The organism is Winogradskyella aquimaris (assembly GCF_042676105.1).
In the GTDB taxonomy this organism is placed as follows: Bacteria; Bacteroidota; Bacteroidia; order Flavobacteriales; family Flavobacteriaceae; genus Winogradskyella; species Winogradskyella aquimaris.
The window spans coordinates 57672-115342 of the sequence record NZ_JBHTJQ010000009.1; the positions used below are offsets into that span (position 1 = coordinate 57672).

Here is a 57671-nt window from a genome sequence, read left to right on the forward strand (position 1 = left end):
GCTCAACTCATTATGCGTTGCTACTACTCGACCTAAACTTACCAACCTTCGCTCTTTCATACCACTTGCACCAACACCCAAAAAAGGCTCATCTATAAAACCATTAAGTTCTCCCACAAATAAATCTACTCTACCAGCACTGAAATCCGCCTTCTCTCTCCCTATTTTATCTTGATTGGTATATCGCTTTTCTATTAAACCATCGGTTTGATTTGAACTTACAAACCAAATCAATGAAGAAATCAACAAAAATGATGCAAAAGACGTAAGAATAATATTTTTTTGTCTTCTATTGGATTTGGAATATACAATGGCCAAAAACGCAAAAATCATTAAAATAGCCGTTAAAACGCCACCTCTACTAAAAGTTATTATTGCTCTGAATGACACCAATGCAAATAATACAATATTAACAGCTCTTAATAACTTGGTTTTAGAGTTTAAAAAATAATTGACACAAAACACAAACATGCCCAAACCTAAAACCGTTGAAACCTGATTGGGACCAAAACCACCCGAAGCAGCAAAATTAGAGTCTGTACCAGTTACTATCCCTTTTATTGTTGGTGTATATAAAAATAAATAGGTGGTTAATGTCACAATTGGTAAAGACAAGTAATGCAGTATACCTAGTATCTGTCTCATATTTATTTTTTTATCATAACAATAGAGTGCCGATATACCCAAACACACAGGTCCACTTAATACGAATGCCACATTTTTTCTTAAGTCACCATCGATGCCTATAGTTGTTGATGCTACAATTACAGATGGTACAAGACATATTAGAAATATGAAATATGGGTAGCCTTTATTTGAAACACCTGTATAGAACATACCAAAAATGATATAGAAAATAATGAAGTATTTAGAAGACTCATAAAACAATCCACCACCTGTCATCCTAAAAATAACTTCCGCACCTGTTAGATAGGCACAACCAAGTAAAACTGAAGTAGTTTTTTCCTTGGGATGGGAAACAATGATTTTAAACAAAAAATAACCTATTACTCCAAAAAAGAAAAGCTTCGGGAAAAAACCTATATAATACAATAAAGCACCAAAGATTGCATGAAGCAATATCTTAAAAATGTAATTAGTTTCCACCCTTTATAAATTATTTTATACTACTATAAGCTGCTACAACATCTTTTAAAATGGTATGTTTTGAATATTCCTTAGACACTTTTTTACTAAATTTTTTAGCACTTTCTAATCTGTAGCTTTCATCCTCAACTAGGCGAATGATAGCTTCAGCCACGTCATAACTTTTGCCGTTATTCAATAAAATACCATAAGATTTATCAGAAATCAATTCCTTGCAATTACCAACATTTGTACAGATAACAGGCAATTCAGCAAACCCATACTCCAGTAGGGCAAGCGGCAATCCTTCTGATTTTGATACTAATATACCAATTGTAGATTGTTTTAATATATTAAGAATATCTGACTTTGTATCATAAAAAAACACCTTTCTTCCAAGATTCAATTCCTCAATCTTCTTGAAAAACAAGGTAGAATATTGGTCTTTAAAATCTTTTCCTACACAATGCAGTGTCCAATTTGGATAATCTTTAATTACAACCTTGAAAGCTTCTAGAAGTTGTATGTGATTTTTTTGTTCTCTTAAATTGGCTAAACACAAGATTCTTTTTCCACTTTCCCCTTTTAGAGTTGTTAAATCATGTTCTGATTTATTTAAGACTGGAAAGTTTTTAACATAGCTAACATTTTTACACCATAAATTCTTTTTCGCCCAATGTTCTAAAATACTATTGACGCTAAAAATTTGTGAAAAAAATAATGAGCAAAACTTAAGTATTAGAACTCGTCGCTTATCCAAAAACTCACTGTTTCCATAATGATCGTGCCACACTATTTTTAAACTTGGAGTTACTATTTTTAAGATTGTTGCAATAAAAAAGGAAGTTGCATGGGCATGTATAATATCAATTTCATTTTTTAATACATAAGTTCTAAGTTTCAAAACCGCACCAATATCTAAAGTTGATTTTCTATTTAAAAAAATATATCCCACCTCATTATCTAACGAGCTTAGTAATGGCCCTTCTAATCGTGTTGCACACAAGCTAGACACCACATTATGATTCCTTAATTCATTGGCATAGTTTACGGCTAAACGTTCTGCTCCACCAGCTTGTAATGTATCTATGATTTGAAGTACTCTAATCACCAATAACTACTTTTTTAATTTCCTGTTCTAACCTATCTAAAGTATACTGCTGCGCCCAATCTTGGGCTTTTTTAGACATAGTATTAAGATAGTCATTGCCCTTTCTAAGCTCATTTAATATAACACTAAAAGCCTCATTTAAATCTTCGTCGATCAAAATACCTCTCTTGCCATAATCTAAAATCCATGGCAAGCAGGATATTTTGGTTGAAATTGGTATGGCACCAAAAAACATACCTTCAGCTATAGCTTTTGGCCAACCTTCACTTTTTGAGGGTAGAATACTAAAATGGGCATCTAACAAACATTGTTTTATTTCACTTTTATCTCTATTGCCATAAATGTGTATTCTATCTTGAAGATTATAATGCTTAACCAGCTCCCTGATCTCTTCGATTAAATCGCCATCTCCAAACATGTGCAGTTCTGCATCTATCCCATTATCCAAAAGTTTTTGAACAATTTGCACGGTAAGTTTTGGGCGTTTTCCTACAACCATTGCACCAATAAAAACAAATTTTAGCCTTCCGTTAAAATCGCGGTGTTTAAATGGTTGTTTTTCACTTTCTCTGTAAGTAGCCGACATAAAAGGAACAACATTACTAGTCTCGTTAGGCCATTCACCATACACTAATACATTAATATTTTTTGATAAAATTGTATTTCTAAATATAGCCTTTTGAACTCTATAACTTAACGGTTGTTTGCTATTGGGATCCCAATTACCAGCATACTTAACTGATTTTTTCTTAAATGGAAAGAAAATTTGAACAACTGCACCTATCAAAGTAATGTTTCCTGGACTTCTAAAATGAATATGATTTGCCCAAAACATAGCTCTAAATATCTGAAAAATAACAAATGGCAAAAGCACTATACCTTTGATTATTCTACTAAAAGAATTAAAGGCAATGAAAGGAATTCGATAACCTTTAATATTTTTAGATTGAAAAGGTTTTGACAAAAAATCTGTAGGATATGAGTCTGGCGAAAGAATTCTATACTCATCAGCAAAAGAGAACCACATATCCATCTCATCAACATAAGGGGAGTATGAATAGTATTCTCCTTCTTTTTTTATTAAAGGCGTATATGTAACAACCAAAAACTTTGTTCTCTTGTTTTTCATATCAAATGTATCCTGACGAGGTACGATTACTTATTTTTTTTGCCGGAACTCCTAAATAAGTATTATTTGCTTCTAAATCCTCAACTACGAGTGAGTTTGCTCCTATAACCACATTATCACCAATAGTTACTTTCCCTACTATAACAGCATTGGCTCCAATATAAACATTGTTACCTATAGTCGGAACCCCTCTGCGTTCCCCTTTCCCACTAACACCAATCGTAACTCCCTGAGAAATATTACAATTATCACCGATTATTGCTTTAGAATTGATAATGATATTTCCAAAATGGCCAATATAAAAACTATGACCAATAGTAACTGAATACGGGATTGATATCCCTGTAATGATTTCTATCCATTTTTGCCAAAAAACCGCTAAAACCAGTAAGGGTTTCTTTATTACTGGAAAAATTTTTGATTTAAAAATTTTGTTTGAAAATCTATAAACAAAAAGTGCCCACAACCCTTGTGTCGTTAACATTAAAACTATTGAAGGCTTATTATCACTGTAACGTTTGTATTTTATTAAGTCTGATTTAAATGAAGCCATGCTAATAATCCTTAATCTTATAATAAAAATCAATATTCCTATTAACCACTGAATCTTTATTTAAAATATTTAGGGCGTGCACCCTTCCTCTTTCTGCAATATCTTGGCTTAGTTCTTTATTTCCTAATGCCCAAATAATTTTATTTGCAATATCATCCACATCATAAGGGTTGCAGAGAAGGCCTGTCTTTTTATCTTCAATAATTTCTGGTCCAGGTCCACACTCCGTAAAAATCACCAATTTACCCATAGCCATTGCCTCTGGGGCAACTAGCCCTTGAGTTTCCATAAGCGATGGGAAAACACATACGTCGGCAGAGGCATAGTATTCAGCCAAACTGTTCATATCTACCGTACCCCTAAATTGGATGCTATCTTCTTTTAAATTCAACTTTGAAATGTAATCTTTTAAAAACGAAATATAGGATTTACCGTCCTTAAAAAACCAATCCCTACCATAAATATGCAACTCTACATCTGGATGATGGTTTATTACTTTAGGCATGGCCTTAACTAACTGATAGATGCCTTTTTTTTCACAAACTGTACCTGCAAACAAGAGTCTGTTAAGCTTCACCTCAATATCTAGTCTGGGTTTGAAAATTTCCAAATTTACTGGTGACATCAAAACCGCTATTGGCTTGTTATGATAACTTAAATATTTGGCCGTATGCTCCATGACATACTTTGAAACTGCAATAAACCCATCTGCTCTACTAAAAGAGCGCTTCTCTTGAAAACCTTTCCACCTTGATACTTTCCTTTGCTCTGCCTCAGCAAAAAAATGATGACCACCATGCAATCTAATAACATATTTGACCGAAGGTATTTTTTTTATAAATGCTAGCCCTAACTCTGCTGATTCTACAATGTCTAAAGGGTTGGACTCGTGTATTTGTTTCAGTTCCTTATTTATGGACTTATTATTAAAAACCCATGTTAAACCTTTCACTTTTTTGGGTTTCAGTCTAATTACATTAACATGTTCATCCTTAAACCTCTCATCTTCATTAGCATAAGTGTTTATACCCAACACTGTAACTTTATGGTTTTTTAAAGCTAATAGATGGCTTATAGTTTTTACAAAAGAACCAATACCTCCATGCGAAAAACCTTCTTTTGGATATTCAGATGTAATGAAGCAAATATGCATTATAAAATAGCTTTTGCGATTTTTTCCGAATTTTTATTTAGAGGATGCAATACCAATTTTTCTTTCCAAAGTTGAATATCTGGCGCAATATCTTGTGGCGAACCAAACACCCTCATAACTTGCCTTAAAATCGAATCTTTTTCATTAATCCAACCAACAGGTCTTAGACCTTGCATACTCCTAAAATGCTGAAAATTATAAATTTTTTCCGTACTCCAAGAACTATCAATAGAAGGGTTATAATTAAGATATAAACAAGGTTTATTAAATGTTGCAAAATCCAAAGCCATAGTAGAACCCAAATTAACAACTGCTTCGCAGTGGTAAGCCAAGTTGATTTGCATGTCAATGTCCTGATATTTTGGAAAATAACCTGTCCAGCCTGTTTCGGTTTCAATATTCCAAAGAGGATCTATAGACACTATAAAATTGCTATACTTATCTAAAACCTCATCATATCTTTTTGAAAAGTCAACAGGACATCTTCTGAATATAATTTGAACTTGTTCCTTCTCTGAATACAAAGACTCTGCTACGTCATTTAGAAAATCCTGATCGTAAGGAGAAGTTATTAAATCATCTCCACTAAAGCAAATCCATTTTTTTCTTACATCTAAACCATACTTTTCAGCAAACTCGGTACGAGACAATATTCTACTACTGTCTAAATAAAATTCAAATTGAGGAGTTCCCAAAAGGAGTATGTTTTCTTGTGGAATTTCTGGGTAATAATCCTTCATTTCATCTTTCATCCATTGAGACCAAACGATGTAATAATCTGTTTTTACTGCCAGTCTTGCTTTGGGCAGGTTATCCCATGAAAAAATTGCCGTTATTGTTTTAATACCCATACTTTTTGCGGCCAAACAAATAGGCATAATTCCGGGTACACGTTGATGTGTTACAAAAACAGAAGTTGGACTTAGATCCTCTAAGTTCCTTTTATACAAAGAAATTATTTTTGAAGAAATATGGCGTCTAGACTTCGCTTCCAATTTTAAAATCCTAGAGTAATTATTAGTAATGAAATTACCTAAAATTTCAGCAAACTCATATAATACTTTAACTTTAAGATTGTAGTTTGGCTTTCTCCAATTCATTAAAATGGTTGGATTACCCTTTAGTTTAGTGTTATGCTTTAGTCTAGCATAAGTTGAAGCTTCTCTGTAGAGCCTGGTTAAAACACCTTCTGGCTGAAGTTTAATCTGCTTGTAGCCAAACTCTATTTGGTGTAATGTTTTAACATCCTCAAAAGCTTCAATAGGTAGCGGAGACCAAATTGTTATTTTGGCTTTATTCTTAATGTGCTTTATAATTTCTGAATAGAGGTAGTTTTTAATGCCAACTCCATCGGGAACCAAGAATAAAATATGTTTATCCTTAGGCATCTTTAAATTGCTTTTGGTGGTTTATACTCCAAACTTCGTTAGATTCTAAACTTTTTAAAAACAAGGTAGCACTATTACCTTTTCCAAATATTTCAGTTAGGACTTCATGACCATTTGGTAATTCGTTTATTGCACTAAGTATATCATTCTTTTGGTGCGATACATTTACAATCTTTGATGATGATGCTCTGTTTAATTGCCTGTTTCCTATATTAATAGTCGGTATACCATAGTAGGGTGCTTCTCTTACACCTGCACTACTATTGCCAATGATAAAATCGGATTCCTTTAAAAGGGTTAAAAAATATTCGAAACGAATAGATGGAAAAATTTTAAATCGTTGATTGGCATTGAGCCTTTGATAGGTTTTTAATATCAACTTACTGCCCAAATCGTTATTCGGGTATATAACTACGTAGTTCTTACCACTTTCAATTAGTGCATCAACAAAATGATTGGCTTCCTCTTCTGTATTTTCAACCTCTGTCGTTACAGGATGATACATGGCTATTGCGTAGGACTCAAAATTAATTTCATAGTACCGTTTTACTTCGTCTATACTTGGCAAATCATCTGAAAACATAATATCCACATCTGGAGATCCAATGGTAAAAATAGACTCTTCGAGCTCACCCATTTGTAAAAGGCGTTGTTTTGCTTCTTCATTAGATGTATAATGAATATGGCTTAACTTAGATACTGAATGTCTTATGAGCTCATCTATAGTACCTGATAGCTCTCCACCTTCTATATGAGCAACTAAAATATTATTAAGACTACCTACTATGGCTCCTGCCAATGCTTCCACTCTATCGCCATGCACCACTATTAAGTCTGGATGAACATCTTTGATATAAGCCGAAAAGCCGTTAATGGTTTTGGCCAGAGTTAAATCCATTGTAGCCTCGTCGGTATGGTTATGAAATGTAGCTATATTTTTAAACCCACTGCGTTCAACCTCAATCAACGTATAACCATATTCCCTAAGTAAATGCATCCCTGTAACAAATATAAAGGGCTCAAATTCAGGATGATCTTCCACACTCTGAACCAATGATTTTATTTTACCAAAATCTGCTCTTGTACCTGTAAGAAATACTATTTTTCGCATTAAAAGCCTAGATTTAAGTTACTCAAAATCAATATAATCTAAATGCTCTCCATCATTTATATCTCTTGTCGCTATTTTCCCTAGAATATCATTATAGTTTTCAGCCAAAATCTTACCTGTACCTGGTCGTTTTACCCAGATATTTTCCTCAGATAATCTTTCACCCTTTCTTATATTCTTTATACTGCACACTGTTGCAAATGCGAAATCTATAGTTACTTTTTCTTCCTTGGCTGGTACTTTGGTACCACCTCGCATAGACCATATTTCCTTACTTCCTGTTATAAGATTTGCACATTCTTTTTCATCCATACTACAAATTATATCCGGACCTGTTCTTTGCATATGATCTGTGAAATGTCGTTCTAAAATAGACGCGCCTAGTGCTACAGCACCTAGACAAGCATTATTATTTAAGGTATGATCACTAAGACCAAATACATAATCTGGAAAAGCATTATGCAACTCCATCATAGCACCATAACGTACTAGGTGCGTTGGAGTTGGATATAAATTAGTGGTATGCAAAATCGCTAGAGGCGTATTGTTCTTTTTAAATACTTCAATTGCCTTTGAGACGCTTTCTAAAGTGTTCATCCCTGTACTCATAATAACTGGTTTGCCAAATTTAGCAATGTGTTCTAGCAATGGATAGTTGTTACATTCCCCAGATCCAATCTTATAGGCAGAAACATCAAACTTTTTTAAACGCTCTGCTGCTGCTCTTGAGAATGGCGTAGAGATAAAAATCATGCCTTTGCTTTCTACATAGTTTTTAAGCTCTAACTCATCGTTTTCGTCTAAGGCGCATCGCTCCATAATTTCGTAAATTGAAACATCTGCATTACCCGGAATTACAGATTTTGCCGCTTTACTCATTTCATCTTCTACTATATGCGTTTGGTGTTTTACAACTTCTGCACCTGCTCTATGAGCCGCATCTACCATTTCTTTGGCAACTGTTAGCGACCCTTCGTGGTTAATACCTATTTCGGCTATGACCAATGGAGGGTAATCTCTTCCGATTTTACGTCCTTGTATTTCTATAAAAGGGTTTGACATATTATATATAATGTAGTGATTTAAGACTTTTATGCATAATCGTCTCTAAATTTGACTTCAAGGGTTCCTCTATTTTCTCTATTTTGAAATTAGTGCTTTTTACTTGGCTGAAATCAAAGTTACAGTTACTTTTTACATTAGAGAATTTTAGTAGTTTATTAATTTCCTCCTCTGGGTTCTTGGCTAACTTTTCATAACTAATTTCAAATTTTTGATCTTCGGTTAAATCCTTAAAAAAATCATTGATTACCAAAATTGAGGCGTTATAATACTTAGCACATTCTATAATGAACTCATCTTCGGTGAAATTATCTTGGTACTCTTGTACTCGGAAATACTCTTTTTTAAACCATGATCTGGCTACTGCAAAACCATTTCTATATAAGTGAATATATTTTGCCCTGGGGTAAAGTTTTTCAATTTCTGGAAGCATAAATGTTATTGCAGGACTCTTAAAAAAAAATCGCCTATTTGTCTTGTTCATTTTGGCATCCATCATGATTCTTAACTTAGACTTGTAAAAAGGTGTCCACTTTTCTAAGCTCTTTTTTACTGTAATTTCAAAATTTACAATATCTGAATAGATAGGGTTGTGCTTTTTTCCTTTATCATTTGCCTCTGGCAAAAACCAATCGTATTGCTCGTTTTGGTCTATTTGTATATCTGGATTGGTCATTAAGATGTCTACAAGCAAGGTACTTCCACAACGGCCAGTGCCAACAATAAAAATAGGATCTTGTCGCTTACCTATTATTCTGTTATAAAAACTTTTGAAAATATGTTTTAGCTTTTCTGCAACTGTCATCTGCCGATTTCTTTAGAAATTAAATATTCTGCATAGTCTAAGTCTTCTAACGTATCAATATCTACTTTAGCAAATGGATGATTTACCACATAAGGAAAAGATTCTTCGTTGAATATAATGTTATCCATTATTAATTGAGCATTGGTAATGTACAATAAACCATTCTCATAATACAATTGCTCTAAATCTTGACTACGTTGCCCAATTTTATAGTTAAATGGCAAAAATCTATTGTCTTTAATTTTACCATATTTTTTATGGTCTCTACTTACGGTAAACAAACTGTCACAATTATTAATTTTAAATGCGTTATACGCATCTTTAAGTAGAGATTTTGGTCTCAGTGGGTTGGTTGCTTGCAGTAGTATAACACACTCTACATCGCTACCAAGTAATTGAAGCGCATGTTTCAATACAGCTACTGTGGTTGCATTATCATCACTTATTTCTGAAGGCCTATCTAATACTTTTGCGCCGTGCGCTATTGCCACGCTCTTTATTTTCTTGTCATCGGTGGATACATAAATATCATCTATAATATCCATATTATCTTTGGCATAATTGATAGAATGTACCAAAAGTGGTAATCCATTGAAATCTATGATATTCTTGTTTGGCAATCTTTTTGACCCACCTCTAGCAGGTATTATGGCTATGGTTTTTCCCAATTTTTTCTATTTATAAATAATATTAAATAGTCTATTTGAAACCCTTTTTCTTAAATTATATAAAGTTCTATTAGGTGTTTTAGGCTTAAAGCTTGGTAAGTCAATTTTTTTACTACCCTCTTTAACTTGTTCTCCTTTTGAGATATTGTCCTTTTGTATTTGTAGCATCCAATCTTCTACTGTATTTCCCATGTGGTAGGCCATATTATTATATGTGGCCAATCGCATACCGCCTGAGTAATTGATTGGATCGTCACAATAATTATACTCCGATCTATTACCCACCAAAACAAGCGAAGGTTCTATTGGCACGGTTGTAAAGAAAAGTTCGCGCCTCATACTTAAAATTTGATGCCCACTACCTATAATTGCTTTATGACCGTTAGAAGTAATCACAGGCCATTTTAAATTCTTATCAGATTCTTCTTGATTGTGAGTGCTCAATAGGTATTTATTGTAATCATCATGATTTTGTGGTATGGACTCGTAAGAGAATTTTACTTTCCCCAATAAAACCTTCTCAAAAGTTGAATAGGTCTCATAATTTTTGAACATTCTAGCAGGTATTGGCGATACGGACGCTGTGTTTTTAAAATTTTCGTAAACAGTTTCAACACTTCGCTGCCAACCATTTTTAAATAATATATCTACATCAGAAATGGTAATAATTGGCTCTCTACTAGCTCTTGCCGCACCTATTAAAGCATCTATTTTACCAATGTTTTTTTTGTGATGAATGACCGTATCTATATCATTTTCATCTAGTTTTTTCTTTAAGTATGTATTAACTTCCTGGCAAGATGCATTATTAACAACTGTAATAGCGCAATTAGAATTTGTGGTAACTATTGCAGACTCCAAACAGAGCTTAAAAACTTCTAAGACATCTTTATAGTAACCTTCTAAGGAAGGAATAAAAACTATAATAATAAGTCTGTGTTGGCAATCTAACTTTATCTTTTTAGATTGCTTCTGAGGATTCATTCCTACACGCATGATATTAAACGGTTGGTTTTGCTTTTAATAGGTTAAAAATACTCTTTTTGTAAAGATTCTCTAGTGTATTTTTTCTGTAATTTAATAAATAAACTTCCCTATTCTTCTCTGCTATTTTCCTAATTTCTTCTTCTGTTAAGCCTTTCATTTTAATAAAAACGTCCTCTAAACTTTTAGGATCATTTATATCTAACCAAAATTGATTAATTGTATTGCTTAACCTATGTGACATCGCCCCAACTTTAGTAGAAATAATTAATCTTGCAGAAGCCATTGCTTCCAATCCTACCAAGGGACCCGATTCTTTAAAAGATGAGATGATTATAGTATCATTTTTTTTAAAGTGCGTAATAATATCTTCCTGGCTTTTATAACCCAATAAGTTAATATTATCTACGGACTGAGTTAATGTTGCTATTTTGTTATACAAAGGCCCATCACCAATTAAATTTAAGCATAGTCCTTTACCGTAAACCTTAAAATAGTTTACCAACTCAACGACACCCTTTTCTGGGGATAATCTTCCGATAAATAGTATATTTTTGAAACTGCTAGGACATTCTATTTCTAACATTTCTTCTTCTTTGAAAGTACACTGATCTATGATTTTGTAATCGTGGTTGTTAAGAAATGATAGTCTTTTAGCGTTGGATTCGGAATGGTGAAAGAATAGTGTTACTTTTTCTAGCCAGTCTTTGTGCTTTATGTCATTTTCTGATATTTTGCTGGAGGTTCTAATAATTAAAGGTATTTGCTTATCAAATGCAAATTCTACAATTTCCTTAACATAAGCACTACTAATCTGGGCACATATAATGACCAAATCTGCTTTTTCAACAATATGATTTAAGACTTTTATGGCAGAACTCTTATATCCAAGTTTTTTTGAAAACTTGTTAGACGAATAAAAATTCAAGGGATTTTTCCGATGTGACCTTAAGTACGCTAATTTAGCTATAAACCTGAATAATAGATTTCTTTTTATTACCAATTCATCCAAAATCTGGAGCTGTTCAGACTTAATGAACTCAAATATTTGCGATTTTGAAGTACATCTAGCTGTACTTACAACACTAACCTCACAACTGTCTTCTGACAAGGTCTTTGCAATAAAGCCAGTTTCTAGTTCTCGCCCTCCAAAATCGCCAATAGGCCCAATTATGGCTACTTTTTGTATCATTTTGAAAATCTAAATAGCTTTATTATTGAAACAAAAAATGATAGTACTAGCGTAGTAACCTTTCTAAAAAAAGGATATTCCTCAATTATTTTTAAGTATCTAAACCGCTTGTGATTACTTATGAATTTATTGAAAATATACGTATCATCTTCATTATTGAATATGGTTGGAAAGTACCGTTTCAAAACTTGTGTTCTTTCCTTATTAACTAGGTTTATATTTTCTTCTGAAGACGAAATGCCTGTGGCATCAAAAACTGTAATTGTTTCCGGTAACCGTATGTAAGTCTCATCATTGAGACCTAACACTTTTAAAAAGAAAGCCCAATCAGAAACTATCTTTAAATTTTCATCATACTTGCCATAAGTTTCAAATAAATCTTGTTTTATGAAGGTTGAAGGGTGAGAAATAGCATTGCCTATCAAATACGAAAAGCTCATCTTTTCTGGATGTTGTCTTAATCTTTGGCTGTTTTCTTTTTTAAAGATTATATCACCTGATATTATAGATTTTTCTAGAGTTAAAAAATTCAACACCGTACTAAGAACGTTTTTGTGTTCTAAAAAATCACCGCTATTCAAAAATAAAAGGTATTTTCCATGAGCTCTGTCTATCCCTTTATTCATTGCATTATAGATACCAGTATCTGGTTCACTAATCCAATTTAAATTCTTGTAAGTGTAAGATTTTATGATTTCTAAACTTTTGTCTGTAGAGTTCCCATCAATTACTATGTGCTCAAATTCTTGCCAGGACTGATCTCTAACGCTATCCATAGTCTTTTTTAGACCATCGGCATTGTTATAATTAATTGTTATTATGGAAAGTAATTTAGTCAATTAAATTATTTAATGGGATTCTTTTTTTAACCATAGATTGCCGCCTGTATTTTTGTATGCTAATGGCATATCCTTATATACGTCTTTATGATGCAAATGTAAGTAGTGAGCAAAAACTTGTATACTGTGGGCGTTATTATTCATAAGAAAAGCTCTTAGTAGATAGTTTTCATTCCAATTATACCCTTTAAAAACCCACTCTTTTGGATATTCAAAAGGATAAAAAATATCATGAAAGTGAATATAAACTCCTTTATTTAATATAGGAAGTACCTCAAAAAGCAAGTAATTTAAGTCGCTTCCACATTTTGACACGTGGGTGCTATCAATAAATAAAATATCATTCTCCTTTAAAGATTTAAAATATTCTATATCAACATCTTGCACACGGCATTTTAATATTGATATTTTATCCTTATCTCCTTTACTGATGAGTTTTTCGAGTCGCTCTGTATGCGGTTCTATAAAACCAAACTTTATTTTACTATCAAAAAAGATATCGTTAACATCTAACATTAATGCAGATGAAAAGCCAGAGCCAACCTCTATGACTTGCTTGGGTTTTAGGTGCCTTAACATCCCGTATAATATTATACCATCTGTATATAAATAGTATGGATTATTAAAATAATATCTTAAATCTTCATTATACTCATCCTCAAAAGGCATATCAGAATAGTAGGCACTTATGTCATTGAGAACTTTCTTTTGAGTATCTATATTGAGGTTGATTGAATCAATACCATCATATTGAATACCCTTCCAAATTCTATCTTCATCTTTTTTAACCTCTTCTAAGTTTGGGATCGCAGAATAAAAATGACCAGGTAAAAAATGGGCATTATCTCTATAAAGTTTATCTCTCTTGTAGAGGCCTTTTATATAGGGTAGTTTATTTAATATTTGCTTTATAAAATTCAAACTTAATTATTGGAGTAGTTTTTTTATTTTTCTTTTGACTTTAATTAGAAAGTTCTTTTTTTCTTCTTTAGGCGCTACTGGTCTTAATTTGTAAGCGATTTCTATTGTTTTGAACTTATCGTAATTATTATTAGCAACAAGCAGTTTATAATTTTCATAAAGTAGGCTCAAACTCTCTAGATCGCTCAATTTATAACGGTTATAAACTTTGGACACCTTATTTTCATCTTCAGACAGTTTACTAAAATGATAAAAAACAAGATCATCCGCTGCATTTACTATCATCTTATCTTTAACATCAGTTACCGTTCTTTCGTGTAAATTCCATGGAGCCATGTTGTAGCCATAATTCTTTATAATAGCAATATCTTCAAATAAAATCGGTGCCAAATTCATCCATAATTGATCTACAAAATAACCTCTACACAAATCTATTTGCCCATGATGTAAAGTTCTCTCCTCCCACCAATCCAATAGTCTTAACGCATTAATATTATTTGGGTCTATACCTATAAAACCTAAATTGTAAATGCCAAAATTTAAAAACGTATTTTCATCAGGAAAGAATCCATCTCTGGTTATTGGGTCTAATATATGAGGTGTTAAGACTGCTGATTTACCAGATGATAAGAGGTTATCAGCAAGTGACAAAGAACTGTAAAAGTATAGGTCTGGATCTAAGTAATAAATCGCTTTAATACTCTTATATTGAGAAATAAAATACTTAAATAGGCTTGGCTTAATCGATGTATTTAATTCAATAATATTATACTTATTGAGTAAATCCTCAAAATCATAAACCGAAATTTCTGATGCTAAAATTAACTTTGCAGGTTCAAATAAACCATAATCTACCTCAGAACTCTTTTCATCTACCAGTATAATCCAAAATTCAAAATCTTGATTATGTTTTAAAAAAGAGGTCTTGAGCGTATTAGCCTGGGCTAAATAATTATTAGAACAAATTGTAAAAGCGATTTTAATGTCCATCCAGTTATAATAAAGATTTTAATTTATACAATCCTGTTCTTTTATCCTCAAAATCATAACCAAATAATTCAATGTCTTTTCTATATTTTTCTAGGACAAGATCTCTGTTTGAATTAGAATAAAATCTTGAGTAATGATTAAATTTTCTTTTAGATTTATTGAGGTTCCTATTGAATTGCCTATTAATACCAACTGTCTTTAAAACAGTTTGAATATCATTTGAAAAATTTTCAAATCGTCCTAAAAAGTCAACTTCTAAAGGACCTTTTAGATCAAAAAACTTGTGCTGTCCCAAGATATGGTCTCCTAAGAATGTATCTTTAGTATTGTCATTTAAAATAGTAGTAAAATCACCTGCTTGCCTCATGTAATTTTTAAATGAGTCTTTTATATTGGCAAACTGTTTCATCCATAGATAATCTGAATAAGATCTATCCCATGGATTTCTTACAAATGTAAATTTATAGTACGTATTCCATATTTCTTCAGAAATGAGTTCTGTCTCTAACAATTGACTTGCTGTAGCGTGTTGCATATGCAGTTTGCGCTTTGGACACCAACCAAACAATCTATCATAGTCTGCATTTTTAAAATGAAATTTGACATCAGGATGAAAAAAAGAATTAATACTACTCCCTGCTGTTTTTGGAATATGAATAAAAATGCATTTATGTGCGTGACTAATCATTTAGTTCTCTAGTATTAGTTCTTTTAGTACTCTCTTCTCAAAAACATCAAAACTAGAGAAATTATCACCATTATAGATTTTTAAACCCTGCTCCTCTGCTTGCAATTTTAATTTCTCATAGCCTTGGTACAACTCATAGCTTCTGTACATCTTTTCTTTAGGCATGGGTTGTTTTAATTGCTCGTTTCTTGTTTTTATACCCTCTCTATGCATATAAAATTCTAACGAAGGTTCAGAACTTTTAAAAAAGTGTTCGTAGGGCTTACATGATTGCCAATCGTGTGTAACCCCTAACAGATATGTCTCTGGTATTTTTAAGTAAATACATAATTGTATGGCTACTTGTGTAACACTCCATGGAGTAACAATTTTTTTTTGAAAGTCTACGGGATATGTACCACCATAACTATACCTTTTTAATTCTCTATTGACAAATGTTTTTTCCGCTATCAATTGGTCCCTGTTTTCTACTAGCACAAGAGTTTCTTTAGGAAGCTTTTCATTGCTCCTACTCCACCAATTTGTTATTACAGAATCTGTAAGAGGCTCGTGAGATGCTGCAAAAATATGAACATGGGGTTTTATCTTTTGTATATCTGGGTGTTCATGAAAATTACCCATAGAAATAATCAATGTGTCAATATCTATGATTTTGAGGTTTAATTTTCCTATAGTAGGTGAACTGCCAAGCACATAGGCCTTTTTGTAAGGACCTAAAATTTTAGAAAGAGATTTATTCTCAGGAAAAATTATATCGCTTTTAAGTGAGCTACCTATTTTAGATTTTATTTTTTTTAAAATATCCATCCAATATCTGTTAGGAATAGTTGAAAATATAAAATGATGTACTTTATGTTACTAATATTTGATTAGCCATAATATAACCCTTACAATGTTTTTTAGACTTAAAGCTGTAATGATCCTCCTTTGGAACATCGTCTCAATCTAATTTTTGAATACCCCATCTATCAAAGCAACATTTGTAGATCTATTTACTTTAGCATTCCAATAATCACCTGGAAATACTTTAAAGTTTAAAACATGATGCAATAAATCTATTTGTTTTACAACTCTTATTGCTGTTTGAACGACTATAACTACATAATAATCACCACCTCTTAACATTAGTTTTGGTAATTCTAAATCGACATATGAATTAATCTTTTTAAACTTAACACCCATTTCATCTGAGTAGAAATCTGCAACTTTATTTTCATTCTTATCATATATAACAAGACCAAAAATTAAATCTTCATGATTGATTTTTGCATTAAAAATCATATGAATTCTAAATTTTGCATATTCCCCTGAGATTATCTCTCTAACAGATTTATTATTTTTATTAAGTAATTCTATTTTTGAAAATCTTATCTCGCCGGATCCTTTCCTATCTGTTCTGTCAAGTAAATTCTCTGTATTTAATGTACTTTGTCTGTTTAAATAGAAATTTACTGCGTCATCTGATGAGCCCTCAAAAACTGACAATCCATTTTCCAAAACCAATCCTTTTGTACAGAGATTTTTTACTGCTGCCATATTATGACTTACAAACAACACGGTTCTGCCGTCACCTTTTGAGATATCCTGCATTTTCCCAATGGCCTTTTTCTGAAACTCAGCATCTCCAACCGCTAAAACCTCATCTACTACCAAAATATCAGGCTCTAAAAATGCGGCTACGGCAAATGCCAAACGCACTCGCATACCAGAACTGTAACGTTTCACTGGTGTATCTATATAACGCTGGCAACCTGAAAACTCAATAATCTCTTGTTCTTTGGCCTTAATCTCAGCTTTGCTCATACCCAATATAGCCCCATTGAGATAAATATTTTCCTTACCGGTTAGCTCTGGGTGAAAACCCGTACCTACTTCCAGCAACGAGGCAATACGTCCTTTGGTTTTTATCTGTCCAGTTGTTGGACTCGTAACACGTGAGAGTATTTTAAGCAAAGTAGATTTACCAGCCCCATTTTTACCAATAATACCAAGAACTTCACCTCGCTTAACTTCAAAACTAATGTCCTTAATCGCCCAAACATAGTCGCTTTCTGAGGCTTTACTTCTGTCATTGGTATCGCCTATCTTTAAAAAGGGATCGTCTTTACCTCGTATTTTATAAAACCATCGTTTGAGATCGTGGCTTAACGTACCTGTACCTACAAGACCTAATCGGTATTGTTTGCTTATATGTTCTACTTTCAAGATAACTTCAGACATCTTCTACACAGTATCAATAAAGGATTTCTCGGTACGGTTAAATATAATTAGGCCCAATAAAAATATAAATAGGCTTATAAACAAGGTATATAAGAATCTGCTAGAATTAAATTCACCTGTATCTAAAAGCATATACCTAAAGCCTTCCATAATTTGTGTTAGTGGGTTATACTCCACAAGCTTTGCAACTAAGGGAGGAAACTTTGCTTTGGCTTCAGACATTGGGTAAGGCACAGCAGACACATACATTAAGAGTTGTACCGCAAAAGTGAGTAAAACACTCAGATCTCTATACTTTGTTGTTAGTGATGAAAAAATCATACCCAGGCCAAGTCCCAGCAATGCCATAATGACCACATAAACTGGAAATAGGAAAATATTAGGATTTATACTTAACTCAAAACCTATTACTGAGTAATACACAAAAAAACCAACAAAAATTAACAACTGAATACCAAATTTTAAAAGGTTTGAAATGGTTATAGACATGGGCAGTATAACTCTTGGAAAATACACCTTCCCAAAGATATTTTGGTTTTTTGTAAAGGTGCTCGACGTATTGTTAAGGCAATCTCTAAAATAGTTCCAGGCAGTAATGCCTGCAAGATTAAATAAAAATGGTGGCACTGTACCTGTTTGAATCTGGCCAAGATTATTAAAAATCAACGTAAATATGACCGATGTAAAAAGAGGTTGTATTAAATACCAAAGCGGTCCTAAAACAGTCTGTTTGTAAAGCGTAACAATATCGCGTTTTACAAAAAGAAGCAATAAGTCTTTGTAACGCCAGATTTCTTTAAAATTAAAGTCGATGAGTTTTCTCTTTGCAGAGATGGTATACAGCCATTCATCTTCCTTAGTATTTGCCAATGCAGCGTGTTTTAGTTAGTCACGCTAATATACTATTTATTCGGAATTTTAGTAAAAAAGGGCAAAAGTATTTCCTCAATTAATTGAAGTAATCCCAGGTAATTTTAAGGCCTTCCCTAACGGTATATTGAGGTTTATAACCCAAAAGTTTCTCCGCTTTAGAAATATCTGCTAAAGAATCTCTTACATCACCTTGTCTTGGCGGTCCATATACTGCTTCTAAGTTAGAATCTGCAGCAACTTTTAGCGAGTCCCAAAGATAATTTACTGTTATACGCTCACCACATGCCACATTGAAAACCTCATTAGCTGCTTCTTTGGGTGCAAAGAAGCCTTTGATATTTGCCTGAACTGCATTATCTACAAAAGTAAAGTCACGGGTTTGCTCTCCATCACCGTTGATTTTTGCAGGTTGATGATCTTTTAAGGCTTGCATAAACAAAGGAATTACAGCAGCATAAGCTCCATTAGGGCTTTGTTTTGGACCAAACACATTAAAATATCTAAGTCCTATGACATCTGTACCATAGGTTTTTCCAAAAACATCGGCATAGAGTTCATTAACATATTTAGTCACCGCGTATGGCGACAACGGTTTACCTATGGAATCTTCAACTTTTGGTAAAGACTTGCTATCACCATAAGTAGAGCTGGAAGCAGCATAAACCATGCGCTTTACAGTAGCACTATCCTTAACTGCAATTAACATGTTTAAGAAACCTGAAATATTAACGTCATTAGAAGTCGCCGGATCATTAATAGAGCGTGGCACAGAGCCTAAAGCCGCCTGATGCGTAACAAAATCAACACCTTCTACAGCCTTCTTACAAGTTTCTAAATCCCTGATGTCTCCTTCTATGAGTTCAAAAGACGGATTGTCCATAAATTCGGTTAAATTCTCCCGATATCCATTAGAAAAATTATCTAAAACTCTAACTGTCTTTGCACCATACTTTAATAAGTACTCTACAATATTAGAGCCTATAAAGCCCGCTCCACCGGTCACTAAAAAACTAAAATTTGATAACTCTTGGTTATGATAGGGTTTTGAATACATGTTTAAGTTGCTTCAGTTTAAGAATTAAAGTCGCGCATCGACAGTGTCTGGTGGCAATAATGATTTAACATCAAATATTACACAATTATCAGATTTTAGATCGTTTATTGAAAACTCTAAAAATTCGTTGTGAGACACTGCTAAAATAATGGCGTCATACGCTGATTTTAAATCGGATGTAGATGATTTTAATTCTAGACCATACTCATGTTTCACCTCTTCTTTGGAAGCCCAAGGATCATATACATCCACATTCACATGGTAGGATTGTAATTCTTCAATAATATCAATAACTCTAGAGTTCCTGATATCTGGGCAATTTTCTTTAAATGTAATACCTAAAACTAAAGCATTGGAGCCTTTTATTGTTGCTCCTTTATTAATCATCATTTTAACTGTTTCAGTCGCTACATAACCGCCCATACTGTCATTCATTTTACGACCTGCTAAAATTATCTCTGGATTATAACCCGATTCAATGGCCTTTTGTGCCAAATAATAAGGATCTACCCCTATACAGTGCCCTCCTACTAGGCCTGGTGAAAATTTGAGAAAATTCCATTTCGTACCAGCTGCTTCTAATACAGCCTTGGTATCTATATTCAATAATCTGAATATTTTAGACAATTCATTAACAAATGCAATATTAATATCGCGCTGTGAATTTTCAATAACTTTAGCTGCTTCAGCAACTTTAATAGAAGGAGCCAAATGCGTACCTGCTGTGATGACTTTTTTATAGAGTTGATCTATTTTTTCAGCAATCTCAGGAGTAGAACCTGAAGTGACTTTTAAAATCTTGGTAACGGTATGCTTTTTGTCACCTGGATTGATTCGCTCTGGCGAATAACCAGCATAAAAATCCCTATTAAATGCAAGACCCGACACGTTCTCTAAAACAGGAATACAAATTTCTTCTGTTGCGCCAGGATATACTGTAGATTCATAAATCACGATATCATTGGTTCCTAAAACTTTTCCAACCGTTTCACTTGCCTTAATGAGTGGTGTAAATACAGGTCGTTTAAGCTCGTCAGTTGGTGTTGGTACAGTAACTATATAAATATTTGCTACGGAAAGGGCATCAATATCATCCGTAATATATAATCCCTTTTGAGCGTTTAAATCTGAAGTTAGAACAGATTTAAGATGATCATTATCGACTTCGAGTGTTTTGTCTACACCAGAATTTAACTCACTGATTCGCTGCTTATTGATATCAAAACCAACTACAAAAAATTGCTTTGCAAATTCGACGGCAAGGGGCAATCCAACATATCCTAATCCAATAATTGCAATTTTGTCTTCAGAGTGTGTCATTTGTTTAAAACAGATTTTAAAATGAGTTTCAAATCTAAATAAAAACTGTAGTTTTGAACATAGTTTTTATTGATTTTCACTTTATCTACCCAAATAATCGTTCTATTGTAATGCTCTGGGTCTTTTTGTCGTTCTAATACACGTTCTTCATCTTTATATTTCAAGGTGGCTTCACCTGTTATACCTGGCTTAACCAATAATATAATTCGATCTTCACCTTTTAATTCATCTGCAAATCCTTGAACGTCTGGTCTAGGTCCTACAAAACTCATATCGCCTTTAAGGACATTAAACAATTGAGGCAGTTCGTCTAATTTAGTCTTCCTTAAAAACTTACCAAATCTTGTGGCACTCTTGTCTAAATGTCCCAGTTGATGCACCTCTTCCTTTAAGGTTCTAATTTTATAAATATGAAATAGGCTACCCTCTTGCCCGACTCTTTTCTGAGTAAAAACCCCATACTTTTTTGTATCTAAAGTAGCAATACCGACTAACATAATAATCGGAACAATTAAAAAAGGGAAAAGCAGCAATACGAGAAGGACATCAAATAATCGCTTTGTTCTAAGTTGCCTTTTTGTAATCAAAATTTGAATTTTAAATTAAGCTATCAAATTCTTAAGAAGTTTCTAATCTTCTTTAACAAAGATTGATTCTCTTTTTCATGGTAGGCATTACCATAAGCACCATAACCATAACCGTAACCATAACCGTAGCCATAACCATAATTGTGGTTGCTCTTGTGTTTGTAGAAATTAAGAACAAAACTTATATTCTTTAACTCACCGGTCCTATATTTGGAGTTTACTAATTGAAGCATACCCTTTTTAGTATAATTTAATCTAACCATAAAAATAGTTGCATCAGCATATTGGGTCAATTCTAGGGCATCTGTTACTAAGCCTAATGGTGGTGTATCTAAAATGATGATGTCATATTGATTTTTTAAATCAGTTATTAATTCCTTTAGCTTTTCTCCCATTAACAACTCAGATGGGTTAGGTGGAATGGGACCTGATGTTATTAGGTCTAGATTATCTATGTGAGTATTAGTAATTATTTCCTCTAGTTTACTATCTTCAATGAGATAATTCACAATTCCTTTCTCGTTAGTGATATTAAAGTCATCAAAGATTTTCGGTTTACGCAAATCTAAACCTAGTAGTATTGTTTTTTTCCCAGAAAGTGCGTACACTGTAGCTATATTAATTGATGTAAAAGTTTTACCCTCACCACTTACGGAAGAGGTAATCATTAAGGTACTTGCCCTCGTTTCTGATGGATTATTCTTAAATATAAATTGTAGACTAGACCGTATCGCCCTGAAAGATTCCGCTACTGCAGATTTTGGTTTTTCGTAAGCCACCAAATTATTTTTATAACGGTATTTGCCAATAAGACCTAAAATCGGCACCTTAGACATCTTCTCAATTTCGTCAGAACCATGTATTGTGCCATCTAAAAGATAAACAACAAAAATCAAGAACACTGGTGTAAAAAAGCCAATCAATAAAGCCAGCATGTAATTGAGGGACTTTTTAGGCCCGATTGGCGCATTTCCAATATCCTTAGCTTCATCTATAACCATAATATCAGAAACATTTGCGGCCTTCACTATGGCAGCCTCACCTCTTTTTTCTTGATAAATATTGTAGGCCTCTCGACTAATATCTAATTTTCTCTGTATTTTCAAAAACTCTTGTTGATCCTTAGGTAGACCTATCAAATCAGACTCTAGATTAGCTATTTTTTTGTTTATGGCATTTAATTGGATACCTATGGTTTGCTTTGTCACATTAATAGCTTCTAATAAGACACTCTTTTCAGTATCTATTCTTCTATCAAGCTCATCAAAAAGTATCGATCCTTCTTTGGTGGAGTACTCCAAATTTTTGCGCTCAACGGATAATGCTATTATTTTACTTACACTAGAAAGTATATTTACTTCCTCAATACCAACAGAAGAGGGCGCAGCAATATTGCTATAGTCATTTTTATTTCTTAAATATTTCTCTAAGTTATTTAAGTAATTAAGCTTGGACTCCTCGACAAGTTTTTCTTTGTCATACCCCTTAAGTTGTTCAGATTTCTGGGTTATTTCCTCTTCTACATTGAAAATCTTATTAGTCTTTCTGAACTCATTCATCTCATTAGTCACAGCTTTCAAGTCATTATTAACCGATTGCAAACTGCTGTCTATAAATTTTATGGTATTTGTGGCATACAGATTTTTTCGTTCCAACTCAGTTCTACTTAAAATTGCAGAAGTAGCATTAAGATAGTCGACAATTTTAGATTTATTCTTGCCTATTAAAGATAGACGTAAAACCGAAGAAGCGTCGTTAGAAAAAGGCTCGATATTTATATCATTTTTATAACGATCGACTACAGTATCGAAATTTAAATATCTAACAAAAAAGATTTTGTTGTTAGGTATGTTTGCAATTGGTCTAAGACTTACTTTACCGTTAAAAAAAGGTAGGTTAACCTCTTCACCAAACTTAATTAACTTTCTAAACTCACCTATGTCAACTTTAATGGAAATCCTATCTTTGCTGCCATAAAACTGCCCTTGAACTTTATCTTTCTCAAATTCACAAAATAATTCAAATGTTTCGTTATTTATAATTTTGATACCGATAGGTATTCCAAGAACTTGAGGTTTGGATTTATCCGTGGTTAGTTCAATAGGTGCATCTTTGTAAATATCAATAAGATTGTATTTTCCTTCTACCAAATATTGTTTGTAATATTGCAATGAATCCACAACCAATTCATTATGGCTCCTCGTTTTTATTTCGGTCAATATACTACCAACTTTTCCTGAAACCCCACCCCAATTAAAAGATATGCTCGTATTTGCGGTAAAAAAAGGATTCTGATCGTTATTGACTGTTATTAAAGAATCTAGTCGATATATATTTTGCTTTCTAACATTAATGAAATAGGCCACAATAAGAGCGGCACCTGTGCATAAAAGTATTAGTTTCCAAAGATTTAATGCTTTAAATAAAAAACCCTTAAAATCAAATGCTACATTTTGGGACTCTTGTACACCAATATCTTCATAATCTTTATAATCCATATTACAATCTTGAAAAAATTAAAATTGAGGATGTTACTAATGAAAATATTGTAGCAATTGTTGTCAAGCTAGATACTGCTGTCTCTCCTGTTCCCAATGATTTTTGCTTTAAGGGTTTTATATAAATCATATCATTGGGCTGAATGTAGTAGTATGGAGATTTCATAACGTTAATATCCGTCAAATCTAAATGATGAATTTTTTGACCTTGAGGATATTGACGAATAATTAAAACATCTTTTTTATTTCCAGTAGTAGGAATCTCACCTGCATTTGCTATAGCTTCAAAAATATTAACCCTCTCCTTATACAAAGTTATAGTTCCAGGGTTTGCAATTTCTCCAGTCGCAGTATAACGCAGACCCGCCAACTTTACAGTTACAAAAATATTTGCGGTTTCTTTAAACTGCTCTTCTAACAACTTATCTTCGATTAGTTTTTCTATTTCAGGCGCTGTATAACCCAAGACATTAAAGCGCCCCAAAGTTGGTATTCTTATATTTCCATGAATATCCACAGTGAATCCATCAAAGTAAGCTCGTTCAGCACTGCTAGCATTAAGATTTCCATCTCCTATTGGGTTAAAAATCTGAACATTATCTTGATCTAAAACCTTAATTCTAATATTTAAGATATCATCAATTTGAATTCGATATGGCTTTTGTACTTCAGATAAATCATAAGGAATGGTATCATTAAGAGCGTCCTCCTTATTTTGTAAATAAACCGTGTCTTTATGCGGAATACATGATGAGGTAAAAATGCAACTCATCGCCATTATCAAAAGCTTAATGCTTCTCATAGATTTTATGGATGTTTATAGACAAATATAATGTATCACCTTCAATAACAAAACTATTAGGTTTCTTTTTGGTTTATTTCGTTCTTTGTAAAAAAATTGGTGTGAATTACCTTAATGTAGAAAATATTTCGAAGTCTTATGGAGAGTTAGTGCTTTTCCAAGATTTATCTTTCAGCATTCATAAAGATCAAAAAATCGCATTTGTTGCAAAAAACGGTTCTGGCAAAACGTCTATCCTTAATATTTTATCTGGAAAGGACACACCAGACCAAGGTCAGGTGGTGGTTAGAAAAGGACTTCGTTTAGCTTTTTTAGACCAGGAATCTGATTTAAATGGTGCGCTTACGGTGGAAGAAACCATCTTTGCATCGGACATACCAATCCTAAAAGTTATTGAAGCTTATGAAAAAGCTTTAAAAAACCCTGAAGATACTGAAGCCTACCAATTGGCTTTTGAAGCAATGGATAGATATAATGCCTGGGAATTTGAAACACAATACCAGCAAATCCTGTCACAATTAAAACTAAACGATTTATCAAAAAAGGTAAGTGCGCTTTCCGGAGGACAGAAAAAACGTTTAGCTCTCGCCCAAGCATTACTGACTAAACCTGACATTCTTATTCTCGATGAACCTACCAACCATCTCGATTTAGAAATGATTGAATGGCTCGAGGATTATTTTGCCAAAACACAGCAAACCCTTTTTATGGTAACGCACGACCGCTATTTTTTAGAGCGGGTTTGTAACGAAATCATTGAATTAGACCAAGGGCAATTATACACCTACAAAGGCAACTATTCTTACTATCTAGAAAAAAAAGAAGTACGATTGGAAAGTGAAGCTACCGAAGTAGGCAAAGCCAAGCAATTGTATAAAAAGGAACTCGATTGGATGCGTCGCCAACCCAAGGCACGTACCACAAAATCCAAGAGCAGGATTGACGACTTTTTTGAAATTAAAAAGAAGGCCCACCAACGAAGAAAAGACCACCAAGTTCAACTCGAAATTAACATGGAACGTCTTGGGAGTAAAATCATTGAGTTTCACAATGTATCGAAAGCTTTTAAGGACAAAAAAATATTGGAAGGTTTTGATTACATCTTTAAAAAAGGAGAGCGCATTGGTATCATTGGCAAAAACGGTACAGGAAAATCCACTTTTCTTAATTTACTTACAGGAAGCGTAAATGCTGATGGTGGTAAAATCGTGATTGGAGAAACTGTAAAAATAGGCTACTACACACAAGGTGGTATCACAGTGAAGCCACAGCAAAAAGTAATTGATGTTATTCGACAATATGGCGATTATATTCCTTTGGCTAAGGGCAGACAAATAAGTGCACAGCAATTGTTAGAACGCTTTTTATTCGATCGTAAGAAACAATATGATTTTGTTGAAAAATTAAGTGGTGGCGAGCAAAAACGCTTGTACTTGTGTACGGTTCTAATTCAGAACCCTAATGTTTTAATTCTCGATGAGCCTACTAACGACCTGGATATCGTAACACTCAACGTGCTCGAAGATTTCCTTATGGACTTTCCGGGTGTACTTTTAGTGGTATCGCACGACCGTTACTTTATGGACAAAATTGTAGATCATCTTTTTGTGTTTAGAGGAAATGGAGTCATAGAGGATTTCCCTGGTAATTATTCGGACTTTAGAGCTTATGATAACAGTCAGCCAAAACAAATAGATGAAATAGAAAAAGCTGATAACACAAAGGCAATCAAACAAAACGAAGCCACAAAGCTTTCGTATAATGAACAGAAAGAATACAAGAATTTAGAGTCTAAAATTCGCTCTTTAGAATTAGACAAAAAAGCAATGGAGGCTAAATTCAATAACCCTGAATTATCACAAGACGAGATCAATAAACTTTCAGAAGAATTACAGATTATAATTGATACTATTGAAGAAAAAGAACTACGTTGGTTTGAATTGGCTGAAAAATTAGAAGGTTAAAAAGTAATCACAATTATATTGGACATTGCATTATCATAAATGTATCAAATACTATCCTACATAAAATTCCTTTTCCAAGCCACTAATCAACATGGAGTACACTCGCCATTTGTATATGATTTCGTAACAAAATGTTTGTATGACAAAGAAAAACATCAAGCCTACATTAACCTTGATAATTACAGAAAAACTCTAAAAAATTCAAAAGTTGAATTAGAAGTTACCGATTGGGGTGAGGGCTCAAAAGTCTTAGACTCAAACAAGCGAAAAGTGAGTCAGATGGTGGCCATTTCAAGCTGTTCTAAAAAAGAAGCAAGACTTTTGCTCCGAATGGCCAAGTATTTCAAAATAAGCTCTGTTTTAGAGTTAGGTACATCACTTGGAATGGGTACCTATGCTTTTGCATTGGCAAATAAGAATATAAAAATTACAACCATCGAAGGCTGCAAAAACACTTCAAATTTCTCAGAATCTCAATTCCAGAAATTGGGCATTAATACTGTCAATTTCAAAATCGGCACATTTTCTTCAGAGATAAAAGAATTAGAAGCCCCATATTTTGACTGTATTTATTTTGATGGTCATCATAACAAAGAAGCAACAATTCAATATTTTGAAGCGCTTTTACCCAAAGCAAAGAATGATTCCATCTTTATTTTTGACGACATCTATTGGTCAAAAGAAATGGCCGAAGCATGGGACTGTATTAAGAACCATAGCGCTGTTACGGTAACCGTTGATTGCTTTCAATTAGGCTTTGTATTTTTCAGAAAAGAGCAAGCGAAAGAACATTTTAAAATAAGATTGTAACAAGCTTACAACTTTAACGTCTTATTGGCAAACTGATTTTTAAATTCTTTATCTTGCGAAGGATTTGAGCAACCAAGAGCATTTTTTTATGAGTGACAACGTCATTGAAATTAGAGACATTATCAGAGATTTCAAATTAGGACAAGAAACTGTTCACGTCCTAAAAGGCATAGATTTAGACATCAAACGTGGCGAATATGTTGCCATCATGGGACCGTCAGGATCGGGCAAGTCTACCTTAATGAATCTTTTAGGTTGTTTAGACACACCAACAGCTGGAAGTTATAAGCTCAATGGCAAAGACGTAAGTCAAATGTCAGATGATGAGTTGGCAGATATCAGAAATACCGAAATTGGATTCGTTTTTCAAACTTTCAACCTTCTGCCAAGAACCACAGCCTTAGACAATGTGGCCTTACCTATGGTATACGCTGGAAAGTCAAAAAAGGAACGCGAGGAAAGAGCTTCTGAAGTCTTAACCAATGTTGGTTTAGCCGATCGTATGGACCATAAACCTAATCAATTATCTGGTGGACAAAGACAACGTGTTGCAGTGGGTAGAGCTTTGGTAAATAAACCATCCATAATTTTGGCCGATGAGCCCACTGGCAACCTAGATTCTAAAACATCCTTAGAAATCATGGAATTATTTGATCAAATACATGCTTCTGGAAACACTGTAATTATGGTAACCCATGAAGAGGATATTGCTGCTCATGCCAAGCGGGTTATTCGTTTACGTGATGGTATGATCGAGAGTGATACTTATAATTAGTCATTTTTTTTGGACAAATAAACTATTCCCAAACAACTTTCTACTTGTAACTTTTAACTCGTAACTTTGTTTTTATGAAAGTATATACAAAAACAGGTGATAAAGGTACTACTGCCCTATTTGGTGGTACACGTGTACCTAAACATCATATTCGCATAGAAAGTTACGGTACTATAGATGAGCTTAACTCACATATTGGTCTTATAAGAGATCAAGACATTGATCAATTGTATAAAAATACCTTAATGCATATTCAAGATCGTTTATTTACGGTTGGTGCTATTTTAGCAACCGACCCTAAAAAAGCAACCCTAAAAAATGGTGAACAACGCTTAAAAATTCCGAAAATATCCAATGAAGACATAGAGCGGTTGGAAAAAGAAATGGATGTTATGGAAGCGAGTTTACCACCCATGACACATTTTGTTTTACCGGGCGGACATCAAACCGTGTCATTCTGTCACATAGCACGTACCGTGTGCCGCAGAGCAGAGCGCATAGCGTCTCATCTTAATGATCTAGAGCCTTTTCAACCAGAAACACTCATGTATATTAACCGTCTTTCTGACTACCTTTTTGTGTTGGCACGGAAGTTGTCACATGACTTGCATGCCGAAGAAATAAAGTGGATTCCTCAAAAAGAATCATAGTCTTTTTTGTTTGGCGGATAAACCTTAATAATGGAGTATTATGGTTTAACGAAATTAAAGACCACACGTTCTTTTTAATAATGAATAATTAATTTACTTTTTTCTTGAATAATTCAGTTAAAAAATTATTTTTGCAAAAAATTAAAAACCACAACGCAAATGTATTGGACATTAGAATTAGCATCGTATTTAAGTGATGCACCTTGGCCAGCAACAAAAGATGAGCTTATTGATTATGCAATCAGAACAGGAGCACCTCTAGAAGTTGTAGAAAATTTACAAGCTATAGAAGATGAAGGTGATTCTTACGATTCTATTGAAGAAATTTGGCCAGACTATCCAACTGATGAAGATTACCTCTGGAACGAGGACGAATATTAACATATAATAATATCACAAAAAAAGTCTCTTGCGTTATCTTAACTGAGAGACTTTTTTTATTTTCGGTTTTCTTAAATGAGAACACCTAAATGGCTATTGAGCCAATAAATTTTACTGAAATTAATACACGGATTGGATACCTTCAATCCGAGACAAAACACATAAAATGGGCATATTAGATAAAGTACTAAAGGTATTTGTAGGAGACAAATCTAAACAAGACGTTAGTGCCATTAAACCAATTGTAGACAAAATAAAAACCTTTGAACAAGCCCTAGAAGGCTTATCGCATGATGAGCTGAGAGCAAAGACCTTAGAATTCAAAGAAAAAATTGCCGAAGCACGCAAACCGCTTATAGAAAGACAAAACGAACTTTTAGCAAAAGCTGAAGAGACGGAAGATATTGACGAGCGCGAGGACATCTACCAAGAGGCCGATAAAATAGAAGACGAAATCTATGAAGTTACGGAAGGGATTCTTAACGATATTTTACCAGAAGCTTTTGCCGTAGTAAAAGAAACAGCAAAACGATTTGTAAACAATACTGAGATTCCAGTAACTGCCAATGCATTTGACAGAGAAGTTTCTGGCGCCAAAGATTATGTCACTTTAGAAGGTGATAAAGCTGTTTGGTCAAACTCGTGGGACGCTGCTGGTAAACCTATCACCTGGGATATGGTACATTATGATGTACAACTTATTGGTGGTGTTGCCATGCACCAAGGAAAAATTGCCGAGATGCAAACCGGTGAAGGTAAAACATTAGTGGCAACACTCCCAGTTTACTTAAATGCTTTAGCTGGTAAAGGTGTGCACTTGGTGACGGTAAACGATTACCTAGCAAAACGTGATAGTGCATGGATGGCACCAATATTTGAATTTCATGGTTTAAGCGTAGATTGTATAGATCACCACACACCAAATTCGGATGCCCGTCGTAAAGCCTATAATGCAGACATCACCTATGGAACAAATAACGAATTTGGTTTCGATTATTTGCGTGATAACATGGCACATTCGCCAGAAGATTTAGTACAACGCCCACACCACTACGCTATTGTAGATGAGGTAGATTCGGTTTTAATAGATGATGCTCGTACTCCACTCATTATTTCCGGACCAATTCCTAAAGGTGACGAACATGAATTTGATGTACTAAAACCAAAAGTGAGTCAAATTGTTGATGTTCAGCGAAAGTATTTAATCGGTGTTTTAGCTGAAGCTAAAAAATTAATTGCTGAAGGTGATACCAAAGAAGGTGGTTTTCAACTACTGAGAGTTTACAGAGGTATTCCTAAAAACAAAGCGTTAATTAAGTTTTTGAGTGAAGAAGGTGTTAAACAACTTCTTCAAAAAACCGAAAACTTCTACATGCAGGATAACAATAGAGAGATGCCAAAAGTCGATGCAGAACTCTATTATGTTATAGATGAAAAGAACAATCAGGTTGAATTGACCGATAAAGGTGTCGAATATCTTTCTGGTAAGGATGATCCTAATTTCTTTGTGATGCCAGAAATGGGAACTGAAATCGCTAAGATTGAAAACAAAGGCTTATCCTCCGAAGAAGAAGCCGTTCTTAAAGAAGAGTTGTTTAGAGACTTCGGTATTAAATCAGAGCGTATTCATACCCTTAGCCAATTACTTAAAGCGTATGCCCTTTTTGAAAAAGATGTGCAATACGTTGTAATGGATAATAAGGTGATGATCGTAGATGAGCAAACGGGTCGTATTATGGATGGTCGTCGTTACTCCGACGGTCTTCACCAGGCGATTGAAGCTAAGGAAAATGTAAAGATTGAAGCGGCTACACAAACATTCGCCACAGTAACCTTACAAAATTACTTTAGAATGTATCGCAAACTGTCTGGTATGACGGGTACTGCGGTGACAGAAGCTGGCGAATTCTGGGAAATCTATAAATTAGATGTTGTTGAAATCCCAACCAATAAACCCATTGCTAGAGACGATAGAGAGGATTTAGTTTATAAGACGAAACGTGAAAAATACAATGCTGTTATTGATGAAGTTGTAGCGTTATCTAATGCTGGGAGACCAGTACTAATTGGTACGACTAACGTAGAGATTTCGGAGCTTTTAGGAAAAATGTTGAGTATTCGTAAGATTCCTCACAATGTTCTTAACGCCAAACAGCATAAACGTGAGGCAGAAATTGTCGCCGAAGCTGGTAATGCTGGTCAGGTAACAATCGCAACCAACATGGCAGGTCGTGGTACAGATATTAAATTGAGTGACGAAGTGAAAGAAGCAGGTGGTTTAGCCATTGTTGGTACAGAGCGTCACGATTCCCGTCGTGTAGACCGTCAGTTACGTGGTAGGGCTGGTCGTCAAGGAGATCCAGGAAGTTCTCAATTTTACGTTTCATTAGAAGATAACCTAATGCGTTTGTTTGGTTCTGAGCGTATTGCCAAGATGATGGATAGAATGGGACTTAAAGAAGGTGAAGTGATTCAACATTCCATGATTTCCAAATCTATTGAACGTGCTCAGAAAAAAGTAGAAGAAAACAACTTTGGTGTTCGTAAGCGTTTATTAGAGTATGATGATGTCATGAATGCTCAACGTGAAGTAGTTTACAAACGTCGTCGTCATGCCCTGCATGGTGAGCGTCTCCGTGTAGACTTAGCCAATATGATATTTGATACGTCAGAAGGTATAGCCATGAGCAATAAAGTAGCTAATGACTACAAAAATTTTGAGTTCGAATTAATCCGCTATTTCTCAATGGCTTCGCCTATTTCTGAAGCAGAATTTGCCAAAATGAGTGAGCAGGAAATTACTGGAATCATTTATAAGGAAGCCTTTAAACATTATCGCGAAAAAATGCAACGTGCGGCCGACCTAGCTTATCCGGTCATTGAAAATGTGTACAACACACAACGCGATAGATTTAAGCGAATCGTTGTACCATTTACAGATGGCGTTAAGAACCTTCAAGTTGTAACAGACTTGGAGAAAGCCTATGAAACAAAAGGTAAGCAGTTAATCAATGACTTTGAGAAGAACATTACACTTGCCATTGTAGATGATGCTTGGAAAACACATTTGCGTAAAATGGATGAGCTAAAGCAGTCAGTGCAGTTAGCAGTGCATGAGCAAAAAGATCCATTATTGATTTATAAGTTTGAAGCTTTTGAGTTATTCAAAGCGATGATAGATCAAGTCAATAAAGATGTGATTTCCTTCTTATTTAAAGGTGAAATTCCTCAGGAAACTGCTGACACTATTCAAGAAGCTAAAAAGCGTAAACAAGATAAACTGGAAACGCAAAAAGAGGAAATTCCTAATATGGATGAACGTGCCGCACAAAGTAGAGCTGCAGGTCAAGGAGCGTCTCGCCAACAGCAGCAAGTGGTGGAAACGATTGTAAGAGAACAACCAAAAATTGGCCGTAACGATAAAGTAACTATAAAACACGTCATGAGCGGCGAGAGCAAAGTTGTAAAATACAAACAAGCTATTCCATTAATTGATAAAGGAGAATGGGTTTTGGTTAACGACTAAGCTCAATCAAAAAAATTTATTATTCTGATTTTATTTTGGAATCTAAAATCCTGATGCACGCCATCAGGATTTTTTTGTACTTTTAAGTAGAACATAGGTTAAAACATCAATGCCACTATATATGAAACGAATCATCAAAATAGGTCTTCTTGCCACAATATTAGTAGCCTGCAACTCATCGGATAAATCAAAAAAAGAAGAAGTAGGGTCCAAAAAAGAAACTACCATAGAAACCACAACTGAAAAAGAGTATAGCTCTTACGAAGAAATAGACTCTGATGAAGCGCTCGTTGCAACAGCTTTGATGGCCGTTCCTAAAGAAAGTAGAGCTAATTGTAAAGTTATTGGCTATAACATGGCTGGTGATTTTGTAACATTTAGAGAAGGTGACAATCAATATATTGTGCTTGTCGACGATCCAAAAAAAGATGGGTTTAACGCAGCCTGCTATCATAAAGACCTCGAACCTTTCATGGCTAGAGGAAGAGCACTACGCGCCGAAGGTAAATCGGCATCAGAAGTCTTTGACATTAGGGAAGAAGAGGTAAAATCTGGTCAATTAAACATTCCAACTGGGACGACATTACATATTTACTATGGGAAAAAGACCCTTTATAACCCAGAAACTTCAGAGGTTGCAGATGCAAAACTTCGTTATGTGGTCTACATGCCATGGGCAACATCGGAATCAACCGGTTTGCCAGAAGTACCCATAGCTGCCAATCACCCTTGGATTATGAACCCTGGTACACATAGGGCTCATATTATGATTTCGCCAATAAACGAGTAACAATTCGTGTAATTATAGGGTTTTGAATATTTCAAAAAGTTGATTGAAGAAGCTCAATTCTTTTTGTTTTACTGTTTTATTAATTTATTTCTATATTTACAACATAACCTACTTATAATTAATTTATTATGAACCCAAATCTATTACGCATACTAGCATCAATGCTAAGTATAGCATTCGTATCATGTTCTTCAGACGATACAGGTTCCACTCCCGATGAAGCCAATAACGAGTTTACTTTTAATGGCAATACCTATAATTTAATGTCGGCCATAATTGTAGATGAAAACACCACCAACAGTGACCCAGGCGATATAAGCATTAGTCTTTTTAATAAAACCAGCGCTGAGATTACTGGCAATACTGATTTGAGCGATATTAGTTATGTCAACTTTAAAATCATAGATACAAACATTCAGAATACAACTTACAGTCAAATCGACAATTACGACATCTCTATCAATAGTAGTATAGTAAATAGTGAATTTAGTCCTGGTACGGTCTTACTGGCAGATGACGATTCACAATCTGATGTGTATGCCCAGTCTGGCTCTGTAACAGTCACCAACTTTACACAGTTTAATATTGTGTTTACATTTACCTTTACCAGAAATGATGGACAGGTAATTACTGGTAGCTACGATGGAAATTATTTTATGCCCAACTAGCATAAAAATGATGTGTCAGATCAATTTTAAAAGGAAATTAGGATCTGGGCAATTGGTTTTGTAAAACTCCAAATCTTGTTGATTACTCACGCCAGGATAATCGCCATAGTAATCCTGAATATCCTTGATGATCTGAAAGTGCAAATGCGGCGCATAATCGCCATTAACCTCAGCAGTGCCCAAGGTTGCAATTTTATCACCTTGCTTTAATTCTGCTCCAACCTTTAGATTACTGATGGACTCTAAGCTTAAATGACCATATAAGGTATAAAATGTTTCGCCCTTAATATTATGCCTTAAAATTATCGTTGGTCCGTAATCACCATAATTAGTGTTGTTTTTAAAGCTGTGAACTGTTCCACTTAAAGGAGTATAAATAGCTGTATTAGCTTCTATCCAAAGGTCCAATCCAAGATGTATATTGCGTACTTCTTCCGGTTTAGTTGTATTAAAATAAGCACTTCTATTGTATATTCCACGATGTTCTAAATAACCACCAAAGGCAACTTTAGCATTATGGATTTTTAAATGATTCCAAATATAACCTTCTAATGCTGTAGATGAGGAAACATCAATATCATCTAATTCTTTATTATAAACTGATAAATCTAATGAAACGTAAGCATTGTTAGAAACCTTAGTATCAATTAAGGGCTGTATATCAAGTGAGGTAATAAATTCTTCAAAAGAAGATAAGGCCATAAAACATAAAATTTCCACAAAAATAAGAATCTATTTCAATGGAAAACAGGAAGAAAAAATTTGAATGTAACCTTTAGATAATGAACGACCTAAAGGGATTAATTCATGATGATATTACTAAACTTAGCGTTAACGACAATATTTCTATCCGAAATCTCGCCTTCAGGGTAGTTTCTTATTGTCTTTTGAGACGTCACTTTATTATTAAACTTAGAACGATTGCCCTTAAAATACATACTGTAATCTACATTTTGAGGTAGATTCACAAAGGCATCACTATTCTCTAAAACCAAATTGAGATTCTTAAACGTCTCCGTAAGATTGGAAATGGTCAAGTCACCAAAACTTCCATCTATAACTCCAGTTTCGGTAAGCGTTTCAATATTAATATTGGAAGACTTAGCATTTAGTACAAGATTTTTTACATTTTTAATCTGTGCCTTATCTACATAATTTAAATTTAAGGTTCCTAAATTCCATGAGTTAATTACAACTGGTGAATAAGATACATTGATGGAGGTGTTTCCTCCATCAATGTTGTCTGCTACCAAAAAAGCATGTGATATATCTCCTTGTAAGTCATAAATAACCGAAGAAATTTTAAGCTCACCATGGCGTATATTGGTTTTTAATTTTGCTTTTTTAGGAATTTTGATCTTAATCACCTTACGTACGTTACTGTTCTTGCCTGATTCTAATTTTCTGGCATATCCAACAGCGGCTTTACGCTCTCGCATTTCCTTTCTTCTTAATTCCATCTCAGCTGCGCGTTCTACCTGACGTTCTCTACGCTCGGCCTGACGTTCCATTAACTCGGCTTGTCTCTCCATTTGTCTTCCAAATCGTTCGCCCCAAGCTTCCATTTTTTGTTCCCATTCCTTACCAAATTTTTCACCAAACTCTTCACCCCATTTCTCCATTTCCTTGGCATATTTTTCACCGAATTCCTCTCCCCATTTCTCCATATCCTTAGCCCATTCTCCTTCAAAACGTTTACCGTACTCTTCACCCCATTTTGCCATCTTCTCTTGATAACCGGACTCAGCAAATTTCTTAGCCCATTCTTCCATGCGTCTTTGGAGTTCTTCGCCACCCTCTTTTTCGTAACGTTTGCTCCACTCATTAAGATAGGACTCACCTTCCTTTCGATATCTATCATAATCAAACTTAATGGTATTGATACCTTTTGGCAACTCAGGAAGTTCTGGGAACTCCGGCATTTCAGGTAATTTTGGCATCTTAGGTAGGATTCCCATTTCAGGCATTTCAGGTATTACAATAACATCTGGAATTTCTGGGAAATCGGCTAACTCAAACTCCAAATCCTTCATGAGATCTGAATAGTCACCTTCTCTCAACAAGCCAATAGCTCTTGCGCCATGTGATGAAATCACAACTTTATTAGTAGAGGCATCTACTTTTAAGTTCCAAGCCTCAAGTGCTTTCTCCAGCTCTGCCTCGGTGAGTTTATCGCTTTCTAAATAGGCTTCAATCTCCACTATATCTCTATTCCAAGTATCAATTTCGATTTCGGCATAACTGGTGTTTAAGTCTATAACAACATCCTTATCTACTTTAATGGATTGTGATACTTTACTTAACTTTTTTTGTGCATAACCAAATGTGGTTAATAAGCACAAGACTAAAATTCTAACGGTGTTCATGATTTTTTTAATTTAACTGTTCGTTTTTTGATTGTATCCATCTCTTTAGCAAAGATGAACTTTGATTAATTTATAATTGATTACGTAATTTCCTGTTCAAATGCATCGTCATTAAATTCCTCTAATTTATCCTTAAGGCGCATCACAAGGTTTAACCTTAGCTTAAGGTTTTCTATAAGAGCATCTAATGTTATTGAGTTTGGTCCATTTTCATTCAACTCTTCTAGCAATTTATCGTATTCCTTATTTAACTCTTGAAGTCTTAGGACATAGCCGTCAAATAATTCCTTATTTTGAGGGGTGAGTTCTACTTTAGACAATTCTAAATTGATACTTGCCAAATAATAGTCTTCTACCTTTTTTAAATCTGGTGATACATCACCTAGGGTTTTTAAGTTCGTATTTTCAACTTCAACAGGTTCTACAGGAGAAGTTTTAAAAAACTGATATGCACCAAAACTTAAACCTAGTAAGATAACGACACTCGCGGCAATGTTTAAAAACCCAAACCCACTCGATTTGTTTTCTACAGGCATGGCCTTATCTAACTTTTCTAAAAAGCGTGCTTCATGACCCTCAGACATTTTAGCGTTCTGAGTTAGCTTATCTTTTTCGAATAAATTTCTAAGATCTTGTGCCATTTTTTACTTTTTTTAATTGGGTTTGCAACTTTTGTTTTCCTCTAGATAACTGCGTTCTTGAGGCCACTTCAGAAATATTTAATATCTCCGAAATTTCTTTATGATCGTAACCCTCAATAAGATAGAGCATTACAACATATTTATATTTTTCAGGCAGTTCTTCAATGGCCGCCTTTACGGTCTCTAAAGTTATCTCATCATCTACCGACCATTCGTTATTATCTTCATTGGTCGCCACAACATTTAGATGATGGTCTTCCAATTCAATTATTCGCTGTCTTTTGGATTTCAAAACATCAATACAGCGATTCACTACGATGCGCTTTAACCACGCGCCAAAACTAACTTCAGCTCTATATTGATCTAGTTTTGAAAACGCCTTTATAAAGGCCTCCTGTACTATATCTTCAGCTTCCATCGTATCCTTAACAAAACGAAGAGCAACGATTAACATACCATCACAGTATTGATTGTACAATTGCATTTGCGCTTGCCTGTCATTCTGTTTGCATTTTTCAACAATATGAATCTGAAACGTATTGATGACTAATTGGTTTTGGTTTTCTTGATTGGTTTCATTCTAAAGACGACACATTTTTTTAAGTGTTGCAAAAACTTTTAATTTTTTTTGATTTTATAAGATTTGCTTAAAATTCTGCGTTCTGTTCTATAAATTTAGGGAATTGAATTATCTTTAAGTTTTGAAATCGCTGAAACCTATTCGGCACCTATCAAATAGTTAAAACTGCTTAAGAAAAATTGACTATGCTAAAACGCATTCTTATTATATTGTCTGTAATTGCCTTAGGTCTATTACTCTACTCTGTTTTTATAGAAAATATTTTTGCACCCAGGCTCAGTCCAAAAGACACTGCTAAAATTACCCTTAATGATTTAAACCTTAAGGTGGAATACAACAGACCCTCAAAACGCGAGCGTGATATTTTTGGGGCCTTGGTTCCTTTTAATAAAGTATGGAGAACAGGCGCAAACGAAGCCACCACGTTTGAAACCAACAAGGACTTAATGATTGATGGTATGCTACTTAAGAAAGGAAAATATACCTTATGGACGGTTCCTATGGAAAATTCATGGAAGGTAATGTTCAATACCAAGCAATACGAATGGGGAGTTAATGAGAAGATGGAACCCATGTGGGATCCAAATTACGATGCCATTGAAATTGAAGTTACAAAACAAGATATAGATGAAATTGTAGAAAAATTTACCATTGCCTTTGACAACAAAACTGGTAACCTTAAACTTACCATGGCTTGGGATCAAACCTTAATTGAAATTCCAATGCAGACCTATCCTCACAAATACTAACCCTATACTAATTGGCAAAAAAGGAGGACACATATAAATCTGCATTACATGAACAGGATGGTATCGACCCACCTAATACGCTTAGTGTCAATTCTGCAAAATTCATCAAAGACAAGCGCAAAAAACAACCCTCGGTTGATGATTTGGTAAAGGGTATTATAACAGGAAATATTACCGACCTAAGCAGAGCCATTACGTTAGTAGAAAGCACAAATGCAGATCACTCCCAAAAAGCCCACGATATCATCACAGCCTGTTTACCCTATGCTAACAAATCAGTAAGAATTGGTATTACCGGAGTTCCTGGCGTGGGTAAAAGCACTTTTATCGAGGCTTTCGGTAGTTATTTAACTAGCATAGGAAAAAAAGTAGCTGTTCTTGCCGTAGATCCTAGCAGTAGTTTAAGTAAAGGCAGTATTCTTGGTGATAAAACGAGGATGGAAGATTTGGTAAAAGATAAAAATGCTTTTATTCGTCCTTCTCCTTCTGGAGATTCACTCGGTGGTGTCGCCAGAAAGACAAGGGAAACTATCATTCTTTGCGAGGCTTCAGGTTTTGACACCATTATTATAGAAACTGTTGGTGTTGGGCAAAGTGAAACTGCTGTACACAGCATGGTCGATTTCTTCTTACTTCTTAAACTTGCTGGCGCTGGTGATGAATTACAAGGTATCAAGCGAGGTATCATAGAAATGGCAGATGCCATTGTGATCAATAAAGCCGATGGAGATAACCTTAAAGCTGCTAAATCTGCTAAAGTCGAATTCAACAGAGCGTTGCATCTTTATCCTGAAAAAGCCTCTGGTTGGTCACCAAAAGTATCACTATGTAGTGCCTTGAAACAAGAAGGGGTTTCTGACGTTTGGAATTTGATACAAGAGTATCTTAAAACCACATCGAACAACCATTATTTTGAACATAATAGAAATAACCAAAACAAATTTTGGTTGCTTCAAACCATAGAAGAACGTCTAAAGTCTGACTTCTACAAATCTGAAAAAATAAAAAAAGAACTTCCCACACAGATTCAATTAGTAGAAGAAGGAAAAACAACTCCTTTTGCTGCAGCTGAATATTTGCTTAAACTTTCTAATTGATTGAAAATGCCTTAATACACTTAGGTTTTCTCCGTAATACTAAAAAAGCATACTTTTGTGCCAGTAATTCTAACAATAAATGAACTACAAGTTAACCATCATAGTACCTGTTTATAATGAAGAGGAAAACCTTGAGCGTGTGGAAAAAGAGCTTTCAAGTTACTTAAAAATAGCCACAGTACCCACCGCTGTATTGTTTGTAAATGATGGTTCAAAAGACAAAAGCCAAACCATGATCGAGGCTATTTGTAATCGTAATGACGCTTTTGATTTTGTGCTTTTTAAAGAGAATCGTGGTTTAAGCGCAGCTATAAAAGCAGGCTTTGATTATGCAGATACTGAACTTGTTGGCTACATAGATTCTGACTTACAAACCTCACCTGAGGATTTCAATATTTTACTAGAGCATATTGACCAAAATGAACTGGTAACAGGCGTCCGTGCCGACCGAAAAGATTCATTTGTTAAAAATATGTCCTCTAAAATCGCCAATGGTATCAGACGTGCTTTTACCAAAGATGGTATGGATGACACGGGTTGCCCTCTTAAAATCATCAAAACGGACTATGCCAAACGCATTCCAATGTTTAGAGGTTTACATCGTTTTTTACCAGCCATGATTATGCTACAAAATGGTAGGGTAACCCAAGTGCCTGTGCGCCATTTTCCCAGAATAGCAGGCACTGCTAAATTTGGGGTCTGGAATCGACTACTTGGTCCTTTAATGGATTGCTTCGCTTATTTATGGATGAAGAAAAAATACATCAACTACGACGTTGCTAAAACCAGCAAATGAAAGACTGGATTATTTATAGCATAGGTTTTTTTGCACAGATCTTGTTTTCGTCACGATTACTTATACAATGGGTAACCTCAGAAAAACAACGCAAGGTCATTACACCTACCACGTTTTGGACCCTAAGCTTATTTGCTTCCTTTTTACTATTTATCTACGGTTATTTACGTTTGGATTTTGCGATAATGTTGGGACAAAGTTTAACCTATTTCATCTATATCCGAAATCTACAGTTGCAAGGCCAATGGCAAAAATTTCCAAAGCTGGTCCAAATCTTATTATTCATAGTTCCTGTTCTTATTGTTATATTCTATTATAATAATAACAAGATAGATATTGAACTGTTGTTTAAAAATGAAGCCATACCCACCTGGCTGCTTGTTTTGGGTATCATAGCCCAGGTGATATTCACCCTACGTTTTGTGTACCAATGGCTTCATGCGGAAAAACATAAAGAATCATCTCTGCCCATGGGTTTTTGGGTTTTGAGCTTAATAGGTGCTTCATTAATCTTAACCTATGCCATCATCAGAAAAGATCCAGTACTCTTTGTGGGTCACCTCTTTGGTATGATGATTTATGCTAGGAATGCTTATCTTATTAGACAAAACAATGATTAAGCTCATAGAAAAATATCCCATTGCCAGCCTTTTACTATTTGTAATAGTCATGTTAGGGTTTACTATTGATGTGATTCCGGTAAGTATTATGGAAGCCCGAAATTTTATTTCGGCAAGGGAAATGCTTACGGATGATAACTGGATTTTGACTACCATGAATGGTGAGGCTCGCTATGAAAAACCGCCACTACCAACCTGGATAACCGCATTTTTTGGAATGCTTTTCGGAATAAAATCCGTGTTGGCTTTACGTTGGCCTGCCCTGTTGTTTTTAGCGAGTATCGGAATTTCTATTTATTTGATTTCTAAAAAACTGGAGTTGACTAAATCTCATAGCCTAATCAATGGGTTTATTGTGTTGAGTTCCTTCTATGTTATTGGTATTACCATAGAAGCACCTTGGGACATTTACACCCATGGATTTATGCTCATGGCATTGGTTCAGCTGTTCATAATGTTGAAACAACAAAAAACCAGCCTTCTTAATAGCCTACTATTTGTGCTGTTTATTGCAGGTTCGGTACTGTCAAAAGGTCCTGTATCCTTGTATGTACTGTTTTTGTCCTTTGTGATTGCTTATGTTATTGCACTTAAACCAAAAGGCAATCTGTTGCACTTCTTAAAACTCTTGAGTTTATTGGTATTCGGAATCGTGCTAGGAGGTTGGTGGTACATGCACGTTAGAATCGCAGATCCTGAAACCTTTGCGGCTATTGCGGCTAAAGAAACATCAAATTGGAGCAGCTACAATGTACGTCCGTTTTATTACTACTGGAGTTTTTTTGTGCAAAGTGGATTGTGGACCATTCCTGCATTTATCAGCTTGTTGTATCCTTACTTAAAATCGCGCGTATCCAATCTAAAAGCCTATCGTTTTAGTTTTTTCTGGACGATCATTGCCGTTATTCTTTTATCTATTATCCCAGAAAAGAAATCGCGTTACCTCATGCCAGTCCTAATTCCGTTAGCTATTAATATCGGATTTTATATAGAGTATCTGATCCGAGAGTTTAAAAACTTAAAAGACCGGCGCGAAACATTTCCAGTGTACTTTCATTTTGGTTTAATAGGCATGATTGGCATACTGTTTTGGATGTCTGAATTTTTTATCGGTTCCTTTATTTTTAGTGATTTTATAATTCGTTATATCATTACATCTATTGTGTTGATTAGCATCGGTGCTTTTATCATTCAGTACTTAAGAAAAAAAGATATTAAAATCGTGTTTTATTTAAGTATCGCCTTAATGCTGAGTATTGGACTGTTTGCTTTACCACTAGTAAAACGAAATATTCAAAACGATTACAAACCCGTTTCAGAATTACAAGACCAAAAACTCAATCTATACCATCTAGACTATGTGGCTCCAGAAATGATTTATAACTATGGTGATAAAATACCGAGTATTAAAGCTGAAGAAGGCTACAATATCCCAATCGAAACATCCTTTCATTTACTGACCAGAACAACAAAACCCGATACAATTGAAGTCCTTTCAAAATTGTATAAGATGGAATTTATAGACACCTATGACCTCAATCGTGCCTCCAAAGATTCGAGAGCCTATAATAAGCGTTTGGTCAATCAGTTGTATAAACTTACTCTGAAATAAATCGTTTTAAAACATATTTGTTTAGCTTATAAAACCCAAAGCCCGCTAGTGCTCCAAAGGTCATTCCTGCTAAAATATCTATAGGAAAATGTACACCGACATAGATACGACTATAGGCCACAATAAACGCCCAAAACAGCAGTATAAAAATGAGGTTTTTAAAGTAAGGACGTAAAACCAATCCACCAAAAACAGCAGCTGCCATGGAGTTAGACGCATGGCCAGAGAAAAAACTGCGATTGCTACTACAGCGCTCAGCTATAAACCGAATACTGTCCTTAATCTCGTCGCAAGCACAAGGTCTAAACCGCAACACCGAACGCTTCACCAGATTAGTAGTCTGATCCGTAAATAAAATCATTAAGGCGATAGTCACAATGATAAACAGTAAAGCCTTCCAACCTAATTTTCTATAGATTAAAAACAGTAATAATGCGTATAATGGCGCAAAGGTAAACTCGTGAGTTATGGCCAACCAAAGGTCGTCCCAAGTTGGCGAGCCAAGACCATTGAGATATACAAAAAGATCGGTATCTAAATCTAAAAGTTTGTCTAGCATTAGTTGTCGTCGTAACGTGCTACTTCCCTATCGTAAAACTCGGTCGCTTGTCTGATGTAGTTTTCGGTTTCAGTTTCAAGTTCCTTTTGATCGTGTTGGTCAAATTCTTCAAACCACTCTACCTCATCATTTTCAAGATTAATGATGAATCTTGGAAACTCAGTATGAATGATGAATATAGCATCAGGATAATCCGTGTTATCTCCTAATATGAATTTAGGTAACTCCATAGGTTAAAGGTTTGAAGTTTATAAAGAGACTTAAGTTTTACTTTTTCTTGGAACAAAAATAGGTAAAAGTTAAAAGTTTGAAGTATTTAGAGTGCTTTAAGTTATCATTATCTCAAACGTCATGTGCTTAAGGCACTTTTTTCTATCAATTTCTTCGTCAAATAACGAAATCGAATAAAGAGTAATACTGCCGCAGCACTCAAGCCCGCCAACAGACCGATCCAAATGCCAAGACTACCATACACCTCTTCTTTACCTAAGAAATAACTAATCGGAAATCCAATGACCCAATACGATACAAACGTAATGATGGTCGGAATCTTTACATCCTGCAACCCTCGCAATGCCCCAAGGGCAATGACTTGTAAACTATCACTAATCTGAAACACAGCCGATGCCAATAATAAGGTGGCTGCAATTTTTACCACCTCAGCCGTATCCATAGCATTGACAGGATCGTCTAAATCCACATACAAATCGGGAAGTACTTTATGGAATACCACAAACAACAAAGCAAAAAGCACCGCAAATATAAACCCAACCAAAAAGATGGATTCTGCTATACGCTTTAAGTTTTTATAATCCTTTAACCCTTTTTGATTACCGACACGCACCATGGCTGCCACACTTAAACCCATAGCTACCATAAAGGTCATAGATGATAAGTTGAGTGCTATTTGATTGGCCGCCTGTGCATTTTTGCCCAATAAGCCACTAAGCCAAATAGCCGCCGTAAAAATGGCTACCTCAAAGAACATCTGCATGGCACTGGGCAAGCCCAAATTGGTGAGTTTTTTGATGGGTTGTTTGCTGAGTTTAAAGAATTTAATATTGGTAACATAAGCTTTAGACCGTTTACGCTTTGCCAATAGCCACCATAAGAAAAACAACATCACAAAGCGCGAAACCAAAGTGCCAACAGCTGCACCAACAATACCCATTTGCGGAAAGCCCAATTTCCCAAAAATAAGCACATAGTTAATGGCTACGTTTAGAATATTAGCTACCAACGTGGCATACATTGGGTATTTGGTTAAGGACATGCCATCGCTAAACTGCTTAAACGCCTGAAACACAATAAGCGGCAGTAATGAAAAAGCCACCAAATCCAAGTACGGAATGGCAAGCTTTACGACTTCCTCTGGCTGGTCCATGACATACATTAAAGGTTTGGAGAGCAGTACTAACAAAAACAGCAGGATCCCCAAAACCGTACACAAAAAAAAGCCATGTTTAAAAGCCGATTTCCCTTTGACGAAATTTTGCTCGGTGTCTGCCTCCGCCACCAAAGGCGTGATAGCTGTAGAAAAGCCAATGCCCAAAGACATGGCAATAAAAATGAAGCTATTTCCCAAAGACACAGCGGCCAACTCTGCCGAGCCCAATTGCCCAACCATCACGTTATCCACAAAGCTCACAAAGGTATGCCCAAGCATGCCTAACATGACGGGAGATGCCAGTTTAAGGTTGTACCGAAATTCTTTGGTATAGTTGCTTAAAACCATTTGGCAAAAGTAGGGCTTCGATTTGAGTTGTACGAATTAAATTTTACAACTGATGTTGAAAGATGACGCTTATCGGTTTGTGTATGGTTAGTTGCGTGTTTCAGCAACTAATTTAATTAAAAATTACAGGCAATAATTCAGCGCGAGGATTTTCCGATGAGGAAATTCAGCCGCAATTAATTATACACGTTGTTGTAAAACGTTTTTTCTTTAAGGGTTTTATTTAATTCTTTAACAAATTCAGTTTTTCGTCCACTTTTTAAATAAATCAAATCCATTTCCCAACCATTATTCAAATTCAAAATTCCATATTCAGGGTTAAAAAACATAGGACCATTGCCATCGTCCGTAGGTTCTGCCAAAACATAAAGGTCAAAATCAGATTTAGATAGATTCTTGTCGGAATAATGCTTTTCTTTTATTAGTTCAAATTCAGTTTCATCAAAGATTAATTGATTTAACTTTTTACGAAACTTAAAACTCATATTCTTTTCACTGTCAGATAAATTTTTATAATGATAAATTATTGAGCTATCGTTAATTTTTTTGGTTAATTCATATTCCATCTCTTTTTCCAAAGAGTCAGCATAAAATTCATAGACAAATCTTTTTTCGATTATCTGTTCATTTTGATTTACAGGAAGCTGGTTCTTTTCAGATTTTAGATTGTCAGTTTTTTTCGAGTTTGAACAACCCAAAATTGAAAATAAAATTACTATGTAGATTGCTTGTCTCAAATGTTTTACAACGTCAAGGATATGAATTCGTTTTAATAATTTATATCCACCGATAAGCGAAGTTCGGGTTTTTAAACCAACAAGTCAATACGTAACATTACGTATTTTTTATAGCGCGGCAACCTGTTGTTTCGCCTCCTCAAACTCAATCATCATGTCTTTTACAATGTCTGCAACGGGTTTAATGTCATGGATCAATCCTGAGATTTGGCCAATTTCTAATTCACCATCGTCCAAATCGCCTTCAAACATCCCACGTTTGGCTCTGGCACGTCCTAATAGTTCTTTGAGCTGCTCTGGTGTTGGTGCAGTTTTGTATAATTCTTGTACCTCATTGTAAAACTTGTTTTTAATCAAGCGCACAGGTGCGAGTTCTTTTAAGGTCAATTGTGTATCACCTTCTTTAGCATCCACCACCACTTGCTTAAACGCTTGGTGTGCCGAGGACTCATCACTTGCCACAAAACGGCTACCTACCTGTACTCCATCAGCTCCCAACACCATACAGGCCAACATGGCTTTACCTGTAGCAATACCTCCCGCAGCAATTAGTGGAATTTTTAATTGCTCTTTTACCATTGGGATTAACGTCAGTGTCGTAGTTTCATCTCTACCATTATGGCCGCCTGCTTCAAAACCTTCAGCCACCACAGCATCCACTCCTGCGTCTTGGGCTTTCAGCGCAAACTTTACACTACTCACCACATGTACCACAGTAACACCACGCTCTTGTAACCAACTGGTCCATGTTTTTGGATTTCCTGCAGAGGTGAACACGATTTTTACATCTTCTTCTACAATGATATCCATAATCTCTTCAATATTGGGATACAGCATGGGAACATTCACCCCAAATGGTTTATCGGTTGCCGCTTTACATTTTTGAATGTGTTCGCGCAACACGTCCGGATACATGGATCCAGCTCCAATTAAACCTAAAATACCTGCGTTACTGGCTGCAGAGGCGAGTCTCCATCCGCTATTCCAGATCATACCTGCTTGGATGATTGGGTATTGTATATTAAAGAGTTCTGTGATTCTGTTGGTCATGGTTTAAAAATTTCCATAAAATTCGTCAATTCGAGTGAATTTCACGAATAGAAATGAGGGAAATTTGTATCAAAAATCTGTCTGCCGTAAAAGGTAGCCTCGAACAGACGAGATGTCTATTCCTTTATAAACTTAAACGTTTTGGAATGATGCTCTGCAGAAACTTTCATTACATAAATTCCAGATGATAAATTCGCCACATTAACATTGGAGACACCTTGGCTTAACTTCAAGGTATGTACTTCCTGACCTAATGAAGTGTAAATGATAATTTTTAGATTATTACTATCAATGGGTGCATTGAATTTTAATTTATCCTTTACTGGATTTGGATAAAAACTAAATGTGCTAAAAGTTTCCTCTTCCACTCCCAATGTTCTTGCCAATGCCAAATCCGGAATACCATAGCCTAAAAAGTCGTCTGGCGTCGCGTATTGTGAGGCGGATTGTCTAACCAAATCCATCACTTCAGTTGGTGAAGCGTCTGGAATGGCCTGCCATAACGAGGCTATCCCTCCACACAATATAGGACCACTGAGTGATGTCCCATTATTTTGCGTAATAGCATTATTTTCGTTGACCACATATGCAGCACCACCACGAGCAACAACATCCGGCTTTTGGTAGCCCACTTGTGCTGCACCACCTTGCGAACTAAAGGCAACATAATCTCCATTGGCATCTACAGCACCAACGGACAATACATCAGGGGAATCAGCTGGTGCACCAACGGTTTGCCAGGCTGTAGCTCCAGAATTTCCTGCACTGACCACCACCAAAAGCCCTTTCTCAACAGCAATGGACGCACCTTTACTAATAAAGGCCGTTTGACCATTCATATCTGCTGGTGTATAACTATAATTTGGATTATCAAATTCTGTATAGCCCAGGGACGTATTGATCAAATCGACACCCAGACTATCGGCACGCTCTGCTGCTTCTACCCAATAGCTTTCCTCAACAGGATTTTCGCTATTGGCATCTTCGGTAATAAACAAATAATAGGATGCATCTGGTGCCGTACCCACAAATTCATCTTGAATGTAGGCTGCCATGGTGCTTAATACTCTAGTCCCATGCGAACTGCTTACATTATCATAAACAGCTTCAGTTCGATTTACAAAATCATAACCATCTAATAAATCACCATTGTCGCGTAGGCGCTGAAAAGCCGTCATGGTATTAACATTTGGAAACCCAGCATCTAAAACCGCTATGGTCATCCCCTCACCCGTAAAATCCGCTAAATGCAAATCGTCTACATTGATCATTTCTACCTGGTTTTGTGTATCTCCATACATAAACACAACACTTTCATCTTCAACATTGGTTTTATCTTCTAGGGCACCAACTCGAGAACCGACATCTAATCCATTATCGGCAAAGTCAATATGGTCTACAAAAGTTAAATTCAGTAATGCCGAAATATCAGTTTCTGTGCCTCTCACATGCACGGCATTAAACCATTTGGATTTTGCCATAACGGTGATTCCTACTTGACTTTTTAAGATTGAAATGTAAGGCTCATGTACTGGCACATCCCTAGAATCTATTGGAATAGCATGGTTTTGTTTTCGATCTATGGCCTTTTGGGTAAGTATGGCTGTGGGATTTGCCAGAGCAGCCGTTTCGTTTGGCTTATCCGTGAGATAAACCCAGGCATCTTCTTGCGCGTTGGCATTTAACGCAACCAAAAGGAAGATAAATATGGTTAAGGATTTGAGCATGAGGTATTCTTTTATGGCAAGTTAAGAATTTGTTCTGAATTCTAAATGACCCTTTAGACCTCTTAATTAAAAGAAAACTTAAACGGACCCTAATTGTTATTATGAAATAACTCCTGAGCCTAATAGTTCTTCGTTATTGTACCAAGCTACAAATTGGCCTTCAGTAATGGCAGATTGTTTGTTTTTAAATTCAACATACAATCCTGAAGCCACTTTATAAAGTGTTGCCTTTTCTAAAGGTTGTCTGTAACGTATTCTTGCCATGACCTCCATAGTCTCACCTTCAGCTAAGGTCAAATCTTCACGAATCCAATGCAACTCTTCGTTAGTTACAAACAAGACATTTCGCAATAATCCTGGATGGTTTTTACCCTGACCAGTATAAATCACATTTTCATCCACATCGGTTTCAATCACAAACAAGGGCTCTTTGGTGCCTCCTACAGCTAATCCTTTGCGTTGTCCTTTAGTAAAGTAATGTGCTCCTTGATGTTTCCCAACTACTTTGCCATCTGAAATGCTATACACTGGCTTTTTGGCAAGGTATTCTAATTCACGTTCCTTTGAGGTAAATCCTGACTGGGTTTGATTGTACACATCCAAATTATCTTCAACTTCAACAATCACACCTTCTTTTGGCTTGAGCTGTTGCTGTAAAAAATCTGGAAGTCTCACTTTTCCAATAAAACATAGGCCTTGCGAGTCCTTTTTCTCGGCAGTGATTAAATCCTGAGCCTTGGCAATTTCCCTTACCTCAGGTTTAGTTAATTCACCTATTGGAAACAACGCTTTTGCCAATTGGTCTTGGGATAACTGGCATAAAAAGTAAGATTGGTCTTTATTGTTGTCCTTACCAGCCAACAACTGATGAATGGTATGGCCGTCTTTTTCAATTGTTGCCTTACGGCAGTAATGACCCGTAGCGACATAATCTGCACCCAAATCCATGGCAATATCCATAAAGACATCGAACTTTATTTCGCGATTGCATAAGACATCTGGATTTGGTGTACGTCCTCTTTCATATTCATTAAACATATAGTCAACTATGCGCTCTTTATATTGAGCACTCAAATCGACCGTTTGAAACGGAATACCTAATTTGTCGGCTACCAACATGGCATCATTGCTATCTTCTAACCAAGGACATTCGTCTGAAATAGTTACGGAATCATCGTGCCAGTTTTTCATAAACAAACCAATAACCTCATAGCCTTGCTCCTTTAATAAATAAGCCGCAACGCTTGAATCTACACCACCTGAAAGTCCTACAATTACTCTTTTCATATTTATAATCCACAAATGTGGAGCTTACTTTTATGTCAAACTGACTTCATTAGTCTGAAAAACTTCGGCAAAATTACAAATAAAAACGGCAATCTTTTGAAGAATGCCGTTCCTTAATTCTATAGCAAAGACCGCTTTGAGCTAATCATATTTTTTAATGACTTTATTATTGGTGTGGTCAATTTCTTTGCTGAGTTTTCCTACTTTGTAATATTTCCATATGCCCGATTTTCTATCGGCTGTATAAGTACCTTCTGAAGTTTTTTTACCTGCACTATCATAGTATATTGTTTTACCGTTAAGCGCACCATTTTTATAAATCGAATGCCTTAGGAGTACTTTGGCTTCCGAATACCATTTAGACTCCCCTTCTAATTCACCTTTTTTATAATGTGCGGTTTCAGCAATAGCTCCGTTATTATAATATACCAATCGCTCACCTTCTAATTGTCCTTTATCATTATAGTTCTCCTCGATCATCTTTACAGAAGAGTTTTTATGATAATAGATCCATTTCCCGACATAACGCTGGCCATTCATTTCACCTTCACTGATTACCTTACCTTTGGACGTGTAGAATTTAACCATTGACAGACTGTCTTTTAGATTGAACACCTTTGTAGCGCTCAAGACACTTTTACCATTAGATAAGGTATAATACTTGAAGGTGTCAACTTCTTTTCCGTGAACAAATTGGCCTTCATAGCGCTTCTGATCGGTCTGATAGTAGTTTTTTGTCCATAAACCGTGACGTTTGCCGTCTTTATCGAACTGATTAACCGATTTTTGAGTATAGGCAAGTGTTAAAGTTATTGTAAAAATAAAAGTGAGATAAACTTTTTGTTTAATCATTTTGTATTTTTGGTTAAACAAACTGAAAATAGTTTGTGCAATGTTGAACAATTAAAAACTCAAAAAAATGAAAATTATTTCAAAAACTCTCAAGTTACTGACAGTATTTGTATTGGTCTTAGGTATAACTGGATGTAGCAGTGATGATGACAACAATGGTTCTGGTGTGCAAACCACTACGGTTGTTGATGTTGCCTTAGCAAATGGATTAACCTCTTTAGCCGCTGCTTTAGAAGCAACCGATTTAGTAACCACATTACAAGGTACTGGTCCTTACACGGTTTTCGCACCTGATAATGATGCGTTTACTGCTTTACTTACCGCTACTGGTTTGGATTTAAACAATTTATCAGCTGCTGAAGAAGCGTTGGTAAGAAACATTTTATTAAACCATGTGATTGTAGGTGAAAATTTATCATCAACTGATTTAATAAACGAAGGATCAGGTTATAGAAACACTGGTGCTACAGGTCCTAATGGCGAAAACTTAAGTTTATATTTCTCAACTTCAGCTGGTGTAGTTATTAATGGACAATCTACTGTTGAAACTCCAGATTTAACAGCTACGAACGGAACAATCCACATCGTTAATACAGTTATTGATTTACCTACGATCGCAACTTTTGCGACTACAAATCCAGCACTTAGCAATTTAGTAGCTGCTTTACAATTAGCTGATACAGGTACACCAACTGTAAATTGGATTGCAACAGTTTCAGGGAATGAAAACGCAAGTTTAGAGCCTTTTACAGTTTTTGCACCAACAAATGATGCGTTTGCTAACTTACTATTAGAGTTAGATCCATCAGGAAACACAGGTCTTGGTGATTTAGACCCAGCTTTAGTAGACTCTGTACTTACTGTACATGTTGTAGCGCAAGCTAATGTTCAGTCGAATCAACTTGGTTCGTTAAGTGGTGTAATACCAACTGTTGGCGGAAATCTAGATTTAAACGGTACTGTCATAACAGATACTAATGATAGAGATATTAACATCTTAGCACCTACATTAGTAGATATTCAAGCCATAAATGGTGTTGTACATGTTGTTGATAGAGTGATTTTACCAACACTATAATAAATAAGAAAAGTCGAGGCTGATTACCTCATTTTTATATTGATTGATTTAGTTAGATGAGAAACCCAGACAGTTGTCTGGGTTTTTTGTTTTAAAACCTATCGGGAAATGTCACATTAATTTATTAATCCTTTTGTAATTGAATAACGTCATGACTCTTGTTTTATTTACTGAGTAGATCCTTAAAAACTATGCTATAGACGCTTATAAACTGACAAATAACATCATCAAATCGAATTGATACTAATACATTAGTAGGTTAAACTATCTTGTCAATTAGAAACAAATCAGCAATTAATAGACTACAACTCTAACTTTAAAAAATTAAAATAGATTAATTAAAAAAGCCAGACTACATCTGGCTTTTTTATTTGTATGGTATAATGATTCTGATTCAAATATAGAATGTCGTTGCAATTTATTTTTGGCGTTTCTGCTGTGCTTGTTTCTGCTGTTCAGCCTGCTCCATCATCTCAGCCATTTTTCTTTGGAATTTGTTTTGCTTTTTAGGCTTGCTCTTACTCACCTCTATTTTGGCTAAAACTTTATTCTCATCAATGATATAGTTCTTAATCACTAACATAATTCCGATACTAATTAGGTTTGAGATGAAGTAATACAAACTTAAACCAGACGCATAGTTATTAAAGAAGATAAGCATTAGTAATGGTGAGAAGTAAATCATATACTTCATCATTTTACTCATATCTGGCATACCTTCTTGAGGTGGTCCCTGCATAGCGGTTTGTTGCCCTGTGGTCATCTTCATGTAGAAGAAAATGGCAATAGCAGCTAATATTGGAAATAACGCCACGTGATCACCATAAAAAGGTATATTAAATGGTAAATCTGCAATGGAATCGTACGAACTTAAATCGTCTGCCCAAAGGAAACTTTTCTGTCTTAAATCGAATGCTGTCGGGAAGAACATAAACAAGGCATAGAATACAGGAATCTGCATTAAACCAGGCAAACAACCACTGAGTGGACTTGCACCTGCTTTACTCTGTAGGGCCATAGTTTCCTGTTGTGCCTTAAGCTTATTGTCTTTGTATTTTTCTCTTATGGCATCTAACTCAGGTTTCAAAATTTTCATTTTTGCCTGAGATAAGAATTGCTTATACTGTACAAAGGATAACATTAACTTTACCAATACAGTCATGACAATAATGGCAATACCATAAGGTAATATACTACTTAACCATCCAAACAATGGAATAAAGAGGGCTTTGTTAATCCAGCCAAAAATACCCCAACCAAAAGGTATACTTTCCTCTAAGCTTTTATCATAGGTTTTTAAAATCTTAGCATCCGTTGGGCCATAGTACAATCCTAAATTCTTATTGACCTCACCACCATTATAAGCTAATGGAATTTTTGAGGTATACAGTTTTGTAAATAACGTATCGACTTCTTCGTCTTCCACTAAATTCTCTGAAGTCAAATCTGCCTTAGAAAATGGACTGTCATTAGCTACTAAAATAGAACTAAAGAAGTGCTGTCTGTATGATAACCATTCTATATCCTCAACGGTTTCGTCATCATCTCCCATTTGAGATAACTTTTCAACACGATCTTCATCATGCATGTAGGTTAATCTGGTATAACGATTTTCATAACTAATACTTTTTGCATGTCTAATACCTTTTTGTTTCCAATCTAAAATGATAGGTTGTGACGTATTAAACTCCCCACTTAAACCTTCCGATTTGATAGAGAAGTCAATCATATAATCGTCTGGCTTTAACTCATAGCGATACTCTAAAAATTCAGTTTCAGAAAATTTGAGTTTCATTGATACAATGGTATTCTCACCACTTTTACTAACACTAGATTGGAAAGGATAATCCATGGTATTACGGGTGCGATTATCCAAAGTACCAAAGGTGATATTGAATGCGCTATTTTGGTCTTTAACCATATAAATAGGCAGAGAATCGAAGGTTACAAACTTTTTGAGTTTCACTTCAGCCAAGTGGCCACCCATTCTACTAAATTTCAAATCAAAAACATCCGTTTCTACGGTTGTAAAGTCTTCACCTGGCAGGGTTAAAGCATAAGCTAAAGAACCTTCCTTACTTTGAAGCGATGCCAACTGAGTAGAATCTAAATCTTTAGTATTGACATAGTCTGAGGCGGTTGTTACTACAGCTTCATTTTGCTTACTAGTCTTTTTTTCTTCTTCAACCTGTTCTTGCTCAGCTTGTTTTTGTGCTTCAATCTCTTCTGGTGAAGGTGCATTTTGGTACATCATATATACCAAAATCCCGAAAATGAGGATAAATCCAATAATTGAATTAATATCGAGTTTCTTTTCTTCCATAATTTTGTTCGTACTACGCTACGATTGCATGATTAATGCCTTGGCTATCCCAAAAAGCAATCCATAATTCATTTTACGCCAAAGTGGCACATTATTTTTTATTCTTGTATTTTAATGCTGCTTTTACAAATGCCACAAATAAAGGGTGTGGATTAGCAACTGTACTTTTATATTCTGGGTGGTATTGTACACCAACAAACCAATTGTGATCAGGTATTTCTATGATTTCCACAAGTCCAGTATCAGGATTTAATCCCGTGGCTTTCATTCCTGCGGCTTCAATCTGCTTTTTATACGCATCGTTAAATTCAAAGCGATGTCTATGACGTTCCTTTATACTTGTTTGACCATAAACTTTATGCGCGATACTGCCTTCTGCAATATTGCAGTCCCAAGCTCCTAATCGCATCGTACCTCCCTTATTAATAACATCTTTCTGGGATTCCATAAGGTTAATGACTGGGTGTGGAGTATTCTCATCCATTTCCAAAGAATTGGCATTTTTTAGGTTGAGAACATTTCTAGCATATTCAATCACAGCCATTTGCATTCCTAAACAAATCCCTAAAAAAGGAATATTGTGTTCTCTTACAAACCTAACGGCATCAATTTTACCTTCGATACCACGCTCACCAAAACCAGGTGCCACCAAAACCCCATCAAGGTGACCAAGTTTAAAATCTATATTGTCATCATTCAAAAATTCTGAATGAATAGGCTCCACATTAACCCTAACCTCATTTTCTGCACCAGCATGAATAAAAGCTTCTAAAATGGATTTATAAGAATCCTGAAGCTCGACATATTTACCAATTAGGCCAATAGTAACTTCACTTTTTGGGTTTTTATGACGCTTTAGGAATTCGTTCCATTGTGTGAGGTTAGGCACATCACTTTTTAGACTTAACTTTTGCAATACTACCTTATCCAAGCCTTCATCGAGCATTAAATTTGGTACATCATATATTGTTGACGCATCAATAGATTGAATGACTGCTTCTTTTTTCACATTACAAAAACGTGCCAGCTTCTCCTTTAGACCATCGTTGAGTTCGTGCTCTGTACGACAGACTAAAATATCAGCATGCACACCACTTTCCATTAAGGTTTTAACGCTATGTTGTGTGGGCTTTGTCTTTAATTCTCCGGCTGCCGAAAGGTATGGCACAAGCGTTAGGTGAATCACTAAAGCATTATGTTCTCCCAAATCCCATTGTAGCTGACGTACAGCTTCAATGTATGGTAAGGACTCAATATCACCAACTGTACCGCCAATTTCTGTAATGACGATGTCATAATCACCAGAATTACCCAATATCTGAATTCTGTGTTTTATTTCGTCTGTGATGTGAGGAATAACCTGAACCGTTTTTCCTAAAAATTCACCGCGACGTTCTTTATCAATAACACTTTGATAAATTCTACCCGTAGTCACATTATTGGCTTGTGAGGTTGGAACGTTTAAGAACCGTTCATAATGCCCTAGATCTAAATCCGTTTCAGCACCATCATCAGTCACATAGCATTCACCATGTTCGTATGGATTTAAAGTTCCCGGGTCTATGTTGATGTAAGGGTCTAATTTCTGAATGGTTGTTCTGTAACCTTGGGCTTGTAGAAGTTTTGCTAAAGAAGCCGCAATGATGCCCTTTCCAAGTGAAGAGGACACACCGCCTGTTACAAAAATATACTTAGGATCTGTGGTCATGGTACGCTGTTAAACGCAGGCAAATTTACAATAAAAATTGTCTTAAGTGCAATTATAAAGTTGCAATCTTAAAATAAGTTTTTGCATCATTAAAAGCGCTTACTGAAACAATAGGTTCTTATTGTATCAGTATTTTTGTCCATAGCTTATTTATACAAGAATACTGTAAAGTAACTACTTTTTGTAATCGCGTTGAATCCTATGGATTAATTCTTCCAGACCATTGATTTTGATGTCGTGCATTTGAATCATCATTCTCCCTAGCTTTCCTTCAGGAAATCCCTTTTGCTTAAACCAGGTGTAATAATATTCTGGAATATCAATCAAATAATGGCCTTTGTACTTACCAAAAGGCATTTTGTAGTTGGCCAGCTCAATGAGTGCTTCTTTACTTCCTTCCAATTTATGGTGCCTTATATTTCTCTAACTTTTTAAGCTCCTCTGTAATATAGCGGTGCCAGTATTTTTGGGCTTCAATATTTATGGAATGATTGGTCTGTTCATCATAAGTCTTTTGAGTCTTATCTAATGCTTCATTAATAGCTTGATGTATTTGACCCATTTGAGTTTTGATATTCTGATTTATTACTAGTCGGTCTAATTGTTGTCTAAACTTACGGACATATAATTCGGTAATATCAAAATGCAATTGCTCATGGGCAAGGATATGATCATTTGCTTTCTCTGATAGATACCAGGACTTTTTGGGATAAAAATGTGCTTCTACAGATGTTGTGTAATCAACAATCCGCTTACCTGAGGTTTTTAAAGAATATCCAAAGGTAATACCTGATGCCGTTAAAGCCACAGCTTCTGAATTAGGATTTGGGTCCGCCTTAAAATCTTCCCAACTAAGTTTTCGAGTATCATTCCATGTTATGGTATCTTCATAGGGAGAAGTCCCTATAAACAGAATTAAAATTGAAAGGATAAGTTGTTGCAATTGCATTTATTCCCAGTTAAACGTAATGTCTCTTTCAATATCAGGATGTAGACTGTAATGCACAGGACAAGTTCTAGCTGTATGTTCTAAGATTTTTTTAATCTTTTCATCTGCCTTAAAAGGAAAATTAAGTACGACCTCAATTTTAGAAATACGTCTAGGATTACTTGCCATTATCTTTGTAACGTTTGCCGTAGCACCAGACATATCCAAATTATGTTCGTTCGCTTTTACACCCATAACCGTTAACATGCAACTTGCCAATCCTGTAGCTACAGTATCTGTAGGAGAAAACGCTTCTCCTTTACCATTATTGTCTATTGGTGCATCTGTAATAAAAGTATTTCCTGAGCGCAGATGTTCGCTTTCTGCTCTAAGATTACCAAGGTATGTTACTTTTGAAGTCATAATCCTCTTTAATTAGCTTCAACAATTTGCAGATTATCATACTTTACAATATATACCGCCTCATTAACGTAACCCCCAAATAAAGACTTGTTGTATCTAAATTTGTTTTGTATGTATTCTGTTTCAATTAAATCGTCAGAGGTCTTGTATAAGTTATCTGCCGTAGCCAATCGCAACAAAACATCTAAGGTAATATCAAAACCTC

The 57671-nt window shown here is 35.2% G+C and carries 56 protein-coding genes (2 of these 56 cut by a window edge); 14 read left to right on the forward strand and 42 right to left on the reverse strand.

Annotated elements, in window-relative coordinates; all coding sequences use genetic code 11:
* The 24 genes from ACFQ1K_RS07130 to ACFQ1K_RS07245 all read right to left on the reverse strand — a co-directional run.
* A protein-coding gene (locus ACFQ1K_RS07130; protein ID WP_320555529.1) for an O-antigen ligase family protein crosses the window boundary here: on the reverse strand, positions 1–1107 show its 5' portion. The gene continues 249 nt to the left of window position 1, outside the view; 1107 of the gene's 1356 nt are visible here — the first part of the coding sequence; its start codon is at positions 1105–1107; the stop codon falls past the left edge of the window.
* 10 nt (positions 1108–1117) lie between these two features.
* A complete protein-coding gene (locus ACFQ1K_RS07135; RefSeq protein WP_320555530.1) occupies positions 1118–2197 on the reverse strand; it encodes a glycosyltransferase in 1080 nt (359 codons plus the stop codon).
* Positions 2190–3326: a glycosyltransferase family 4 protein gene (locus ACFQ1K_RS07140; protein WP_320555531.1), complete on the reverse strand. Its 1137-nt coding sequence runs from the start codon at positions 3324–3326 to the stop codon at positions 2190–2192. The genes ACFQ1K_RS07135 and ACFQ1K_RS07140 overlap by 8 nt, the downstream gene beginning before the upstream one ends.
* 1 nt (position 3327) lies before the next feature.
* Positions 3328–3879 (reverse strand): serine O-acetyltransferase, encoded by a 552-nt coding sequence (locus ACFQ1K_RS07145; RefSeq protein WP_320555532.1) that lies wholly within the window; start codon positions 3877–3879, stop codon positions 3328–3330.
* Between the two features lies 1 nt (position 3880).
* Positions 3881–5032 (reverse strand): glycosyltransferase family 4 protein, encoded by a 1152-nt coding sequence (locus ACFQ1K_RS07150; RefSeq protein WP_320555533.1) that lies wholly within the window; start codon positions 5030–5032, stop codon positions 3881–3883.
* On the reverse strand, positions 5032–6420 hold the full coding sequence (locus ACFQ1K_RS07155; protein ID WP_320555534.1) for a hypothetical protein: 1389 nt from the start codon (positions 6418–6420) through the stop codon (positions 5032–5034). Before ACFQ1K_RS07155 ends, ACFQ1K_RS07150 begins: the two co-directional genes overlap by 1 nt.
* Positions 6413–7531: a UDP-N-acetylglucosamine 2-epimerase gene (gene neuC, locus ACFQ1K_RS07160; protein ID WP_320555535.1), complete on the reverse strand. Its 1119-nt coding sequence runs from the start codon at positions 7529–7531 to the stop codon at positions 6413–6415. The genes ACFQ1K_RS07155 and neuC overlap by 8 nt, the downstream gene beginning before the upstream one ends.
* Before the next feature lie 18 nt (positions 7532–7549).
* Complete coding sequence (gene neuB / locus ACFQ1K_RS07165) at positions 7550–8593, reverse strand: N-acetylneuraminate synthase (protein WP_320555536.1); 1044 nt, start codon at positions 8591–8593, stop codon at positions 7550–7552.
* 1 nt (position 8594) lies between these two features.
* Positions 8595–9398 (reverse strand): sulfotransferase family protein, encoded by an 804-nt coding sequence (locus tag ACFQ1K_RS07170; RefSeq protein ID WP_320555537.1) that lies wholly within the window; start codon positions 9396–9398, stop codon positions 8595–8597.
* On the reverse strand, positions 9395–10066 hold the full coding sequence (locus tag ACFQ1K_RS07175) for an acylneuraminate cytidylyltransferase family protein (RefSeq protein ID WP_320555538.1): 672 nt from the start codon (positions 10064–10066) through the stop codon (positions 9395–9397). The genes ACFQ1K_RS07170 and ACFQ1K_RS07175 overlap by 4 nt, the downstream gene beginning before the upstream one ends.
* A gap of 6 nt (positions 10067–10072) precedes the next feature.
* On the reverse strand, positions 10073–11062 hold the full coding sequence (locus tag ACFQ1K_RS07180) for a glycosyltransferase family 2 protein (RefSeq protein WP_320555539.1): 990 nt from the start codon (positions 11060–11062) through the stop codon (positions 10073–10075).
* A 4-nt stretch (positions 11063–11066) separates the two neighbouring features.
* A complete protein-coding gene (locus ACFQ1K_RS07185; RefSeq protein WP_320555540.1) occupies positions 11067–12242 on the reverse strand; it encodes a glycosyltransferase family 4 protein in 1176 nt (391 codons plus the stop codon).
* Positions 12239–13081 carry a glycosyltransferase family 2 protein gene (locus ACFQ1K_RS07190; protein WP_320555541.1) on the reverse strand — a complete coding sequence of 281 codons (843 nt, stop codon included), beginning with the start codon at positions 13079–13081 and terminating at the stop codon, positions 12239–12241. The genes ACFQ1K_RS07185 and ACFQ1K_RS07190 overlap by 4 nt, the downstream gene beginning before the upstream one ends.
* Before the next feature lie 9 nt (positions 13082–13090).
* Complete coding sequence (locus tag ACFQ1K_RS07195) at positions 13091–14002, reverse strand: class I SAM-dependent methyltransferase (protein WP_320555542.1); 912 nt, start codon at positions 14000–14002, stop codon at positions 13091–13093.
* A 6-nt stretch (positions 14003–14008) separates the two neighbouring features.
* Complete coding sequence (locus ACFQ1K_RS07200) at positions 14009–14992, reverse strand: hypothetical protein (RefSeq protein WP_320555543.1); 984 nt, start codon at positions 14990–14992, stop codon at positions 14009–14011.
* Between the two features lie 4 nt (positions 14993–14996).
* Positions 14997–15680 carry a sulfotransferase family 2 domain-containing protein gene (locus ACFQ1K_RS07205; RefSeq protein ID WP_320555544.1) on the reverse strand — a complete coding sequence of 228 codons (684 nt, stop codon included), beginning with the start codon at positions 15678–15680 and terminating at the stop codon, positions 14997–14999.
* The gene (locus tag ACFQ1K_RS07210) at positions 15681–16487 is read right to left on the reverse strand and encodes a hypothetical protein (RefSeq protein ID WP_320555545.1); all 807 of its coding nucleotides are present in this window, start codon (positions 16485–16487) and stop codon (positions 15681–15683) included.
* Between the two features lie 138 nt (positions 16488–16625).
* A complete protein-coding gene (locus ACFQ1K_RS07215) occupies positions 16626–17900 on the reverse strand; it encodes an ABC transporter ATP-binding protein (RefSeq protein WP_320555546.1) in 1275 nt (424 codons plus the stop codon).
* Between the two features lie 3 nt (positions 17901–17903).
* Positions 17904–18770 carry an ABC transporter permease gene (locus tag ACFQ1K_RS07220; RefSeq protein ID WP_320555547.1) on the reverse strand — a complete coding sequence of 289 codons (867 nt, stop codon included), beginning with the start codon at positions 18768–18770 and terminating at the stop codon, positions 17904–17906.
* A 79-nt stretch (positions 18771–18849) separates the two neighbouring features.
* Entirely contained in the window at positions 18850–19827 is a 978-nt protein-coding gene (locus ACFQ1K_RS07225) for an SDR family oxidoreductase (RefSeq protein ID WP_320555548.1), read from the reverse strand.
* Positions 19828–19851: 24 nt separating this feature from the next.
* Complete coding sequence (locus ACFQ1K_RS07230) at positions 19852–21147, reverse strand: nucleotide sugar dehydrogenase (protein ID WP_320555549.1); 1296 nt, start codon at positions 21145–21147, stop codon at positions 19852–19854.
* Positions 21144–21734: a sugar transferase gene (locus tag ACFQ1K_RS07235; RefSeq protein WP_320555550.1), complete on the reverse strand. Its 591-nt coding sequence runs from the start codon at positions 21732–21734 to the stop codon at positions 21144–21146. Before ACFQ1K_RS07235 ends, ACFQ1K_RS07230 begins: the two co-directional genes overlap by 4 nt.
* Before the next feature lie 23 nt (positions 21735–21757).
* Entirely contained in the window at positions 21758–24232 is a 2475-nt protein-coding gene (locus tag ACFQ1K_RS07240; protein ID WP_320555551.1) for a polysaccharide biosynthesis tyrosine autokinase, read from the reverse strand.
* Between the two features lies 1 nt (position 24233).
* Positions 24234–25010 (reverse strand): polysaccharide biosynthesis/export family protein, encoded by a 777-nt coding sequence (locus ACFQ1K_RS07245; RefSeq protein WP_386134046.1) that lies wholly within the window; start codon positions 25008–25010, stop codon positions 24234–24236.
* A 125-nt stretch (positions 25011–25135) separates the two neighbouring features.
* On the opposite strand from ACFQ1K_RS07245, the gene ACFQ1K_RS07250 reads away from it, so the two are divergent.
* The 8 genes from ACFQ1K_RS07250 (at position 25136) to ACFQ1K_RS07285 (ending at position 34598) form a co-directional block, all read left to right on the forward strand.
* A complete protein-coding gene (locus ACFQ1K_RS07250; RefSeq protein WP_320555553.1) occupies positions 25136–26998 on the forward strand; it encodes an ABC-F family ATP-binding cassette domain-containing protein in 1863 nt (620 codons plus the stop codon).
* A 135-nt stretch (positions 26999–27133) separates the two neighbouring features.
* On the forward strand, positions 27134–27808 hold the full coding sequence (locus ACFQ1K_RS07255; RefSeq protein WP_320555554.1) for an O-methyltransferase: 675 nt from the start codon (positions 27134–27136) through the stop codon (positions 27806–27808).
* 88 nt (positions 27809–27896) lie between these two features.
* Complete coding sequence (locus ACFQ1K_RS07260; RefSeq protein WP_320555555.1) at positions 27897–28583, forward strand: ABC transporter ATP-binding protein; 687 nt, start codon at positions 27897–27899, stop codon at positions 28581–28583.
* Positions 28584–28657: 74 nt separating this feature from the next.
* The gene (locus ACFQ1K_RS07265; protein ID WP_320555556.1) at positions 28658–29233 is read left to right on the forward strand and encodes a cob(I)yrinic acid a,c-diamide adenosyltransferase; all 576 of its coding nucleotides are present in this window, start codon (positions 28658–28660) and stop codon (positions 29231–29233) included.
* A gap of 159 nt (positions 29234–29392) precedes the next feature.
* Entirely contained in the window at positions 29393–29614 is a 222-nt protein-coding gene (locus ACFQ1K_RS07270) for a DUF2795 domain-containing protein (RefSeq protein ID WP_008272287.1), read from the forward strand.
* Positions 29615–29780: 166 nt separating this feature from the next.
* A complete protein-coding gene (gene secA / locus ACFQ1K_RS07275) occupies positions 29781–33140 on the forward strand; it encodes a preprotein translocase subunit SecA (RefSeq protein WP_320555557.1) in 3360 nt (1119 codons plus the stop codon).
* A 121-nt stretch (positions 33141–33261) separates the two neighbouring features.
* Entirely contained in the window at positions 33262–33930 is a 669-nt protein-coding gene (locus ACFQ1K_RS07280) for a hypothetical protein (RefSeq protein ID WP_320555558.1), read from the forward strand.
* Positions 33931–34058: 128 nt separating this feature from the next.
* Positions 34059–34598, forward strand: a complete 540-nt coding sequence (locus tag ACFQ1K_RS07285; RefSeq protein WP_320555559.1) for a hypothetical protein — start codon at positions 34059–34061, stop codon at positions 34596–34598.
* 15 nt (positions 34599–34613) lie between these two features.
* Here ACFQ1K_RS07285 and ACFQ1K_RS07290 read toward each other — a convergent pair whose 3' ends face one another.
* The 4 genes from ACFQ1K_RS07290 to ACFQ1K_RS07305 form a co-directional block, all read right to left on the reverse strand.
* A complete protein-coding gene (locus ACFQ1K_RS07290; protein ID WP_320555560.1) occupies positions 34614–35300 on the reverse strand; it encodes a peptidoglycan DD-metalloendopeptidase family protein in 687 nt (228 codons plus the stop codon).
* Positions 35301–35398: 98 nt separating this feature from the next.
* Positions 35399–36964 (reverse strand): hypothetical protein, encoded by a 1566-nt coding sequence (locus tag ACFQ1K_RS07295; RefSeq protein ID WP_320555561.1) that lies wholly within the window; start codon positions 36962–36964, stop codon positions 35399–35401.
* Positions 36965–37044: 80 nt separating this feature from the next.
* On the reverse strand, positions 37045–37605 hold the full coding sequence (locus tag ACFQ1K_RS07300; protein ID WP_320555562.1) for a hypothetical protein: 561 nt from the start codon (positions 37603–37605) through the stop codon (positions 37045–37047).
* On the reverse strand, positions 37589–38089 hold the full coding sequence (locus ACFQ1K_RS07305) for an RNA polymerase sigma factor (RefSeq protein WP_386134024.1): 501 nt from the start codon (positions 38087–38089) through the stop codon (positions 37589–37591). The genes ACFQ1K_RS07300 and ACFQ1K_RS07305 overlap by 17 nt, the downstream gene beginning before the upstream one ends.
* 281 nt (positions 38090–38370) lie before the next feature.
* On the opposite strand from ACFQ1K_RS07305, the gene ACFQ1K_RS07310 reads away from it, so the two are divergent.
* The 5 genes from ACFQ1K_RS07310 (at position 38371) to ACFQ1K_RS07330 (ending at position 43059) form a co-directional block, all read left to right on the forward strand.
* On the forward strand, positions 38371–38934 hold the full coding sequence (locus tag ACFQ1K_RS07310) for a DUF2911 domain-containing protein (RefSeq protein ID WP_320555563.1): 564 nt from the start codon (positions 38371–38373) through the stop codon (positions 38932–38934).
* Between the two features lie 11 nt (positions 38935–38945).
* The gene (meaB, locus tag ACFQ1K_RS07315; protein ID WP_320555564.1) at positions 38946–40031 is read left to right on the forward strand and encodes a methylmalonyl Co-A mutase-associated GTPase MeaB; all 1086 of its coding nucleotides are present in this window, start codon (positions 38946–38948) and stop codon (positions 40029–40031) included.
* Between the two features lie 79 nt (positions 40032–40110).
* A complete protein-coding gene (locus ACFQ1K_RS07320; RefSeq protein ID WP_320555565.1) occupies positions 40111–40827 on the forward strand; it encodes a glycosyltransferase in 717 nt (238 codons plus the stop codon).
* The gene (locus tag ACFQ1K_RS07325; RefSeq protein ID WP_320555566.1) at positions 40824–41447 is read left to right on the forward strand and encodes a lipid-A-disaccharide synthase N-terminal domain-containing protein; all 624 of its coding nucleotides are present in this window, start codon (positions 40824–40826) and stop codon (positions 41445–41447) included. Before ACFQ1K_RS07320 ends, ACFQ1K_RS07325 begins: the two co-directional genes overlap by 4 nt.
* Entirely contained in the window at positions 41440–43059 is a 1620-nt protein-coding gene (locus ACFQ1K_RS07330) for an ArnT family glycosyltransferase (protein ID WP_320555567.1), read from the forward strand. Before ACFQ1K_RS07325 ends, ACFQ1K_RS07330 begins: the two co-directional genes overlap by 8 nt.
* Here the strand turns inward: ACFQ1K_RS07330 and ACFQ1K_RS07335 are convergent.
* The 8 genes from ACFQ1K_RS07335 to ACFQ1K_RS07370 all read right to left on the reverse strand — a co-directional run bounded on the left by ACFQ1K_RS07335 (position 43046) and on the right by ACFQ1K_RS07370 (position 51006).
* The gene (locus ACFQ1K_RS07335; RefSeq protein WP_320555568.1) at positions 43046–43618 is read right to left on the reverse strand and encodes a phosphatase PAP2 family protein; all 573 of its coding nucleotides are present in this window, start codon (positions 43616–43618) and stop codon (positions 43046–43048) included. The two genes, ACFQ1K_RS07330 and ACFQ1K_RS07335, sit on opposite strands and share 14 nt — an antisense overlap.
* Positions 43618–43848 carry a hypothetical protein gene (locus ACFQ1K_RS07340; protein WP_320555569.1) on the reverse strand — a complete coding sequence of 77 codons (231 nt, stop codon included), beginning with the start codon at positions 43846–43848 and terminating at the stop codon, positions 43618–43620. The genes ACFQ1K_RS07335 and ACFQ1K_RS07340 overlap by 1 nt, the downstream gene beginning before the upstream one ends.
* Before the next feature lie 119 nt (positions 43849–43967).
* A complete protein-coding gene (locus ACFQ1K_RS07345; RefSeq protein ID WP_320555570.1) occupies positions 43968–45353 on the reverse strand; it encodes an MATE family efflux transporter in 1386 nt (461 codons plus the stop codon).
* A gap of 176 nt (positions 45354–45529) precedes the next feature.
* Entirely contained in the window at positions 45530–45838 is a 309-nt protein-coding gene (locus tag ACFQ1K_RS07350; protein WP_320555571.1) for a hypothetical protein, read from the reverse strand.
* 360 nt (positions 45839–46198) lie between these two features.
* Entirely contained in the window at positions 46199–47140 is a 942-nt protein-coding gene (locus ACFQ1K_RS07355; RefSeq protein WP_320555572.1) for an NAD(P)H-dependent flavin oxidoreductase, read from the reverse strand.
* A gap of 116 nt (positions 47141–47256) precedes the next feature.
* Positions 47257–48867, reverse strand: coding sequence for a S8 family serine peptidase (locus tag ACFQ1K_RS07360; RefSeq protein WP_320555573.1), 1611 nt, complete (start codon positions 48865–48867; stop codon positions 47257–47259).
* A gap of 99 nt (positions 48868–48966) precedes the next feature.
* Positions 48967–50154 carry a tRNA 2-thiouridine(34) synthase MnmA gene (mnmA, locus tag ACFQ1K_RS07365; protein ID WP_320555574.1) on the reverse strand — a complete coding sequence of 396 codons (1188 nt, stop codon included), beginning with the start codon at positions 50152–50154 and terminating at the stop codon, positions 48967–48969.
* 141 nt (positions 50155–50295) lie between these two features.
* Complete coding sequence (locus ACFQ1K_RS07370) at positions 50296–51006, reverse strand: toxin-antitoxin system YwqK family antitoxin (RefSeq protein WP_320555575.1); 711 nt, start codon at positions 51004–51006, stop codon at positions 50296–50298.
* A gap of 67 nt (positions 51007–51073) precedes the next feature.
* On the opposite strand from ACFQ1K_RS07370, the gene ACFQ1K_RS07375 reads away from it, so the two are divergent.
* A complete protein-coding gene (locus tag ACFQ1K_RS07375) occupies positions 51074–52084 on the forward strand; it encodes a fasciclin domain-containing protein (protein ID WP_320555576.1) in 1011 nt (336 codons plus the stop codon).
* Between the two features lie 418 nt (positions 52085–52502).
* Here the strand turns inward: ACFQ1K_RS07375 and yidC are convergent, their stop codons facing one another.
* From yidC to ACFQ1K_RS07405, 6 genes are all read right to left on the reverse strand, one after another.
* Positions 52503–54407: a membrane protein insertase YidC gene (gene yidC, locus ACFQ1K_RS07380; RefSeq protein ID WP_320555577.1), complete on the reverse strand. Its 1905-nt coding sequence runs from the start codon at positions 54405–54407 to the stop codon at positions 52503–52505.
* Between the two features lie 91 nt (positions 54408–54498).
* Positions 54499–56115, reverse strand: coding sequence for a CTP synthase (locus ACFQ1K_RS07385; protein ID WP_320555578.1), 1617 nt, complete (start codon positions 56113–56115; stop codon positions 54499–54501).
* Between the two features lie 174 nt (positions 56116–56289).
* Positions 56290–56517, reverse strand: a complete 228-nt coding sequence (locus ACFQ1K_RS07390) for a DUF3820 family protein (protein ID WP_320555579.1) — start codon at positions 56515–56517, stop codon at positions 56290–56292.
* A 1-nt stretch (position 56518) separates the two neighbouring features.
* The gene (locus ACFQ1K_RS07395; RefSeq protein WP_320555580.1) at positions 56519–57064 is read right to left on the reverse strand and encodes a DUF922 domain-containing protein; all 546 of its coding nucleotides are present in this window, start codon (positions 57062–57064) and stop codon (positions 56519–56521) included.
* The gene (locus ACFQ1K_RS07400) at positions 57065–57466 is read right to left on the reverse strand and encodes an OsmC family protein (protein ID WP_320555581.1); all 402 of its coding nucleotides are present in this window, start codon (positions 57464–57466) and stop codon (positions 57065–57067) included.
* A gap of 8 nt (positions 57467–57474) precedes the next feature.
* Positions 57475–57671, reverse strand: partial view of a LysM peptidoglycan-binding domain-containing protein gene (locus ACFQ1K_RS07405; protein ID WP_320555582.1) — the end only. 1708 nt of this gene lie beyond the right edge of the window; only the last 197 of its 1905 coding nucleotides appear in the window; its start codon lies beyond the right edge, outside the window; the stop codon is at positions 57475–57477.

Bases quoted from the DNA above. Each gene is read 5' to 3' on its own strand.
- neuB (WP_320555536.1), bottom strand. From the start codon at position 8,593: ATGTCAAACCCTTTTATAGAAATACAAGGACGTAAAATCGGAAGAGAT.
- ACFQ1K_RS07285 (WP_320555559.1), top strand. From the start codon at position 34,059: ATGAACCCAAATCTATTACGCATACTAGCATCAATGCTAAGTATAGCA.
- ACFQ1K_RS07205 (WP_320555544.1), bottom strand. From the start codon at position 15,680: ATGATTAGTCACGCACATAAATGCATTTTTATTCATATTCCAAAAACA.
- ACFQ1K_RS07200 (WP_320555543.1), bottom strand. From the start codon at position 14,992: ATGGACATTAAAATCGCTTTTACAATTTGTTCTAATAATTATTTAGCC.
- ACFQ1K_RS07370 (WP_320555575.1), bottom strand. From the start codon at position 51,006: ATGATTAAACAAAAAGTTTATCTCACTTTTATTTTTACAATAACTTTA.
- ACFQ1K_RS07305 (WP_386134024.1), bottom strand. From the start codon at position 38,089: ATGCAATTGTACAATCAATACTGTGATGGTATGTTAATCGTTGCTCTT.
- ACFQ1K_RS07265 (WP_320555556.1), top strand. From the start codon at position 28,658: ATGAAAGTATATACAAAAACAGGTGATAAAGGTACTACTGCCCTATTT.
- ACFQ1K_RS07375 (WP_320555576.1), top strand. From the start codon at position 51,074: ATGAAAATTATTTCAAAAACTCTCAAGTTACTGACAGTATTTGTATTG.
- ACFQ1K_RS07335 (WP_320555568.1), bottom strand. From the start codon at position 43,618: ATGCTAGACAAACTTTTAGATTTAGATACCGATCTTTTTGTATATCTC.
- ACFQ1K_RS07350 (WP_320555571.1), bottom strand. From the start codon at position 45,838: ATGAGTTTTAAGTTTCGTAAAAAGTTAAATCAATTAATCTTTGATGAA.
- ACFQ1K_RS07185 (WP_320555540.1), bottom strand. From the start codon at position 12,242: ATGATACAAAAAGTAGCCATAATTGGGCCTATTGGCGATTTTGGAGGG.
- ACFQ1K_RS07320 (WP_320555565.1), top strand. From the start codon at position 40,111: ATGAACTACAAGTTAACCATCATAGTACCTGTTTATAATGAAGAGGAA.
- ACFQ1K_RS07210 (WP_320555545.1), bottom strand. From the start codon at position 16,487: ATGGATATTTTAAAAAAAATAAAATCTAAAATAGGTAGCTCACTTAAA.
- ACFQ1K_RS07300 (WP_320555562.1), bottom strand. From the start codon at position 37,605: ATGGCACAAGATCTTAGAAATTTATTCGAAAAAGATAAGCTAACTCAG.
- ACFQ1K_RS07270 (WP_008272287.1), top strand. From the start codon at position 29,393: ATGTATTGGACATTAGAATTAGCATCGTATTTAAGTGATGCACCTTGG.
- ACFQ1K_RS07280 (WP_320555558.1), top strand. From the start codon at position 33,262: ATGAAACGAATCATCAAAATAGGTCTTCTTGCCACAATATTAGTAGCC.
- ACFQ1K_RS07310 (WP_320555563.1), top strand. From the start codon at position 38,371: ATGCTAAAACGCATTCTTATTATATTGTCTGTAATTGCCTTAGGTCTA.
- neuC (WP_320555535.1), bottom strand. From the start codon at position 7,531: ATGCGAAAAATAGTATTTCTTACAGGTACAAGAGCAGATTTTGGTAAA.
- ACFQ1K_RS07360 (WP_320555573.1), bottom strand. From the start codon at position 48,867: ATGCTCAAATCCTTAACCATATTTATCTTCCTTTTGGTTGCGTTAAAT.
- ACFQ1K_RS07145 (WP_320555532.1), bottom strand. From the start codon at position 3,879: ATGGCTTCATTTAAATCAGACTTAATAAAATACAAACGTTACAGTGAT.
- ACFQ1K_RS07150 (WP_320555533.1), bottom strand. From the start codon at position 5,032: ATGCATATTTGCTTCATTACATCTGAATATCCAAAAGAAGGTTTTTCG.
- ACFQ1K_RS07225 (WP_320555548.1), bottom strand. From the start codon at position 19,827: ATGTATTCAAAACCCTATCATAACCAAGAGTTATCAAATTTTAGTTTT.
- ACFQ1K_RS07355 (WP_320555572.1), bottom strand. From the start codon at position 47,140: ATGACCAACAGAATCACAGAACTCTTTAATATACAATACCCAATCATC.
- ACFQ1K_RS07215 (WP_320555546.1), bottom strand. From the start codon at position 17,900: ATGTCTGAAGTTATCTTGAAAGTAGAACATATAAGCAAACAATACCGA.
- ACFQ1K_RS07170 (WP_320555537.1), bottom strand. From the start codon at position 9,398: ATGACAGTTGCAGAAAAGCTAAAACATATTTTCAAAAGTTTTTATAAC.
- yidC (WP_320555577.1), bottom strand. From the start codon at position 54,407: ATGGAAGAAAAGAAACTCGATATTAATTCAATTATTGGATTTATCCTC.
- ACFQ1K_RS07400 (WP_320555581.1), bottom strand. From the start codon at position 57,466: ATGACTTCAAAAGTAACATACCTTGGTAATCTTAGAGCAGAAAGCGAA.
- ACFQ1K_RS07395 (WP_320555580.1), bottom strand. From the start codon at position 57,064: ATGCAATTGCAACAACTTATCCTTTCAATTTTAATTCTGTTTATAGGG.
- ACFQ1K_RS07345 (WP_320555570.1), bottom strand. From the start codon at position 45,353: ATGGTTTTAAGCAACTATACCAAAGAATTTCGGTACAACCTTAAACTG.
- ACFQ1K_RS07140 (WP_320555531.1), bottom strand. From the start codon at position 3,326: ATGAAAAACAAGAGAACAAAGTTTTTGGTTGTTACATATACGCCTTTA.
- mnmA (WP_320555574.1), bottom strand. From the start codon at position 50,154: ATGAAAAGAGTAATTGTAGGACTTTCAGGTGGTGTAGATTCAAGCGTT.
- ACFQ1K_RS07245 (WP_386134046.1), bottom strand. From the start codon at position 25,010: ATGGCGATGAGTTGCATTTTTACCTCATCATGTATTCCGCATAAAGAC.
- ACFQ1K_RS07330 (WP_320555567.1), top strand. From the start codon at position 41,440: ATGATTAAGCTCATAGAAAAATATCCCATTGCCAGCCTTTTACTATTT.
- ACFQ1K_RS07385 (WP_320555578.1), bottom strand. From the start codon at position 56,115: ATGACCACAGATCCTAAGTATATTTTTGTAACAGGCGGTGTGTCCTCT.
- ACFQ1K_RS07260 (WP_320555555.1), top strand. From the start codon at position 27,897: ATGAGTGACAACGTCATTGAAATTAGAGACATTATCAGAGATTTCAAA.
- ACFQ1K_RS07325 (WP_320555566.1), top strand. From the start codon at position 40,824: ATGAAAGACTGGATTATTTATAGCATAGGTTTTTTTGCACAGATCTTG.
- ACFQ1K_RS07155 (WP_320555534.1), bottom strand. From the start codon at position 6,420: ATGCCTAAGGATAAACATATTTTATTCTTGGTTCCCGATGGAGTTGGC.
- secA (WP_320555557.1), top strand. From the start codon at position 29,781: ATGGGCATATTAGATAAAGTACTAAAGGTATTTGTAGGAGACAAATCT.
- ACFQ1K_RS07240 (WP_320555551.1), bottom strand. From the start codon at position 24,232: ATGGATTATAAAGATTATGAAGATATTGGTGTACAAGAGTCCCAAAAT.
- ACFQ1K_RS07295 (WP_320555561.1), bottom strand. From the start codon at position 36,964: ATGAACACCGTTAGAATTTTAGTCTTGTGCTTATTAACCACATTTGGT.
- ACFQ1K_RS07340 (WP_320555569.1), bottom strand. From the start codon at position 43,848: ATGGAGTTACCTAAATTCATATTAGGAGATAACACGGATTATCCTGAT.
- ACFQ1K_RS07230 (WP_320555549.1), bottom strand. From the start codon at position 21,147: ATGACACACTCTGAAGACAAAATTGCAATTATTGGATTAGGATATGTT.
- ACFQ1K_RS07180 (WP_320555539.1), bottom strand. From the start codon at position 11,062: ATGCGTGTAGGAATGAATCCTCAGAAGCAATCTAAAAAGATAAAGTTA.
- ACFQ1K_RS07290 (WP_320555560.1), bottom strand. From the start codon at position 35,300: ATGGCCTTATCTTCTTTTGAAGAATTTATTACCTCACTTGATATACAG.